The 56,733-nt window shown below is 67.5% G+C and carries 52 protein-coding genes, 2 tRNA genes and 2 riboswitches (1 of these 56 only partly in view); of the genes, 43 read left to right on the top strand and 11 right to left on the bottom strand.

Annotated elements, in window-relative coordinates:
* The first annotated feature begins 151 nt into the window (after positions 1–151).
* The 18 genes from F572_RS0109970 to cobJ all read left to right on the top strand — a co-directional run bounded on the left by F572_RS0109970 (position 152) and on the right by cobJ (position 22,295).
* On the top strand, positions 152–1,390 hold the full coding sequence (locus F572_RS0109970; protein ID WP_026143075.1) for a cyclopropane-fatty-acyl-phospholipid synthase family protein: 1,239 nt from the start codon (positions 152–154) through the stop codon (positions 1,388–1,390).
* Between the two features lie 393 nt (positions 1,391–1,783).
* Positions 1,784–3,682 carry a hypothetical protein gene (locus tag F572_RS0109965; protein WP_017942370.1) on the top strand — a complete coding sequence of 633 codons (1,899 nt, stop codon included), beginning with the start codon at positions 1,784–1,786 and terminating at the stop codon, positions 3,680–3,682.
* Positions 3,683–3,754: 72 nt separating this feature from the next.
* Positions 3,755–4,002: riboswitch (cobalamin riboswitch) on the top strand.
* 140 nt (positions 4,003–4,142) lie between these two features.
* Positions 4,143–6,023, top strand: a complete 1,881-nt coding sequence (locus F572_RS0109960; RefSeq protein ID WP_017942371.1) for a TonB-dependent receptor domain-containing protein — start codon at positions 4,143–4,145, stop codon at positions 6,021–6,023.
* A 3-nt stretch (positions 6,024–6,026) separates the two neighbouring features.
* Complete coding sequence (locus tag F572_RS0109955) at positions 6,027–6,581, top strand: cob(I)yrinic acid a,c-diamide adenosyltransferase (RefSeq protein WP_026143076.1); 555 nt, start codon at positions 6,027–6,029, stop codon at positions 6,579–6,581.
* Positions 6,582–6,692: 111 nt separating this feature from the next.
* Positions 6,693–11,243: a cobaltochelatase subunit CobN gene (locus F572_RS0109950; protein ID WP_017942373.1), complete on the top strand. Its 4,551-nt coding sequence runs from the start codon at positions 6,693–6,695 to the stop codon at positions 11,241–11,243.
* Positions 11,244–11,386: 143 nt separating this feature from the next.
* Positions 11,387–11,830 (top strand): MotA/TolQ/ExbB proton channel family protein, encoded by a 444-nt coding sequence (locus F572_RS0109945; RefSeq protein WP_017942374.1) that lies wholly within the window; start codon positions 11,387–11,389, stop codon positions 11,828–11,830.
* Positions 11,827–12,117, top strand: a complete 291-nt coding sequence (locus tag F572_RS0109940) for a DUF2149 domain-containing protein (protein WP_017942375.1) — start codon at positions 11,827–11,829, stop codon at positions 12,115–12,117. The genes F572_RS0109945 and F572_RS0109940 overlap by 4 nt, the downstream gene beginning before the upstream one ends.
* 52 nt (positions 12,118–12,169) lie before the next feature.
* Entirely contained in the window at positions 12,170–13,042 is an 873-nt protein-coding gene (locus F572_RS0109935) for an ABC transporter substrate-binding protein (RefSeq protein WP_018158453.1), read from the top strand.
* Between the two features lie 57 nt (positions 13,043–13,099).
* Positions 13,100–13,714 (top strand): cob(I)yrinic acid a,c-diamide adenosyltransferase, encoded by a 615-nt coding sequence (gene cobO / locus F572_RS0109930; protein ID WP_017942377.1) that lies wholly within the window; start codon positions 13,100–13,102, stop codon positions 13,712–13,714.
* The gene (locus F572_RS0109925; RefSeq protein WP_017942378.1) at positions 13,711–15,003 is read left to right on the top strand and encodes a cobyrinate a,c-diamide synthase; all 1,293 of its coding nucleotides are present in this window, start codon (positions 13,711–13,713) and stop codon (positions 15,001–15,003) included. Before cobO ends, F572_RS0109925 begins: the two co-directional genes overlap by 4 nt.
* Complete coding sequence (gene cobA, locus F572_RS0109920; protein WP_026143077.1) at positions 15,000–15,854, top strand: uroporphyrinogen-III C-methyltransferase; 855 nt, start codon at positions 15,000–15,002, stop codon at positions 15,852–15,854. Before F572_RS0109925 ends, cobA begins: the two co-directional genes overlap by 4 nt.
* A 22-nt stretch (positions 15,855–15,876) precedes the next feature.
* On the top strand, positions 15,877–16,986 hold the full coding sequence (locus F572_RS0109915) for a cobalt-precorrin-5B (C(1))-methyltransferase (RefSeq protein WP_017942380.1): 1,110 nt from the start codon (positions 15,877–15,879) through the stop codon (positions 16,984–16,986).
* Positions 16,983–17,927 (top strand): ABC transporter ATP-binding protein, encoded by a 945-nt coding sequence (locus F572_RS0109910; RefSeq protein ID WP_017942381.1) that lies wholly within the window; start codon positions 16,983–16,985, stop codon positions 17,925–17,927. The genes F572_RS0109915 and F572_RS0109910 overlap by 4 nt, the downstream gene beginning before the upstream one ends.
* Entirely contained in the window at positions 17,924–18,697 is a 774-nt protein-coding gene (locus F572_RS0109905; RefSeq protein ID WP_018940762.1) for an ABC transporter permease, read from the top strand. Before F572_RS0109910 ends, F572_RS0109905 begins: the two co-directional genes overlap by 4 nt.
* A 19-nt stretch (positions 18,698–18,716) precedes the next feature.
* Positions 18,717–20,111 (top strand): precorrin-3B synthase, encoded by a 1,395-nt coding sequence (cobG, locus tag F572_RS0109900; protein ID WP_017942383.1) that lies wholly within the window; start codon positions 18,717–18,719, stop codon positions 20,109–20,111.
* Positions 20,108–20,761, top strand: coding sequence for a precorrin-8X methylmutase (locus tag F572_RS0109895; protein ID WP_017942384.1), 654 nt, complete (start codon positions 20,108–20,110; stop codon positions 20,759–20,761). Before cobG ends, F572_RS0109895 begins: the two co-directional genes overlap by 4 nt.
* Positions 20,758–21,513 (top strand): precorrin-2 C(20)-methyltransferase, encoded by a 756-nt coding sequence (locus F572_RS0109890; RefSeq protein WP_018938716.1) that lies wholly within the window; start codon positions 20,758–20,760, stop codon positions 21,511–21,513. The genes F572_RS0109895 and F572_RS0109890 overlap by 4 nt, the downstream gene beginning before the upstream one ends.
* Entirely contained in the window at positions 21,510–22,295 is a 786-nt protein-coding gene (cobJ, locus tag F572_RS0109885; protein WP_017942386.1) for a precorrin-3B C(17)-methyltransferase, read from the top strand. Before F572_RS0109890 ends, cobJ begins: the two co-directional genes overlap by 4 nt.
* A gap of 13 nt (positions 22,296–22,308) precedes the next feature.
* Here cobJ and F572_RS0109880 read toward each other — a convergent pair whose 3' ends face one another.
* Positions 22,309–23,109 (bottom strand): cobalt-precorrin-6A reductase, encoded by an 801-nt coding sequence (locus F572_RS0109880; RefSeq protein WP_026143078.1) that lies wholly within the window; start codon positions 23,107–23,109, stop codon positions 22,309–22,311.
* 4 nt (positions 23,110–23,113) lie between these two features.
* On the opposite strand from F572_RS0109880, the gene F572_RS0109875 reads away from it, so the two are divergent.
* From F572_RS0109875 to cobM, 3 genes are read left to right on the top strand one after another with little or no spacing between them, the layout of a single operon-like run.
* On the top strand, positions 23,114–24,349 hold the full coding sequence (locus F572_RS0109875; RefSeq protein WP_026143079.1) for a bifunctional cobalt-precorrin-7 (C(5))-methyltransferase/cobalt-precorrin-6B (C(15))-methyltransferase: 1,236 nt from the start codon (positions 23,114–23,116) through the stop codon (positions 24,347–24,349).
* Positions 24,346–24,789: a cobalamin biosynthesis protein gene (locus tag F572_RS0109870; protein ID WP_017942389.1), complete on the top strand. Its 444-nt coding sequence runs from the start codon at positions 24,346–24,348 to the stop codon at positions 24,787–24,789. The genes F572_RS0109875 and F572_RS0109870 overlap by 4 nt, the downstream gene beginning before the upstream one ends.
* Entirely contained in the window at positions 24,786–25,550 is a 765-nt protein-coding gene (gene cobM / locus F572_RS0109865) for a precorrin-4 C(11)-methyltransferase (RefSeq protein WP_017942390.1), read from the top strand. The genes F572_RS0109870 and cobM overlap by 4 nt, the downstream gene beginning before the upstream one ends.
* A gap of 224 nt (positions 25,551–25,774) precedes the next feature.
* Here cobM and F572_RS0109860 read toward each other — a convergent pair whose 3' ends face one another.
* Both F572_RS0109860 and F572_RS0109855 read right to left on the bottom strand, forming a co-directional pair.
* Positions 25,775–26,332, bottom strand: a complete 558-nt coding sequence (locus F572_RS0109860; RefSeq protein WP_017942391.1) for a cytochrome c — start codon at positions 26,330–26,332, stop codon at positions 25,775–25,777.
* A 20-nt stretch (positions 26,333–26,352) separates the two neighbouring features.
* Positions 26,353–27,468: a porin gene (locus F572_RS0109855; RefSeq protein WP_017942392.1), complete on the bottom strand. Its 1,116-nt coding sequence runs from the start codon at positions 27,466–27,468 to the stop codon at positions 26,353–26,355.
* 128 nt (positions 27,469–27,596) lie between these two features.
* Positions 27,597–27,832, bottom strand: a riboswitch (cobalamin riboswitch).
* A gap of 189 nt (positions 27,833–28,021) precedes the next feature.
* Here F572_RS0109855 and F572_RS0109850 point away from each other — a divergent pair.
* Positions 28,022–29,026 (top strand): cytochrome-c peroxidase, encoded by a 1,005-nt coding sequence (locus F572_RS0109850; RefSeq protein WP_017942393.1) that lies wholly within the window; start codon positions 28,022–28,024, stop codon positions 29,024–29,026.
* A 64-nt stretch (positions 29,027–29,090) separates the two neighbouring features.
* Here the strand turns inward: F572_RS0109850 and F572_RS0109845 are convergent, their stop codons facing one another.
* Positions 29,091–29,540, bottom strand: a complete 450-nt coding sequence (locus tag F572_RS0109845; RefSeq protein ID WP_017942394.1) for a DUF4399 domain-containing protein — start codon at positions 29,538–29,540, stop codon at positions 29,091–29,093.
* Positions 29,541–29,681: 141 nt separating this feature from the next.
* Here F572_RS0109845 and gltX point away from each other — a divergent pair, with 141 nt between their 5' ends.
* From gltX to F572_RS0109825, 4 genes are all read left to right on the top strand, one after another.
* Positions 29,682–31,088 carry a glutamate--tRNA ligase gene (gene gltX, locus F572_RS0109840; protein WP_017942395.1) on the top strand — a complete coding sequence of 469 codons (1,407 nt, stop codon included), beginning with the start codon at positions 29,682–29,684 and terminating at the stop codon, positions 31,086–31,088.
* Positions 31,089–31,130: 42 nt separating this feature from the next.
* Positions 31,131–31,206 (top strand) — tRNA-Ala (locus F572_RS0109835).
* Positions 31,207–31,230: 24 nt separating this feature from the next.
* Complete coding sequence (locus F572_RS15355) at positions 31,231–31,455, top strand: hypothetical protein (protein WP_081602039.1); 225 nt, start codon at positions 31,231–31,233, stop codon at positions 31,453–31,455.
* A 20-nt stretch (positions 31,456–31,475) separates the two neighbouring features.
* Positions 31,476–31,551: transfer RNA gene (locus tag F572_RS0109825), tRNA-Glu, on the top strand.
* 113 nt (positions 31,552–31,664) lie between these two features.
* On the opposite strand, the gene F572_RS0109820 is transcribed toward F572_RS0109825, so the two are convergent.
* The 6 genes from F572_RS0109820 to F572_RS0109795 form a co-directional block, all read right to left on the bottom strand.
* Complete coding sequence (locus F572_RS0109820; RefSeq protein ID WP_017942397.1) at positions 31,665–35,480, bottom strand: AAA family ATPase; 3,816 nt, start codon at positions 35,478–35,480, stop codon at positions 31,665–31,667.
* A 152-nt stretch (positions 35,481–35,632) separates the two neighbouring features.
* Positions 35,633–36,124 (bottom strand): hypothetical protein, encoded by a 492-nt coding sequence (locus F572_RS0109815; RefSeq protein ID WP_017942398.1) that lies wholly within the window; start codon positions 36,122–36,124, stop codon positions 35,633–35,635.
* A 136-nt stretch (positions 36,125–36,260) separates the two neighbouring features.
* The gene (locus F572_RS0109810) at positions 36,261–36,524 is read right to left on the bottom strand and encodes a hypothetical protein (protein WP_017942399.1); all 264 of its coding nucleotides are present in this window, start codon (positions 36,522–36,524) and stop codon (positions 36,261–36,263) included.
* Positions 36,525–36,541: 17 nt separating this feature from the next.
* A complete protein-coding gene (locus F572_RS0109805) occupies positions 36,542–37,948 on the bottom strand; it encodes a deoxyribodipyrimidine photo-lyase (RefSeq protein ID WP_017942400.1) in 1,407 nt (468 codons plus the stop codon).
* The gene (locus tag F572_RS0109800) at positions 37,948–39,516 is read right to left on the bottom strand and encodes a cryptochrome/photolyase family protein (RefSeq protein WP_196794009.1); all 1,569 of its coding nucleotides are present in this window, start codon (positions 39,514–39,516) and stop codon (positions 37,948–37,950) included. The genes F572_RS0109805 and F572_RS0109800 overlap by 1 nt, the downstream gene beginning before the upstream one ends.
* A gap of 24 nt (positions 39,517–39,540) precedes the next feature.
* Positions 39,541–40,533 (bottom strand): MerR family transcriptional regulator, encoded by a 993-nt coding sequence (locus F572_RS0109795; RefSeq protein ID WP_026143081.1) that lies wholly within the window; start codon positions 40,531–40,533, stop codon positions 39,541–39,543.
* Positions 40,534–40,681: 148 nt separating this feature from the next.
* Here F572_RS0109795 and F572_RS0109790 point away from each other — a divergent pair, with 148 nt between their 5' ends.
* Positions 40,682–42,574, top strand: a complete 1,893-nt coding sequence (locus tag F572_RS0109790) for a thioredoxin domain-containing protein (protein ID WP_018158451.1) — start codon at positions 40,682–40,684, stop codon at positions 42,572–42,574.
* 208 nt (positions 42,575–42,782) lie between these two features.
* Here the strand turns inward: F572_RS0109790 and F572_RS0109785 are convergent, their stop codons facing one another.
* Positions 42,783–43,595 carry an inositol monophosphatase family protein gene (locus F572_RS0109785; RefSeq protein WP_017942404.1) on the bottom strand — a complete coding sequence of 271 codons (813 nt, stop codon included), beginning with the start codon at positions 43,593–43,595 and terminating at the stop codon, positions 42,783–42,785.
* 147 nt (positions 43,596–43,742) lie between these two features.
* Between F572_RS0109785 and F572_RS0109780 the strand changes: the two genes are divergently transcribed.
* The 16 genes from F572_RS0109780 to hisS all read left to right on the top strand — a co-directional run.
* Positions 43,743–44,486 (top strand): RNA methyltransferase, encoded by a 744-nt coding sequence (locus F572_RS0109780; protein WP_017942405.1) that lies wholly within the window; start codon positions 43,743–43,745, stop codon positions 44,484–44,486.
* 57 nt (positions 44,487–44,543) lie between these two features.
* Positions 44,544–45,371 carry a serine O-acetyltransferase gene (gene cysE, locus F572_RS0109775; protein ID WP_196794010.1) on the top strand — a complete coding sequence of 276 codons (828 nt, stop codon included), beginning with the start codon at positions 44,544–44,546 and terminating at the stop codon, positions 45,369–45,371.
* A 58-nt stretch (positions 45,372–45,429) separates the two neighbouring features.
* Positions 45,430–45,942 carry an Rrf2 family transcriptional regulator gene (locus F572_RS0109770; RefSeq protein WP_017942407.1) on the top strand — a complete coding sequence of 171 codons (513 nt, stop codon included), beginning with the start codon at positions 45,430–45,432 and terminating at the stop codon, positions 45,940–45,942.
* A gap of 6 nt (positions 45,943–45,948) precedes the next feature.
* Entirely contained in the window at positions 45,949–47,172 is a 1,224-nt protein-coding gene (locus F572_RS0109765) for an IscS subfamily cysteine desulfurase (RefSeq protein WP_017942408.1), read from the top strand.
* Positions 47,173–47,226: 54 nt separating this feature from the next.
* A complete protein-coding gene (gene iscU, locus F572_RS0109760; RefSeq protein WP_017942409.1) occupies positions 47,227–47,637 on the top strand; it encodes a Fe-S cluster assembly scaffold IscU in 411 nt (136 codons plus the stop codon).
* A gap of 7 nt (positions 47,638–47,644) precedes the next feature.
* Entirely contained in the window at positions 47,645–47,968 is a 324-nt protein-coding gene (iscA, locus tag F572_RS0109755) for an iron-sulfur cluster assembly protein IscA (RefSeq protein WP_017942410.1), read from the top strand.
* A gap of 108 nt (positions 47,969–48,076) precedes the next feature.
* Entirely contained in the window at positions 48,077–48,604 is a 528-nt protein-coding gene (gene hscB / locus F572_RS0109750; RefSeq protein WP_017942411.1) for a Fe-S protein assembly co-chaperone HscB, read from the top strand.
* 15 nt (positions 48,605–48,619) lie between these two features.
* Positions 48,620–50,503, top strand: a complete 1,884-nt coding sequence (gene hscA, locus F572_RS0109745) for a Fe-S protein assembly chaperone HscA (RefSeq protein WP_017942412.1) — start codon at positions 48,620–48,622, stop codon at positions 50,501–50,503.
* Between the two features lie 4 nt (positions 50,504–50,507).
* On the top strand, positions 50,508–50,846 hold the full coding sequence (gene fdx, locus F572_RS0109740; protein WP_017942413.1) for an ISC system 2Fe-2S type ferredoxin: 339 nt from the start codon (positions 50,508–50,510) through the stop codon (positions 50,844–50,846).
* A gap of 14 nt (positions 50,847–50,860) precedes the next feature.
* Entirely contained in the window at positions 50,861–51,064 is a 204-nt protein-coding gene (gene iscX, locus F572_RS0109735) for a Fe-S cluster assembly protein IscX (protein WP_017942414.1), read from the top strand.
* 355 nt (positions 51,065–51,419) lie between these two features.
* Positions 51,420–51,851 (top strand): nucleoside-diphosphate kinase, encoded by a 432-nt coding sequence (gene ndk, locus F572_RS0109730; RefSeq protein WP_017942415.1) that lies wholly within the window; start codon positions 51,420–51,422, stop codon positions 51,849–51,851.
* Positions 51,852–52,256: 405 nt separating this feature from the next.
* Positions 52,257–53,207, top strand: coding sequence for an IS481 family transposase (locus tag F572_RS14805; RefSeq protein ID WP_081602040.1), 951 nt, complete (start codon positions 52,257–52,259; stop codon positions 53,205–53,207).
* Positions 53,208–53,296: 89 nt separating this feature from the next.
* A complete protein-coding gene (locus F572_RS0109720; RefSeq protein ID WP_017942417.1) occupies positions 53,297–54,430 on the top strand; it encodes a bifunctional tRNA (adenosine(37)-C2)-methyltransferase TrmG/ribosomal RNA large subunit methyltransferase RlmN in 1,134 nt (377 codons plus the stop codon).
* Positions 54,427–55,197, top strand: coding sequence for a type IV pilus biogenesis/stability protein PilW (gene pilW / locus F572_RS0109715; RefSeq protein ID WP_017942418.1), 771 nt, complete (start codon positions 54,427–54,429; stop codon positions 55,195–55,197). The genes F572_RS0109720 and pilW overlap by 4 nt, the downstream gene beginning before the upstream one ends.
* Entirely contained in the window at positions 55,194–56,384 is a 1,191-nt protein-coding gene (locus tag F572_RS0109710) for a helix-turn-helix domain-containing protein (RefSeq protein ID WP_017942419.1), read from the top strand. Before pilW ends, F572_RS0109710 begins: the two co-directional genes overlap by 4 nt.
* Positions 56,385–56,428: 44 nt before the next feature.
* Positions 56,429–56,733, top strand: the 5' portion of a protein-coding gene (hisS, locus tag F572_RS0109705; protein ID WP_017942420.1) for a histidine--tRNA ligase. Its footprint extends 976 nt past the window's final position; 305 of the gene's 1,281 nt are visible here — the first part of the coding sequence; its start codon is at positions 56,429–56,431; its stop codon lies beyond the right edge, outside the window.

The raw sequence follows: 56,733 nt of genomic DNA, 5'->3' as shown, positions 1-56,733 counted from the left end.
CGGCTGCCCCGGAGAAGAAGGCGCCCCGGCGAAGTGGACAACTCATCCTCCCGGTTTTTAGACTAATTCTACATCGGGAGGAGCGAATTTCAGGCCGGGATTGCATCAGAGGGCTGCGAGACCCGGCCGCGAGTGCAGGGATAGGGGCAGAATGGTCGAGCGACTACTTGAGCAGTACATACGCTATGGAACCTTCGTGCTCCGGCACCCGGATGGGCGGGAGCAGCGCTTTGGAAGTGGCGCGCCGGAGATCACGATGCAGCTGCACGATGCCAGTGCGCTGCGCAAGATCGGGCGCGATCCGGGCTTCCAGCTGGGCGAGACCTACATGCGGGGCCTATGGTCACCCGGTCCCGAGGGGCTTCAGGTATTCCTCGACGTGGCCATGCGCAATTTCGCGCCGATGTTCCGGAATCGCGTCAATCCTGTGGTGCGCATGTTCCGCGCGCTCATCGAGCAGGGCAACAAGGTGGCGCGTTGCTACCAGAACATTGCCCATCACTACGACGTTGACGAATGGCTGTACCGGCAGTTTCTCGACGAGGGCATGTTCTACAGCTGCGCCTATTTCGAGCGCCCGGACATGACGCTGGAAGAGGCGCAACAGGCCAAGTGCGCGATGCTGCGCGAGAAGCTCCTGCTCGAGCCCGGCATGCGGGTGCTGGACATCGGCTGCGGCTGGGGCGGTCTGGCGTTCCACCTGGCCGAGCACGCCGATGTTCAGGTAGATGGTGTCACGTTGTCGAAGGAGCAGCTGCGCGTGGCGAAGGAGGAGGCCCGGCGCCGGGGCCTGGAGGATCGGGTGCGCTTCCTCTATCAGGATTACCGCGAGCATGACGATCAGTACGACCGCATTGTCAGTGTCGGCATGTTCGAGCATGTCGGCACGCCCAATTACGGCACGTTCTTCCAGCGCGTGCACGACCTGCTGAAGCCGGACGGCATCGCGGTCCTGCATACGATCGGCCGCCAGGAGCCGCCGGGGACCTCCAATCCCTGGCTCAGCAAGTACATCTTCCCGGGCGGCTACACCCCGGCCCTGTCCGAAGTGATGGCTGCGCTGGAGCCGACCCCGCTGTACACCACGGATGTCGAGTTCTGGCGCCTGCATTATGCGGAGACCCTGGCGGAGTGGTATCGCCGTTTCCAGAAGGTCCGGCCCGAGGCCGTGGAGCGCTTCGACGAGCGGTTCTGCCGCATGTGGGAGTTCTACCTGGCGAGTTGCGAGGGCACCTTCCGCTGGTGGGGCCAGGTGGTCTTCCATGTGCAGATGGCCAAGCAGCAGGACGCCGTCCCGCTGACCCGCGACTACCTCTACCGCGACAGCGCCCCCGAGGTGATATCCACCCCGCCCGGCGAGGCGCTGGCACAGCGCAGCGACGCCGTCTGAAGGCGCAGGAAAACGGTCGCGAAACCAGGGAAACACTGATCAATGTACGCACTCGCGCTCGAGTCGCTTTTGCGCGCGAACAAGGCGCGGCGACTGCCGTGCAGTCATTCTGCACAAGGGAGCCGCAACGCAGCGCGCGCGCAAATGCGGCCGAGCCCCTGTGGGGTTGGTGCCCCCTGTTCCCCGATCTGGCGTTGCGCCGCTTGGCCGTAGAATGGCTACGGCGCTACGCGCCACGCCTTGTCTCGGAAAACAGGGGGCACCAACGCGAGCGCGCACATTGATCAGTGTTTCCCTAGCGTCCGACGCGCGCGAACTGAACGCGCTTTCCCTACACTAATGGGGACGTTGCGGCCATGCCGGCGGTAACCACCCATTCCGGAGCAGGAGCGCGTGTTCGGTCGCTTTCGTAAACGCAGGGAGGCACCGGGTCAGGAAGACCCACAGGCCGTCGGGCCGTCGCAGGAGAACGTCCTGATCGAGGCGGCCGGCCGCAGCCGTATCACCGAGGTGGCGGCCACCGCGCGGCGTGTCCCCTGGTCGCTGAACTTCCTGCAGTTGCTGTGGGCAGCGGGCCCGGTGACGTTCCTGGCCATGCAGGGCGGATACTTCCTCGGGTTCGGCCACGCGGCGCCCGCGCAGAACTTCATCTTCTTTGCCGTCTACACCCTGCTGTTCGGGGTGATCGGTCTGGTCGCGCGCTTCGTGGCGGATGCCACGCGCGGAAAGCGCCAGGAACAGTCGCGCGATCAACTGCGCAATACCATCGACCTGCTGCCGGATCTGCTGTTCGTTACTCGCGACCTCGCGATGGGCCAGCTGGCGCCGGACATGCGCCGGCGCAAGGCGGCCGAGGTCCTGCTCCACGAGGTGGATATCTCGCCCGAGGGCGTCGCGGTCGCGGTGCGCGAGATGACCGGGGATGCCAGCCTGGCGTCCGCGGCGGAGCAGATCGAGATCTATCGCCGCCTGGGGTTGCGCTCGCGTGTGGCTGACCTGGTGGAAGCGACCGAGGACTCCCGGCTGGCGGCCCTGGAGAAGCTGCACCACGAAGCCCCCGAGGTCGCCGATCTGCTGCGCGACCGCCTGCGCGGCCTGGCGCCGACCCAGGAGGATGGCGTGCGCCGCGTGGACCAGTTCCTGGATCGACTGTTTTCCGCTGCCGACGCCGATGATCTGGCCCGCTGCACCCTCGACGATGTGCAGGCGATCTTCGTGCTTGCGTTCGAACTCGTGAACGGCCGCCAGATCAAGCGCCTGAGCTTCGAGTGGTCCGGTGGCTGGCAGCTCGGGGCTGCGCTGGACCGGCTGGAATCCCAGGGCAACCGCTTCCGTGTGGCGCAGGCGGGGGTGGTCAGCCGTCTGCGCTCGCTCGGGATTCTGCTGTCCCAGAGCGATGCCTCGGGGATGGACCCGCAGGCCCTGCGCGAGCCGGTGACGAGTCTTGGGCGCCAGGTCCTGGACGCGTTACGTGAATTGGAGGACCGCGAACCACCGGAGAACTCGCCGGATGGCCAGCTGCTGGGGCTCGCGCTGCGCCGGGTCGAGGACCTGCGCGAGGCCCGCGACCAGCTGATGCAGGCGCAGAGCCGTTACGCCAATGCGGTGGAACGCTGGGAGGCGCTGCGTCTGGCCCAGGTGGAGAAGCGGGGCGAGAAGCGCTGGTTCAAGCGCAGCGTACGCGGTATCCGGGTCAGCGAGGAGCTGATCGAGCTGACCGACGACCAGAAGCTGAAGCTGGCCAACGATTTCTGCAATTTCCTGCGGGAGCTGAAGATCCAGCGCGAGGGCGACCTGTTCTATTTTGGCGGCTCGGCACTCGATGACGAGACGGCCAAGCGTATCGGCATCCAGCTGGCCCTGATCCTGGAGCCGCTGGTGGACCTCACCAACCCGAGCATCCAGCGTGCGATCTATGCCAACCCGGCCGCCTACCTCGGCGGGCTTTACGTGGGCATGAGCGCGGATGCGAAGGCAGGCCTGGGTTCGGCCATGGTGCGCAAGGTGCGCCAGGATCTCGGGCGCATGGCCGAGTGGCTGGCGCTGCGCCTCACGCGCATCTACCACCTGCCGCTGAGCGACTCGATGCGCGACTTCCTGGTGGAACAGTACGGTGCGAACCGCGAGCGCCTGGAAATGCTGGCGACTCACGCCGGGGACGAATCTCAGCCCGTGGCGCTGCGTGCCGAACGTTCGCCCGAGTTTGACGCCATGCTGCAGGACAAGACCTGGGGTCTGCTGCTGAAGCGCGGAACCCGCTATCTGCACGCGGAAGAACGGCGCCGCCGCTGACCGGACCGAGCCCGCCCGGCTGGATCGGCCGCGTAGCGCTGAGCGGCTGGTAATTTTGCGCCCAATTGTGTAGGGTTCGCGGCGTTCCCCGGTGCCCGGCCAGGCTCGACCTGGCGGGTTAAACGGGAAGTTCGGTGAGTCCGGGCAGGTCTTCGAGGCCTGCGGGCGAATCCGACGCTGCCCCCGCAACGGTGATCGAGCGAGGGACCGCCAGACGGTCCCTGATGGTCGCGGCCAGTGCCACTGAACCTGAGGTTCGGGAAGGCGCCGCGCCAGAACGCTCGTCAGCCCGGAGACCGGCCAGGGAATGATCGCGCGGCATGCGGCGGGCATGCGAGGCGGATGATCGTGCCGGGCCGTTCGCCGGTCGTGGCCGATCCCCCTCGTGTCTGTCTCCCCCTGTCTGCGCGATCCCGACGAATCAACGGCGTGCGGGCGGCTCGCCGGGAGACTCTACACAATGAAACGCACAGCACTTTCCGCGGCCATCCTGCTGGCCACGACCCCCGCCCTGGCACACGCCCAGGACGCACCCGAAACCGAAGCCCAGACCCTCGACACCGTCCAGGTGACGGCGACGCGCGTCGCCCAGACCGTCGACGAGACGCTCGCATCGGTCACCATAATCGACCGTGAAGAGATCGAGCGGCTGCAGCCCAAGCAGTTCACCGATCTACTCGAAGGCCGCGCGGGGATGGAAACCTCCCAAAACAGCGCTTTTGGCAAGACAACGTCCGTCTATACCCGCGGGACGAATTCCGATCACACCTTGTTGCTGGTCGATGGAGTCCGTATGGGTTCCGCCACCACAGGTGGCGCGAGCTGGCAGTTCCTACCGTTGGAGGAGATCGAGCGGGTCGAGATCGTGCGCGGGCCGCGAACCAGTATCTACGGTTCCGACGCCATCGGCGGGGTGGTGCAGGTGTTTACTCGTGAAGGCCGCAAGGGACCGCCGAAGGTCAACGCGTTTGTCGGCGGGGGTAGCTTCAACACCTGGGAAGCAGGTGTCGGCGTGGCCGGAGGCACTGATAGCACTAGCTACAGTTTCTCGATCAGCCACTTTGATACTGACGGCATCAATGTCCAGGACGACTTTGGGGATGATGACCCTAATGGATATGACAATACCTCGCTTTCGACTAAGGTCTCGCACCGGCTGGAAAATGGGATCGAGGTCTTCGGCAGTATTCTTTACTCCGAAGGTGAGTCGGAATTTGATAGTACAGAGGGGCGCGATTACACCGATTATGTCCATGCTGCGGTCCGTGGCGGTGTTCGTTTGGCCATCACGGATCGTTGGGAAACGGAGGTCAGTTTAACGCACAGCAGGGATGAGAACGATCGTTATAATGATGGAAGCTTCGCGTCGCGTTATAACACCACTCGGGATTCCATAGACTGGCTGAGCGAGATCGCGTTGACGGATCGTCTGTTCTTGACGGCTGGCCTGGATGCGCGGGAAGACCGTATTGAAGTCGACGATCCTGGCTTTTTCGGAACGGAAAAGTACGAGGAAAACAGCCGTTACAACGTGGGCAGTTACGCCTTGCTCCAAGCGGAACTAGGGGATCATCTCCTAGAGGGTTCGCTGCGTCACGACGACGACGAGCTTTTTGGTGACAAGACTACCGGACAGATTGCCTGGGGGTTGCAGGCCACTGACGCGCTGCGCCTGCGAGCCTCCTACGGTACTGCTTTCAAGGCCCCCACCTTCAACGAGCTTTACCATCCGGATATCGGATGGTACCGGGGTAATCCGGATCTTGTTCCAGAGGAATCTGAGACTTTCGAGATTGGAGCCAGGTACTCGGCTGGAGGAGCTTACATCGATGTGTCCGTGTTCGAAACTCGTGTTGATGACTTGATCCAAAATCAATGTGTCGCAAATTGTGACGCTGAACAGTTTTTTATGAGGGTCAATGAACCGGCCAACATTAATGAGGCACGTATTCGTGGCCTAGAGATCGAAGGTGGCCACGATTTTGGACTGTGGACTTCCCGAGCTTCGCTGACTCTGGTTGATGCGAAGGATCGTGAGACTGGCAACGAGCTGCAGCGCCGGGCACCTGTAACCGCCCGTTTTGACTTGGATCGGCAATTCCAGGACTTCTCGCTCGGAGGGTCCGTGATTGGGAAGAGTCGTTCGTATAATGATGCGGGCAATGAACATCGGCTCTCTGGGTATGGTCTGATGAACCTTCGTGCGGGTTACCAGATCGATCCGGAGTGGCGAATCGAGGCCTCGGTCGACAACGTGTTCGACAAGGATTACGAGACCGTGGGCGGGTACAACCAGCCGGGCCGGGCCGCGTTCGTGAAACTGCGCTACCAGCAGAGGTGATTCATGGGTAATCGACTTTCGAAGATTGCGACCCGTACGGGTGACGAAGGCCGGACTGGGCTGGGTGACGGCTCGCGGGTGGACAAGGATAGCCACCGGGTCGAGGCGTTTGGCGACGTGGATGAGCTGAATAGTGTCGTGGGGCGGTTGCTGGTCCACGACCTGCCGGAGGAGGTGCGGCGCTCGCTCGCGCTGGTACAGCACGAGTTGTTTGATCTCGGCGCGGAACTGGCCGTGCCAGGGCACCAGGCCCTCCCGGAGGCTTCCGTGGAGCGGCTGGATGTGGAGTTGGAGTCCTTCAACGACGATCTGCCCGCCCTGAAGGAGTTCATCCTTCCGGGGGGGGGGCCCGCTACGGCCGACTGTCACATTGCGCGCACCGTCTGCCGGCGCGCGGAACGGCGTCTGGTGGCGCTTAACCACCACGAGGCATTGCGACCGTCTTCGCTGGCCTATATCAACCGGCTGTCGGATCTCCTGTTCGTGCTCTGCCGCGTCCTCGCTCGCCACGAAAACGGTGCCGAGGTCCTCTGGCAGCCGGCCAGCCAGCGCGGCTGACGGCTCTTCTGACGGGCGCCGCTCTGGCGGCGTCCCATTCCCATTGCAGCGGTTGCTGGCGTGTCGGGTATACGCCTCGCGACCCCTTGCCGCTTTTTGTCGGGAAGTCCCATGCGTTTCCGTGTTTCCATTCTGATTGCTTTCGCGTTTTTCCTCTTTGGGGGTGTTCCGGCCGGCGCGGGACCGCTGGTGGTGGGTGTGGTCTCCGATCGCTCGGCGGCGGAGGTGGCCGCCGGGGCGCACCGCTTCCTCGAGGCCCATCCGCAGGGGGAGGTGATCCTGCGGACGCCGGAGCAGCTCACGGACAAGTCGGACGAGGCGGTATCGGCGCTGTGGCGCGAGGCCGACGCGGTGCTGGTGGCTGCGGTATTCGGGGATCAGGCTGCACGCCTCGATCGTCTGTTGCGGGAGACCCCGCCGCCCGAGGGGGCCCCGATTCTGGCCATTAACAGCGTGCGTCACCTGACGGCCCTGTCCCGGATCGGCGGCGAGGCCGTACTCGCGGGTCTCGATGACGAGAAGCGCACCGAACTGGCGGCCAACCCCGACCCGGGCGAAGACCCGCGCGTGCACCTGGCCCAACAGCGGGAGCGTTTCCCCGAACAGGCGGGCTGGCTGACCGGGCGCGCGTTCTACCAGGGGCGCACGCCGGAGAACATGGAGGGCCTGATGCGCTGGCTGGCCGCGCGCGGTGGGCACGACATCGAGGTGCCGGAGCCGGACCCGCGCGAGACTATCCGCTATTACCGTCATAACAGCTCCAGTCCCGACCCGGACGATCTGCAACTGGACGACGGACCCGCAGTGGCGTTGCTGGATCTGGACACCGGTGACCGTCCGGGTGATCGGGCGTTGCTGGATGCCGCCTGCGAGGCCCTGGAGTCACGTGATATTCAGTGCTTCGCCGTGCTCGCGCGCTGGGGCGGGGCCAGCCGCGAGGCGGTCGAGACGCTGGCCGAGGCGGCCGGGCCGGCGGATCTGGCAGGGATCGTCAGCCTGCAGGACTTCGTGGTCGGCGGGGGTGGCAATCGCGAGGCGGTGGCCGAGGCCTTCGGCGAGCTGGATGTCCCGGTGATCAAGGGCATCCGTCTGGCGGACGTGAGCGAGACCGAGTGGCGGCTGTCCCACGAGGGCATCCCCTGGGACAAGGTCCACTACCACGTGGCCATGCCGGAGTTGCAGGGCATGAGCCAGCCGATGGTGCTTGCCACTGCGGGCGATCCGGAACAGGACCGCCGCACGGGCGTGCGCCTGCCCCTGACCGAGCCGGTCGGCGGGCGTGTCGAGGCCCTGGCCGACCGGGTGGCGAGCTGGCAGCGGCTGCGCCGCCTGGACAGCGCGGACAAGCGGGTGGCGGTGGTCTACTACAACCATCCGCCGGGTCGCCAGAACATCGGCGCAGACAAGCTGGATGTGCCCGAGTCCCTGCTGGAGATCCTGCAGAACCTGGAGGCGGCAGGCTATGACCTGGGCGACGGGGTCCCGGAGGATGCCGAAGCCCTGCTGGATCTGATCCAGGACCGTGCGGTGAACCTGCCGGAACAGGCGGATGCGCTGGACGCCATCGCCGGCCGGGTGGCTTCACTGGATCGCGAGCAGTATCAAGCGTATTTCGATGCCCTTCCGGAACCCGTCCAGGCGGAGCTGGTGGATGGCCCGATCGGTTATCTGCAGGCACGCCTGGAGGCCGCCAGGGCCGCCGACAAGATCGAGATCGCGCAGGGCGCTATGGAAAGCGGCGTTGGCGATCTGCGCCACATGCTCGAGAGTTATCCGCACGCGGCACAGGAGCGGGCACTGGACCTGCTGGCCCAGTACGAGGAGGCCTGGGAGGCCACGCTGGCGGGGGAGGACGCGCACGCGACCACCGAGCAGTTGCGCAAGGCGCTGGTGCGCACGGGCATCCCGGGCCTGACCGGCTGGGGCGACCCGCCGGGCGAGGCGATGACGCGCGATGGCGAGATGCTGTTCCCGGGGATCGAGTTCGGCAACGTGTTCATCGGCCCGCAGCCGCCGCGTGGCTGGGAGGTCAGCGAGCGCCTGCTGCACGCCAACACCACCTTCCCGCCGACCCACCAGTATGTCGGTTTCTACCACTGGATCCGCGATCACTTCGAGGCGGATGCGCTGGTCTATGTTGGGCGCCACTCGACCCGCGAATTCCTGCCGCGCCGGCGGGCGGGGCTGGCGCCGGATGATTACCCCGAGATCCTCGGGGGCGCTCTGCCAATCATCTACCCCTACATCGTCGATGGCGTGGGCGAGGGCATCCAGGCCAAACGCCGCTCCATGGGCGTGATGATCAGTCACCTGACCCCGCCACTGGCGGCCACCGAGCTGTATGACAGCCTGCTGGAGCTGCGTCAGCTGGTGGAGACCTACGAGGCCGCCGCGCAGCCGGATGCCGCGACGCGCTCGCGAGCCGTCCAGACCCTGCGCGAACGCATCGAGGACCTCGGCCTGACCGAGACCATCGAGCGCGAGCTGGCCCGGGGCCATCACCACGATCACGGGCATCACCATGATGACCACGGCGATCACCACGAGGGTCGTCACGACAAGTCAGACTCCGGGCATGGCGAAGGTCACGAGGACGAACACCGCGACGAGCATCGGGATGCGGACCATCACCGCGAACACGGGGAAGAAAAACACGAACACGCCCATGAGCATGACCACGACGACGAACATGCGGGCGAGGGTCATGACGAGCACGCAACGACCGCGCTGGCGGAGATGGACGAGGAGTTGCTGGTCCACGAGATCGGCCACTACCTGACGGACATGCAGGAAGACCAGATGCCGCTGGGGCTCCACGTGTTCGGGCGTGACTGGAGCGACGAGGCCCTGGACACCATGCTCGAGTCGATGGCCGGCGATGATGCGATCGGCGACGACTGGGACGCGAAGCTGCGTGGATCCCCGGCCAGCGAGCGCGCACATCTGCTGGCGGCGCTGGAGGGACGCTTCGTGCCGCCCGGGCAAGGCAACGACCCGATCCGCACGCCGGAGGTATTGCCGACCGGGCGCAACTTCCATGCGCTGGCGGCGGATCTGGTGCCCACACGCATCGCCTGGGGCATTGGCCAGGAGCTGGCCGCGGATGCCCGCGAACACGGCGATCCCGAGGCGGATGGCAGCGAGGCGATCATCCTCTGGGCGTCGGATACCGTGCGCGACGAGGGCGTGATGATCGCCTTTGGCATGGACATGCTGGGCATTCGTCCGGCCTGGAACAGCCGCGGGATCGTCCAGGGCCTGGAGCGCATGGACCTTGATGAAGCCGGGCGCGATCGCCGTCGCGATGCGCTGTTCACCACCTCGGGTCTGTTCCGCGACCTCTACGAGGACCAGCTGGTGTGGCTGGATCGCGCCGCCCGCCTCGCGCTGGACGGATCGTCCGAGACCATTCTTGCCGAGTACCCCGAACTGGAAGAGGCACTGGATGCGGCCCTGGCCCCACTGGGGCTGGACCTGCGCGATCCGGGTGACGAGCCGCTGGCGCGCAACGACGTGGCCGCCCAGTGGGTGGAAGACACCGAGGCCCTGCGCGCCGCAGGCCTCAATGGCATCGAGGCGGGTCAGCAGGCCGCGCTGCGAGTGTTCGGCACCGCACCCGGGGCCTATGGGGCCGGGGTCAATCGTCTCGCGGACCGTTCCGGTGCCTGGGAGGATCGTGCCGAACTGGGCGCCGCCTATATGCGCCGCATGGGACATGCCTACGGGGCGGACGAATCCGGCGGCTCCGCGCACGAGGCCTTCGAGGCCCGGCTGGGCCAGGTCGGGCGCACCTACCTTGGGCGCGCGTCGCACCTCTACGGCCTGCTGGACAACGATGACGGGTTCGACTTCCAGGGCGGGCTTTCGACCGCGGTCGAGAGCATCCGCGGCGAGGTGCCGGACAACCGCGTGCTGCAGCACGCCGATCCGGACGACCCGCGGGTGGAGACCCTCGGCCGCGCGCTGATGCGCGAGCTGCAGGGGCAGAACCTGAACACGCAGTGGATCGAGCCGCTGATGGATCACGGCTACGCCGGGGCGCGCACGATGGCGCGGGACTTCGTCGACAACCTGTGGGGCTGGCAGGTGACGAATCCGGAGATCATCCGCTCCTGGGTCTGGGACGAGGTGCACGACGTGTATCTGCAGGACCGCCACGGGCTGGGGCTGGACGCGTTCCTGGCGGACGGCCACAACGTGCACGTGAAGACCCACCTGCAGGCCGTGCACCTGGTCGCGGCCAGCCACGGGTTCTGGGATGCCGACCCCGAGGTGCTGGATGCCTTGTCCGAGCGCTTCGCGGAACTGGTCGCCGAGCACGGCCTGCCCGGCAGCGGCCACACGCGCCCGGATCACCCCATGCTGGACGAGGTGGCCGAGCGCCTGGAGGACCTCGAACTGCGCGAGGCCTTCGACGCCGTGCGGGCGGCCGCACAGATCGATCGGGCGGAGCCGGAAGCCGACCCCAGCCGTGTCACCGAGATCCAGCCGCTGGAAGACCCGACGGCACCAGAGATGCAGGAGATCTCCGAACCGGCCGAAGCCGAAGGCGGCCAGGAGGCCGGCGACGCGGCGGCGGGCATGCCCTGGCTCCCGTGGCTGGTCGCCGCTGCGCTGTTCCTGCTGCTGCTTGCCGGCATCGCCACGGGTCGGCGGCGATAACGCTCGCTGGATCGGTTTGCTGTAGGAGCCTGCTTGCAGGCGAATGCTCCTGCCCGTGTCCGACTTTGGCAGGGGCTTCGCCTGCCAGCAGGCTTCTACGGGGCCGGGGTCATGAATGAACCAAGGGTAACGAGGTAAACCGAATGTCGTTCTCGATCACGATGGAGCTGATGGATACCGTGGTGCGCTGGCTGCTGGAGCCGGTGATCATCGGCCTGCTGGTGCTGGTCGCGGTGGCCGTCTGGGAGCTGGGCCTGGCACTGGGCGAACGCTCTGGTGGGGTACGCCGCCTGGAACTGAGCGGCGATGCCGAACGCCTCGCCTACCGCGCACGCCGGCGCATCGACCGCGCCGATCTGCTGGCGCGCATCGGCCCGATGCTCGGGCTGATGGGGACACTGATCCCGCTGGGTCCAGGGCTGGCCGCGATGGGCCGGGGCGAACTGGAAATCCTCGCCCAGGCCGTTACGGTGGCGTTCAACACCACGGTGCTGGGGCTGCTGGTCGGCATCCTCGGCTTCCTGCTTGGACGCCTGCGGCGGCGCTGGTATGACGCCGCGATGGAGCGCCTGGAGGCGGCGGCATGAGGGTCCCGCACTACCGCGCCAGCCGCTTCGATGCCCCTGACGAAGAACCGATGGGGCCATTGGCCAACCTGGCCGACATCATGCTGGTTTTCGCCGTCGGCCTGATGGTGGTGATGGCCGCCTCGGGGAGCGGCCTCGAACCGGCCAGTGGCGGCGCCGAGATCGAACCCGGGCGCGAGATCCCGGACCCGCCCGAAGGCGCCGGCGAGGCTGGCTCCGGTTACGAGTCCATGGGGCAGGTGTACCGCGACCCGGACACCGGTCGCATGATCCTGATCGGCGAGTGAACGCCGTTGCGTGCCGTGTTGGCCCGCGGGCAATAATCAAGGGGAGTTTCCGATGATCACTCAGGTCTGCCGATACACGCGCGCATTCGGTTGCAGCTTGCCATGGACCCCGGGGACCGGGTTTCTGGCCCTTGTCCTGACCGCGGGGTTGGTGTTTCCGGTAACGGCGACAGCGGGCGAGTGTCCGCGGATTGTCAGCCAGTCGCCGTACATTACGCACTCGCTGGAGTACCTGGAGCTGACCCCCTGCATCGTGGGGGCGAGCCGCTACGACGATCTCGACGTGGAGGATACCGGCGGCATTCTGGACCCGGACGAGCAGGCGATCAGCCGCGTCGAACCGGATCTGGCGTTCACCTCGAGCTGGGTCGAGCGCGATGACTGGGCCGATACCGTGCCGGCGGGGACCCGGGCCATCGTGCTGGGCGGCTTCGAAGGGATGGATGCCGTGCGCGAAAATCTCGAACGCATTGCGGATGCTGCGGGCCTGGACGACGGTGCGGTGCGCGCCGCCGCATTCGACGATGCGTGGCAGGAGGCGGCCGATGCCGTGGGGGCCTCCGGTGAGCGTGCGGTCCTGATGTCCTCGTGCAGCGCGCAGGCCTACGTGTACGGCCCGAAGACCTGGCTGCATGATGCCTTCACCCGCGCGGGATTCGAGGTCGTTGCGGACCAGCCAGGTGTGCATCACCTGAGGCTGTCGGAGGACACGGACGAACTGGCCGATCTGATCAACCAGTATGACGCTGACGTGGTGTTCACCTTCTCTGGGTCCGAGGCTCGCAGCTGCCGAGCGGTGGTCGCATCGAGCCCGGTGAGGGTGGTGAATCTGCCAAGCGGGTATTTCTCGCACCCGGCACCGGTGATCCTGGATGGACTGGCCGAGCTTGAAACGCGGCACACCGAGTGGGCGGCGGCCCAGTAGCTTGTCCGGCCGCACCCGCACCGCGTTTTTCCATTACGAACTGCAGGAGAGAGCGACATGACCAACGATACCGACGCGGCCAAGGCCGAACGCCACGCGCAGCGTATGGCGCGCAAGAAGGAAGTGGTGGACCGCAAGATCGCCGAGGCGCAGGAAGAAAAGGGCGTGTTCCTGATCCTGACCGGCAACGGCAAGGGCAAGAGCTCCTCCGGCTTCGGCATGGTCGCCCGGGCCCTGGGGCACGGCATGCAGGTCGGCATCGTCCAGTTCATCAAGGGGCAGTTCGCCACCGGCGAGGAGGCCTTCTTCCGTGGTCAGGACCACGTGCAGTACCACGTGATGGGCGAGGGCTACACCTGGGAGACCCAGGACCGCGAGAAGGACGTGGAGGCGGCCCGCGAGGCCTGGGCGCATGCCCGCGACATGCTGCGCGACCCGAACGTCGACCTGGTGCTGCTCGACGAGCTGCACATCGCGCTGAAATATCAGTACCTGGACGTGGACGAGGTGCTGGAGGATCTCGCCAATCGCCCGCCCATGCAGCACGTGATCACCACCGGTCGCGCCGCGCCCAAGGCCCTGATCGAGGCCGCCGACACCGTCAGCGAGATCGGTGTGGTCAAGCACGCCTTCCAGGCCGGCATCAAGGCGCAGAAGGGGATCGAGCTGTGAGTGTGAGCTGCCCCGCCGCGTTCGTGGCGGCCCCGGCCTCGGGCCAGGGCAAGACCACGATCACCGCCGGCATCGCCCGCTACCACCGCAACCAGGGCCGCCGCGTGCGCGTGTTCAAGACCGGCCCCGACTTCCTCGACCCGATGATCCTGGAGCAGGCCTCCGGCCACCCGGTCGACGCCCTGCATCTGTGGATGGTCGGGGAAGAAGCCTGTCGGGCGATGCTGTACGAGGCGGCCCAGGAATCCGACCTGATCCTGGTGGAGGGCTCGATGGGGCTGTTCGACGGGGATCCCTCCGGCGCGGATCTGGCCCAGGCCTTCGGCTTGCCAATCCTGGCCATGGTCGATGCCAGCGGCATGGGCCAGACCTTCGGGGCGCTGGTGCATGGCTTGTCGACCTACCGTCCGGGCCTGTCGTTTGCCGGCGTGATTGCCAACCGGGTGGGTAGCCCCGGCCATGCGCGGATGCTGGAGGACTGCACCCCGGAGGCGATCCGCTTCTTTGGTGCCGTGCAGCGTAACGAGACGCTAAGTGTCCCGGATCGCCACCTGGGCCTGGTCCAGGCGGGGGAGATCGGCGATCTGGATGCGCGGCTGGAGGCGGCGGCGGCCGCGATCGAAGAGGCCGCCGTGACAGGGCTTCCGGAGCCCGTGACCTTTCATCCAGAGGCGATCGCGCCGATCGAGGCGGCGCTGTCCGGCGTGCGCATTGCCATTGCACGGGATGCGGCCTTCGCCTTCATGTATCCGGCCAATCTGCGCCTGCTGGAGAAGATGGGCGCCGAGCTGCGGTTCTTTTCCCCGCTTGCGGGGGACGGGCTGCCAGAGGCCGATGCCGTCTGGCTCCCGGGCGGTTACCCCGAGTTGTATCTGGATCAGCTGTCCGCCAATACCGGCCTGAAGTCGGACCTGGAGGCCCATCATGCGGCGGGCCGCCCGATTCTGGCGGAGTGCGGGGGCTTTCTCTACCTGCTGGACGAACTGGCCGATCGCGAGGGCCATGCCGCGCCCATGGCCGGGCTGGTGCCGGGCAAGGCCCAGCTGGCGGACCGCCTGCAGGGCCTGGGTCTCCAGGCGGCCCCGCTGCCCGAGGGCGAGTTGCGGGGGCATACCTTTCACCACACCCGCTCGGAAGTCGGGCTGGAACCCTATGGCCACTGCTGGCGGGCCCGCGGGACGGGCTCGCAGGGGGAGGCGATCTATCGCGATGGTCGCCTGACCGCCACTTACCTACATGCCTGGTTCCCTTCTAACCCCGCGGCCACGGCTCAGCTGTTTCGATCATGAGTGATCGGCAGCGGGACAAGGTGACGCGGATCGGGTGTGGGGCACGCGCCGGGGCCCGCCTTCCGTTACGCGGCGAGCGAAAGCCCGGCTGCGTGGATCTGGTCGGAGCAGGGCCGGGCGATCCGGGTCTGCTGACGCTGGATGCGGTGGCCGCGATGCAGCACGCCGATGTCCTGCTGCACGACCGCCTGATCCCGGAGGCGATCCTCGAGCTGGCCAATCCGCAGGCGCAGCGCCTGTATGTGGGCAAGGCCCGCTCACGGCACAGTTGCGATCAGGGGGACCTGAACGAGCGCATGATCGCGCTGGCACGGGAGGGGCACTACGTGGTGCGCCTGAAGGGTGGAGATCCGTTCGTCTATGGGCGCGGCGGCGAGGAGGCCGCGGCGATCGCCGCGGCCGGGATCCCGGTCCGCATCGTGCCGGGGATTACGGCAGCGGGTGGCTGCGCGGCGTATGCCGGGATCCCTCTGACCCATCGCGATCATGCCTATCGCTGCCAGTTCGTGACCGCCCATCGGCGTGCCGGCGAGACGGATCTTGACTGGGCCTCGCTGGTCCAGCCGCAGCAGACTCTGGTGGTGTACATGGGGCTGCACACCCTGGCCGAGGTCTGCGGCGAGATGATGGCGGCGGGCGCGGATGGTGCGATGCCGGCCGCGCTGGTGGAGCAGGGCACACGCCCGATGCAGCGCGTCATCGAGGGCACGCTGGCTGACCTCCCGACGCAGGTGGCGGATCTCGCCATCCAGTCGCCCGCGTTGCTGATCGTGGGCGAGGTGGTGCGCCTGCGCGAGACGATTGCCGCGCAAGGTGCCCAGTCCGTCCCGGGAACGCATGAAATCGGCTGACACGAACCATCCGCGGGGCGCCATGCGCCCGGAGACGCCCGAGACCACCGGGCGCCTGCGCACCGGCCTGACCACCGGTGTCTGCGCGACCGCGGCCGCCGTCGCCGATGCCCGCTGGCTGCTGGAGGGGCAGCGGCTCCAGACGGTCGAGGTCACCCTGCCTAGGGGACAGGTGGTGAGCCTGGCACTGAACGACCTGGAACCGACCCCGGGTGGTGCGGTCGCCGGGGTTATCAAGGATGCCGGCGATGATCCAGATGCGACCCACGGGGCGCGAGTCTGGGTCGAGGTGACCCTGTGCGGTGCGCCCGGCGTCGAATTCATGGCGGGCGCCGGGGTGGGTACGGTCACGCGTCCGGGTCTGGTGCTCGCACCGGGCGAACCGGCAATCAATCCGGTCCCGCGGCGCATGATGCAGGGCCACCTGGAGGCGCTTGCCGAGGCGAGCGGTTACAGCGGGGGCTTTCGCGTCACGGTTGGCGTGGACGGCGGCGAACGGATTGCCGAACGGACCATGAACGCGCGCCTGGGCATCCTCGGGGGTCTTTCGATCCTGGGCACGACCGGGATCGTGCGGCCGTTTTCCTGTGCCGCCTATATCGCGTCCATCCATCAGGCCATCGACGTGGCCCGCGCCAACGCGTCTTCGCGCGTGGCCTGTTGTACCGGCGGCACCAGCGAGGCGGCGGTGCGTGATCGCTACGGCCTGGACGACATGGCGTTGATCGAGATGGGGGATCTGTTCGGGGCGGCGCTGAAATACCTGCGGCGCAACCCCTTGCCCGCAGTGGTGCTGGCCGCGGGCTTCGGCAAGCTCAGCAAGTTTGCGGCCGGGCATCTGGATGCCCATAGCCGCAAGTCGCGCATCGATCTCGATGCCCTGGCGGAGGAAGCCGCGGATCTGGGCGCCAGCCCGGACCTGGTGGCGCGCATCCGCGCGGCCAACACCAGTGCCCAGGCCCTCACGGACTGCCTGGAACAAGGCGTGGCGCTGGCCGACCGGATCAGTGCGCGCGCCTGGCAGCGGGCCCGCGGGATGTTGCCGGAGACCACGGCGCTGGAGGTCTGCGCGGTGGATCGGGCGGGCCGCATCGTCGGGTTTGCGGATGGTGCCGCGGGGCTCGCGCCATGACGGCCGCGGCGATTGCCCTGCAGTCGGTGGCCAAGCGCTACGCCGGTGGCCGGGTTGGGCTGGCGAACGTGGATCTGGAGGTGCCGGCGGGCCGCTTTTTGGGCCTGCTGGGGCCGAACGGGGCCGGTAAGACCACCCTGGTGGGGTTGTTGACCACGCTGGTGCGGGCGGATCGCGGTTCGATCCGGGTCTGCGAGTACGACGTGGCCACGCAGGCGGTTGCGGCGAAGGCGTGCATGGGCGTGGTACCGCAGGAGGTCAACTTCAACAGCTTCGAACCGGTGGGCGAGATCGTCGAGGCCCAGGCGGCTTACTACGGGCTGTCCCCAAGGCGCGCGCGCGAGCGAACCGGCGAGGTGCTGAAGCAGGCGGGGTTGCTGGACCGGCGCGAACAGTCGGCCTGGGGCCTGTCGGGGGGCATGAAGCGGCGGCTGATGATTGCCCGGGCCCTGGTGCACCGCCCCCGCGTCCTGCTCCTGGACGAGCCGACGGCGGGGGTGGACCTGGAGGGGCGCCATGCCACTTGGGAGCTTTTGCGTGGCTTGAACGCGGACGGCGTGACGATCCTCCTGACCACCCACTACCTGGAGGAGGCGGAGACCCTGTGCGACACCCTTGCGATCCTGGATCAGGGCGAGATCGTCGCGCGCGGTGACACCGGCGAACTGCTGCACGGGCTGAACGTGCAGACCCTGGTGCTGGAACTGAACGCGCCGCTGGACGCGGCCCCGGCGCTGGAGGGGTTGGCGATGCGTCTGACCGATCGCTGGACCCTGGAGGTCGACCTGCCGCAGGGCATGGAGGTGAATGACCTGTTCGACCGCCTGGGCGCAAGCGGGGTGCGTGTCGCGGGAGTGCGCAACAAGCGCAACCGGCTCGAGTCGCTGTTCCTGCAGCGCATCGCGGAACGCGCTGCCGCACCGCCGGGGAGGGGGACATGAGACTCGCGGCTTACGGATTTGCCTACCGCGGGATGGTGGTCAAACAGGTGCGGCGTTTCCTGCGCGCCTGGGTGCAGAACCTCCTGCCATCGGTGGTGACGACGGTCCTGTTCCTGGTGATCTTCGGTCACCTGATCGGGCGTGAGCTCGGCACCATGCGGGGTGTCGATTACGCCGATTTCATCCTGCCCGGCCTGATCATCCTGGCGGTGGCCACCAATGCCTACAGCAATGTGACGCTGGCGTTCTACGGCGCACGGCTGCAGCGACATATCGAGGAACTGCTGGTCGCGCCGCTGCCTGCCTGGCTGATTGTGGCGGGCTTCGCCACCGGCGGTGTGATTCGCGGGCTGCTGGCGGGTGCGCTGGTGGCGCTGGTCGCGATTCCGTTTACCAATCTCCAGTTGCACCACCTGGCGGCCACGCTGGGGATTGCGCTGATCAGCGCCTTGCTGTTCGCCCTGGCCGGGCTTCTGAACGGCCTGTATGCGCGCAGCTTCGACCATACCTCCGTGGTGGCCACGTTCGTGCTGACCCCGCTGATCTACCTGGGCGGCCTGTTCTACCCGGTAGAACGGATGCCCGAGCCCTGGCAGTCCCTGGCGGTACTGAACCCGCTTTATTACATGATCGAGGGCTTTCGCTACGGCCTGCTGGGGACCGGCAGCTTTGCCTGGGCCGCGACCTTCTGGGTGCTCGTGGGTGCAACCCTCGTCGTTGGCGGGCTGGCCTGGGCGCTGGTGGCCCGCGGTGTGAGGATCCGGACATGAGTGTGGGTAAGGTGCAGCGATGAGCGCTGATCATTCGCGGACGCGCCAGGCCTGTCCGGGCGTGGCCGCGCCGATGGCCACCGGGGACGGTCTGCTGATGCGGGTGCGGCACCCGATCGGGGGGCTGGATGCAGGGCAGGCGCAGATCATTGCGGAAGTGGCGCGTCGCTTTGGTTCCGGTGTCCTGGAGTTGACCAGCCGCGGCAATCTGCAGTTGCGTGGTTTGGACGCGGCGGGGTTGGAGCCGGCCCGCGCCGAGCTGGAGCGTGCGGGGTTGGCGGATCGCGACCCTAAGGCGGAGGCGGTGCGCAATGTCCTGGTGGCCCCGGTGACCGATATCGACCCGGAGGCGGCCATGGATGTGCAGCCTGTCGCGCGGGATCTCGTGCGGGCGCTGGGGGACCACCCGCGCCTGCGGGCATTGCCCCCGAAGGTGGGGGTGCTGGTGGAGGCCGGCGGCGGTTTGCCGCTGGATGAGGTGCCGGTGGATTTGCGACTGGAGGCCTGTACGGCGCTGGGAGGGGTTTGGTTTCGCGTAGCCGTGGGGACGTCCAGTCGCACGGCTACGGTGCTGGGCTGGACGTGCCCGGAGAAGGTCGTGGACGTTGCCCTGGCGGTGCTCGAACGATTCGTCGCATTGCGCGTAGGCGATGTGGATCCGCCGGGGCGGCTGGCTGGCGCCGTGGCCCGGTTTGGCCCCGAGGCGTTGACGCCGCCGGGGCTGGAGCGGGTGCTCCCGGGCGGCGACTGGGTCGCGGCGCGGATCCCCGGATACGCGGATGCCGGGATTGGGATGTGTCTGAACGGGCGCGCCTTCGGGATCGTGTTTCCGTTCGGGGCCTTGCGCGCCGAGGCGCTGCAGGGGCTGGCCGAGCATATCCGGGCGCACGACGGACGCTTGCGGCTGACGCCGTGGCGCAGCCTGCTTCTGACCGGGGTACCTCCTGTGGAGCCGGACCGCGTCACCGAGTGGGGTGGCGTGACCGATCCGGACGACCCGCGCCTGGCGGTGAGTGCCTGTATTGGGCAGATGGGTTGCTCCGCGGGCAGTACCGCCACGCGGGCGGATGCAGAGGCAGCCGTCGCCGCTGCCTGCGGGTTGCTTGCGGGGGGCGGGCAGGTGCATGTGAGTGGCTGCGACAAGCACTGTGGGCGTCCCGCGAATGCGCAGGTCCTGCTCACGGCGCGGGAAGGCCGTTATGACCTGGCGCTGCAACGCGCCCCCGCGCGATGGGAGACCGTCCTGAAGAGGCTGGAGCCGGGGCAGGTCGAGCCGTCTCTTGCGGCCCTCGATGCCATCGCCCACGAAGAGGGTGGCGGGAATGACTCGAGGATCGAGGCCCTGCAACGGCTGGAGGGAACCGTGCTGACGAGACGTATGAACGCGAAGATGAACAACGGAGATTCAGCATGACGCAGAGCGATACGGCCGGGGCCGTACCCGACTATATCCGCGACGGGGCGGCCATCTACCGGGAGTCCTTCGCGATTATCCGGTCCGAGGCGGAACTGGACCGCTTTCCACAGGAGCTGGTGCCTGCGGTGGTGCGCATGATCCATGCCTGCGGCATGACCGACCTGCCGCGGGACGTCGGGTTTTCGGCCGGCGTGGCCCGGGCGGCCCGCGAGGCGCTGGCCGCCGGCGCGCCGATCCTGTGCGACAGCAACATGGTGGCGCACGGGGTCACGCGGGCCCGGCTTCCGGCGGACAACCCGGTGATCTGCAGCCTGCGGGAGGACGGGGTGGCGGCGGCCGCCGAGCGTCTGGGCACCACGCGTTCGGCCGCGGCGCTGGAATGGTGGCGACCGCACCTGGACGGCGCGGTCGTGGCCATTGGCAATGCACCTACGGCGCTGTTTCACCTGCTGGAGATGCTGCACCAGGGTGCGCCGCGGCCGGCCGTCGTGCTCGGCATCCCGGTGGGGTTTGTTGGCGCGGTGGAGAGCAAGGAGGCGCTGGCCACCAGCCCGCTGAACCTCGATTACCTGACCATTTTCGGGCGCCGGGGTGGCAGTGCCATGGCCGCGGCGGCCATCAACGCCTTTGCGAGTGACCGGATATGACGACATCTCACGAGCTGCATGAAACCTCGGATGCGGGCTGTTTGTATGGCGTGGGCACCGGGCCCGGTGATCCCGAGTTGCTGACACTGAAGGCCGCGCGGCTGATTGCCGAGAGCCCGGTGGTGGCCTACTTCTGTCGCCGAGGCGGTCGTGGCCAGGCGCGCGCCATCGTGGACGCCCACCTGAGTACGGGGCAGCAGGAGATGCCGCTGGAGTATCCGGTGACCAACGAGATCCCGCACGGCTCCGACGAGTATCGCCGCCGCATCGAGCAGTTCTTCGACGCCGCCGCCGAGCAGCTGGCCGCCGAATTGGCAGCCGGACGTTCGGTGGTGGTGCTGAACGAGGGCGATCCGTTCTTCTACGGATCGTTCATGCACGTGTACCTGCGGCTGAAGGATCGGTTTCCCACCCACGTGGTGCCCGGCGTGACCTCGATGATGGCCTCGGCTGCGCAATTGTCGACGCCGCTGACCATGCGCGATGACCTGCTGACGGTAATCCCCGGCACGATGCCGATCGACGATCTGCGCCAGGCCCTGCAGGGGACCGATGCGGCGGTCATCATGAAGGTCGGAACCCATCGCGATGCGGTGGTCGGTGTCCTTCAGGAGCTGGGGCTGGATGAACGCGCCTGGTACGTGGAACGCGCCAGCACCGCCGAGGAGCGGGTCCTGCCGTTGTCCGAGATCCCGGAGCGGGTGCCCTATTTCTCGATGATTGTGATCCCCGGGCGCGGGGTTCGGCGATGAGCGGGGATGGCGATCAGGCGGTTGGTCGGTTGAGTGTGGTCGGGGTGGGGCCAGCCGGGCCGGAATGGATTACGCCGGAGGTCGCTGCCCGTCTCGAAGCGGCGACCGATCTGGTGGGATACGGGCCGTACCTGGAACGGATTGCGAGCGCCCATCACCGTGTGCACGCCTCTGACAACCGCGAGGAACTGGCGCGCGCAACCCACGCCCTGGACATGGCTGCCGAGGGGCGGGACGTGGCGGTGGTTTCGGGCGGCGATCCGGGCGTGTTTGCGATGGCGGCGGCGGTCTTCGAGGCCCTGGAAGGGGCGCAGGCTCGGCGCTGGGCGGGCGTCGAGGTGGAGGTGGCCCCCGGGGTTTCGGCGATGCAGGCCGCCGCCGCGCGGCTGGGTGCGCCGCTGGGAAACGATTTCTGCGTGATCTCGCTTTCGGACAATCTCAAGCCCTGGTCGCTGATCCAGCGCCGGGTACGGCTAGCGGCCGAGGCCGACTTCGCCATGGCCTTCTACAACCCGATCTCGCGCGCACGCCCCTGGCAGCTGGGCGAGGCACTGGGCATCGTGCGCGAGGTGCAGGGGCCGGACACCCTGGTCGTGCTGGCCACCGCGATGGGCCGCGGCGAACGCGAAGACGTGCAGATCTCCTCCCTGGGCGAAGTGGACCCGACCACGGCGAACATGAGCACGTTGGTGATCGTGGGTGCCGCGTCCACCCGGGTGGTGGAGCGTCCGTCGGGCCGGCGGCATGTGTACACCCCGCGTTATGTCGAATCGGCGGAATGAGGCGGGAGCCGCGTTAGCCGTGTGCGTCCGGGAGATCCTCCAGCCAGTCGAGTATCGCCTGCGGGGCGTGGAATCGTGGCACCCCGGGGGCGTCCGGCGGGCGTTCGACCATCACGACCGGGATACCCCGTTCGCGAGCCGCCTGCAGCTTGGCGGCCGTGGCATCGCCGCCGCTGTCCTTGGTCACCAGAACGTCAATCGCGTGTTCCCGCAAGAGGCGCGCCTCGTCCTCGGCCGTGAACGGGCCCCGGGCGTGGATCCAGGTGACCCGCGGCAGCGCCGGCGGCGGTTCGGGCGGGTCGATGGTGCGGATCACGTAGTCCAGCTCGGGCGCGGCCTCGAAGGCCTCCAGGTGCTGGCGGCCGGTGGTCAGCAGCACGCGTCGGCCGATATCCGGAAGGGCGCGGGCGGCGGCCGCGAGGTCGGGCACGCGGATCCAGCGGTCCTCCGGCCCGGCCTCCCACGACGGCCGGGTCAGTCGGGCCAGCGGGATGCCGGTGTTGCGTGCGGCCGTGACGGCGTTGGCCGAGATCTGCCGCGCGAACGGGTGGGTCGCGTCCACCAGTGCGTCAATCGCGTGTGCGTGCAGCCAGGCGGCCAGGCCGTCGGCGCCGCCGAACCCGCCGGTGCGCCGAGGCAGCCGCGACGGTCCCGGTTTTCGGGTGCGCCCGGCCAGCGAGACGGTGGCCTGCAGCCGCGGGTGCGCATCCAGCAGCGGCTCCAGCGCTGCGGCCTCGGTGGTGCCGCCCAGCAGCAGAACGTGCCGGGGGCGAGCTGCCCTGGGGCTGGAGTCAGGAGATGAACGGGAGCTCATGAGGATGACCAGTCTAGCCACGAACAGCGAACGAACGCCATGGCTGAACATTGTCGGTGTGGGCGCGGACGGCCTGTCCGGACTGGCAACGGAGGCCCGTGAGGCCGTTGCGCAGGCGACCACGGTGATCGGCGGGGCCCGGCATCTGGAGATGCTGCCGCCGCAGCCGGGGCAGGAACGTCTGCTGTGGCCCTCGCCGCTGGAGACTGCTCTCGACTGGATCGAGGCGCGAGCGGGGAAGCCGCTGTGCGTGCTCGCCAGCGGCGATCCGTTTTGGTTCGGGGTTGGCACGACATTGCTGCGGCGTTTCCCGGTGGAAGCCACCCGCGTGTTTCCGGTGCCATCGGCGTTCAGCCTGGCCGCCGCGCGCATGGGCTGGCCGCTACAGGAGACCCGCTGCCTGTCGGTCCACGGCCGGCCCATGGAGGCGCTGCGCCCGTGGCTGCACGACGGCGCGCGGCTGCTGATCCTCAGCCGCGACGGTGAGACGCCTGGCGAGTTGGCCCAGTGGCTCGATGAATTGGGTTTCGGGGCCTCGACCCTGACCGTTCTGGAACAACTGGACGGGGCCTCGGAGCGCGTAGAGGCCGCCACGGTGGCGGAATGGAGGACATGTGAGGTGGATCCGCTGAACACGATCGCCCTGGAATGCCGTGCGTCCTCGACGGCCTCCGTGATCGCGGCGAGCGCCGGCCGGCCGGAGGATCAATTCGAGCAGGACGGGCAGATTACCAAGCGCGAGGTGCGTGCGGTAACGCTGGCCCTGCTGGCGCCCGGGCGTGGCGAGTGCCTGTGGGACATTGGTGCCGGGTCGGGGTCTGTCGGTATCGAGTGGATGCTGGCGGATCCAGCGAACCGCGCCGTGGCCATCGAGCCGCGTGCGGAGCGGCTGGAGCGGGTCCGGCGCAATGCGCGTGCCCTAGGGGTCCCGGCCCTGCAATGTATCTCCGGGCGCGCGCCGGAGGCGCTGGATGATCTGTCTGCCCCCGACGCGATCTTCATCGGGGGTGGGCTGACGATGCCCGGGCTGGTGGAACACTGCGTGGAGCGCCTGCGCCCGGGGGGGCGCCTGGTCGCCAACAGCGTGACGGTGGAAGGCGATGCGGTGCTGGCGGCGACGCGCGAGCGCCATGGTGGCGAGCTGACACGGATCAATGTGAGTCGCTCGGAACCGCTGGGCGCGATGTCGGGCTGGAAACCGCTGCGGCCGGTGACCCTGTGGTCCCTGCACCGGAGTTGAACCAGGCGGGATCCTGGGTCGTGCCAGGCGTCGGCTTTGCCTCTGCCTGTACGACGCGGGAGCTGGAGGGTCTGATTCGTGCGGTTCTGGCCGAGGCCCGCGCCATGCCGGGAGCGGAGCGTGCCGGGGCGATCGGGGCCCGGCAGCTGGCGGCGCCGGCGCACAAGAGCGACAGCGCCATGCTGGCGACGGTGGCGCGCGAGCTGGAACTGGAACTCGTATTTCTGTCCGCGGCCGCGCTGGCGGACTGCGACGGCGTAGTGCTTACGGAGTCGCGGCGGGCACGTGCAACCGCCGATGTCGGGTCGGTGGCCGAGGCGGCGGCGCTGGCGGCAGCCGGCGCAGGCGCGCGTTTGCTGTTGCCGCGTCGTCTGTCAGCGCGGGCCAGCTGTGCGGTGGCCTGGGTCGATGCCCATCACCTATCCAAGGAGTCATCATGACGGTTCATTTTGTCGGAGCGGGGCCGGGTGCCGCGGATCTGCTGACCCTGCGCGGGCGCGATCGCATTGCGGCCTGTCCGGTATGCCTGTACGCGGGTTCACTGGTACCCGAGGCCGTGCTGGAGCATGCGCCGGAGGGGGCGCGTGTGATCAACACCGCGCCGTTGACGCTGGACGCGATCATGGACGAGATCCAGCGCGCGCATGCGGCCGGTGAGGATGTCGCACGACTGCATTCCGGCGATCTGTCGGTGTACAGCGCCCTGGGCGAACAGATCCGCCGCCTGGAGGCGGCCGGGATCGACTACACCATCACCCCGGGCGTGCCGGCGTTTTCCGCGGCCGCGGCGACTCTGGGGCGCGAACTGACCGTGCCGGAGGTGGCACAGTCGGTGGTGCTGACGCGTACGCCGGGACGGGCCTCGTCGATGCCGGAGCGCGAACGGCTGGAGGCTTTCGCCGCGACCGGGGCGACCCTGGCGATCCACCTATCGCTGCACAATATCGAGACCGTGGTCGAGGACCTGCGTCCGCACTACGGCTGCGACTGTCCGGTGGCGATCGTCTTCCGCGCCAGCTGGCCGGACGAGACCGTGGTGCGCGGTTCGCTGGGCAATATCGTGGAACGGGCAGTGGCCCTGACCACGCGGCGTTCGGCGCTGATCCTGGTGGGGCCGGCGCTGGATCCGGGCGATTTCCGCGACAGTGCGCTGTACGACCCGGCGCACGTGCGCCGTTATCGGGGCATGGACGGGGACTAAGCGTCGCGTCTTCGATCTTCCGCAGGCAGGGATGAGTCTGGTGGGTGTTCTGGGGCACCGGGGTGTTCGCCTGCAAGCAGGCTCCCACATCGCCAGGAACCTGTAGGAGTCTGCTTGCAGGCGAAGGTGCTTCCTTCCCGGTCAGGATCACGGAAAGGGGCCGCCGGGCGGCGGCCCCTTGGTTCCCGCCCGGTTCAGCGGCGGCCCCTTGGTTCCCGCCCGGTTCAGCGGCGGCGGTAGTTGTCGTGACAGGCCAGGCAATGGTGGCGCACGCCGTTCAGGGCCTCGGTGGCGCGAAGCTGGAAGTCTTCGTTCCCCAGGTCCTCGGCCGACTCCACCTTGCGCTGTAGTTGTTGGGCGGCCTCGCGGTAGGCGGCCTTGTACTCGGCGAAGTCCGGGTCTTCCCAGGCCGCGGGCAGGGCTCCGGGTTCGCCGTGCCGCGCGGGTGTCTCGTGTGCGAACCAGGTTTCGATGTCGTCGGCGCGGCGCGCCAGTTCCTCGGCCAGATCGGGCAGACGTCCGGCGAATGGTGCGCCATAACGCAGGATCTGCTCGATGCTGCGGTAGGTGGCCGAGGTGCCCTGCATGCTCTGCTGACGGAAGCGCTGGAAAGCCTCGGTGGCGTCCACTGTGTCCGGGTCGTCCAGGGTCTCGCTGTAGTCGTCACCCCAGGGCCCGGGCATCGGAAGCGTCACCTCGCCGGCATGAGCGACGGTGGCGGCGAGCAGGATCAGGACAAGGAAGGTTACCCGCAGGGCCGGTGTGAAGGTGGTTCTAGTCATGTCGGATCTCCTTTCCGGTTTCAGAAGCGGAACTGGTGCTGCAAGTGCATTTCCCAGTTCGAGGTGTCGGTGCCGCGGTCCAGCCACATAAGCTGGGTCTTTTGTCGCTGACCACGGTGGTACCAGTTCAGGCCGGCGCCCCATTCGCGCTGCCAGCGCTCGTCTCCGTCCAGGTCGTCGCCGGCGTCGTGGCGCAGCACCGCGTGGCGGGCAGCGAACTCCAGTCCCTCCACTGGTAGCGACTGTGCCAGTTCCAGTTCGGCCCCCAGGTCGTGGTAGCTCGCGGTGCGGTCGGGGGAGACATCGCGGCGGAAGGCCGCCAGCGACAGCGAGGTATGGCCGAACTTGACCACCGCGTCGGCGGTGGCAGTGATCCAGTCGGCGCGCTGGTTGGCCACCGTGTCTTCGATGCCGCGGCTCCAGTCGCGCAGGTGATTGCGGCTGGCGGCCTGCACGCCGGCGCCCAGGGCGACCGTGTGTTCCACGGCCTGGCCCACGGTGGTGTTGTCGCGCGGAACCGCCCCTACCGGGGCCCAGGCGCTGCGGGCGCTGAGCAGATTCCCGGATGTGGATGGGCGCTCGTCGCGCTGGTCGAGGCGCCCCCGACCGTCAAACACGCCGAGGGCCCAGGCGCGGTCGTCGGCCGCGCCACCCAGCAGGGCGACGCCGGTGTCGCGCCCGGCCGGGACCTCGAACTGGTTGCCGGCGATGCTCAGCTCGGTGAACAGGCGATTGGGCCCGCCGATATCCCGTGGCAGCCCGAAGGGCACGGTGAACTGACCGGCCCGCAGACTCAGCGATTCGGCCAGCGCGTACTGCAGCCAGACGTCGCGCATGGACAGCTCGCCGCTGCTGAAATCCGGCTGCAGACGGAAGCTCAGATCGGGGTGGAACAGGGTCCCGGAGCTGTCCAGCCAGGCGCGGCGGAAGTCGAACTCGCTGCGGGAGCCGTCCGGGTCTCGGTTGTAGCTGTAGCGGCCCTGAACTAGCGGATCCAGGGTGACCTGCAGGCCGTCTTCCGCGTCGCCGAAGTCGAAGCCGGCCTGTGCCGGCGCGAGACTCGTGGCCGTCATCAGACAAAACGTGGCAAGGGCCGGGACGGCACGTCGCCCCGGTCGGACATGGGTGTTTTCCATTGTTGTGGTGCTCCCCTGGACGAGCGACCCCGCACGCCGTGGATGAAACGACGCCGGACGCTGGACAGGGAGCAGGGTAGGGCCGGTCGTTGAGCACACCGGTCCTGGCCCGCTCGGCCGCCCACCGCGGCGTCGGGTGTTCTCCAGGCCGGTCTCCGGACTCGCAGAGTGGATGCGTGATGCATCCAGGGCGGGTCGCCTTCCCGCGGGCATCTCGGGGATGCGCCGCAGTGGCATTGGATCCGCCCTGACTCTGCCTACCGTTGCGGGGGCAGTGCCGGACTTGCGAACGCGTGTTCGCGCACCGGCTTCCCGATTATCCCCGGCCGGTTCTGGCCGGGGCACCTGAAGGCAAGGCGGACCCTACGGCGCCTTCGTTTTAGGGTCAAGGGCGCGTTGAGTCGGGATGGCAGCGGTATCCGTTGATCTGGATCAACGGAATACCCGTTTCTGATCGCGTCCGGTTTCCCGTGTGGGTAGGGTGGGTTTCAGGTGATCTGGACCGAGTCTAGTTCGGTCCTCGCCGACATCCATTCCCCAAGGGAGACCTGACATGACGATGCTTTCCGGATTTCGCTTGACGGCGCTGGCGGCCTGCGCGGCCGTCGCCGTGGGGGCCTCGGCCCCGGTGCTGGCGGATACCGACTACGCCCAGTACCGCGATGTGTTCGAGCCGTTGCCGGCGCTGCCGCCGATCCCGGCGGATAACTCGATGACCAAAGAGAAGATCGAGTTGGGCAAGATGTTGTTCTTCGAGCCGCGCATCTCCAGTTCCGGCGTGATCTCCTGTGCGACCTGCCACAACCCGGCATTGGGCTGGGCGGACCGCATCCCGCGCGCGGTGGGTCATGACGGCCAGGTCGGCGAGCGCAACACCCCGACGGTATTGAACTCCGGCTTTTTCACGGCCCAGTTCTGGGATGGCCGCGAGGACGACCTGGAAGGCCAGGCGCTGGGTCCGATCCAGGACGCGATCGAGATGGCGATGCCGCTGGAGGACGCAATCGAGCGTCTGGAAGAGTTCAACGAGTACCAGGAGAAGTTCGCGGCCGCCTATCCCGACTATGACGGTGACAACGTGATCAATGCCGATCACGTGGCCAAGGCCCTGGCGACCTTCCAGCGTACGCTGAATACCCCGAACTCGCCGCTGGACCGCTGGCTGGCCGGGGACGAAGGTGCGATGAGCGAGCAGCAGATGCGCGGGATGAAGCTGTTCGCCGATAACGGCTGTGTGGCCTGCCACCGTGGCCCGGCACTGACCGACAGCAACTTCCACCGTATCCAGGTACCGGGTTCGGAAGACGAGGGTCGCTATCTGGTGACGGGCGAGGAGAGCGACAGGTTCGCCTTCAAGACCCCGACGCTGCGCAACGTGGCCCTGACCTACCCCTACATGAACAACGGCGAGACGGCTACGTTGGACGAGGCGATCCGCATCATGGGGCAGGAGATGCTGGGCATGGAGTTCAGCGACGATGAAGTCGCGGACCTGGAGGCCTTCATGCACGCGCTGACCGGTGACATGCCGCAGTTCGAGATCCCGTCACTGCCGTAAGCGACCGGTTGCCACTGGCGATGACAAGCCCCCTCCGGGTCCGGAGGGGGCTTTTTTGTGTCGCCTATTCGACGGTGATGGTGATCTTGTCGGAGGTCACTGGCGGGTCGAAGCTGAGGTGGCGGTAGTCCATGAACAGCAACTGCAGGGTATGGGTGCCCGGCTCCAGTTCGATCTCGCTTTCGGTCTGGCCGCCGCCGAAGTGGCGCGTGTGATCGGAGAAGGGGAGCGAGGCATCCAGATCCACGTCGTCCAGCGGCTGGTTCACCAGCAGGTGGTGATGCCCGGTGTTGTCGGCCTCGACGCCGGCCGGGGCCACACCCATGCCCCGCAGGCCCATCTGGATGCGCACGGGGCTCTCGACGGTAGCGCCGTCCTGCGGACTGATGAAGTACACCTCGGCGCCTTCGGGGGCCGAGACGCGTTCCATGCCCACGGCGCCGGCGGTGGCCAGGGCGAACCCTCCGGTGACGAGGGCGAGGGTGGCGAGACGGGGGAGTGATACGGCTTTCATCATGACTCCTTCGGGCGCCGGGCGCCCTTGTTGGCCTGTCTCGAGTATAGCCAGCCAGAACCGGATCACCGGGTCATCGGCCGGGGCCGTTCTGCTACCCTAGGCGACTTTCTTGACTATCCGTAATCGAGTGTCCCGCGCATGAGTCTTCGTACCCGTTTTGCCCCCAGTCCCACCGGCTATCTGCATATCGGTGGTGCCCGCACCGCGCTGTTCTCCTGGCTGTACGCCCGGCACCATGGCGGCGAGTTCGTGCTGCGCATCGAGGACACCGATCTCGAGCGCAGCACGGCCGAGTCGGTGAACGCCATTCTCGAGGGTATGAACTGGCTGGGGCTGACCTACGACCACGGGCCGTTCTACCAGACGGAACGCTTTGACCGGTACAAGGAAGTGATCGAGCAGCTAATGGCCGCCGGCCATGCCTATCGCTGCTACTGCACGAAGGAAGAGCTGGACGCGATGCGCGAGGAGCAGAAGGCGCGCAAGGAGAAGCCGCGCTATGACGGTCGCTGCCGCGCGCGCACCGAACCGCGCGAGGGCGTGGAGCCGGTGATCCGCTTCCGCACCCCGGACGAGGGTGTGACGGTTGTCGACGACATGGTGCGTGGCAAGGTCGCCTTCCAGAACAGCGAGCTGGACGACCTCATCATCGCCCGCTCCGATGGCTCGCCGACCTACAACCTGACTGTGGTGGTCGACGACATGGACATGGGGATCACCCACGTGGTCCGCGGCGACGATCACCTGAACAACACCCCGCGCCAGATCAACATCCTCAAGGCGCTGGGCGTGGAACCGCCGCGCTACGGGCACCTGCCGATGATCATGGGCCCGGATGGGGCCAAGCTGTCCAAGCGCCACGGTGCCGTGTCGGTGATGCAGTACCGCGACGAGGGGTATCTGCCGGAGGCGCTGCTGAACTATCTGGTGCGCCTTGGCTGGGCCCACGGTGATCAGGAGATCTTCGGGCTGGACGAGCTGGTGCGCCTGTTCGATATCGAGGACGTCAATCAGTCTGCCTCGGCGATCAACCCGGACAAGCTCCTGTGGCTGAACCAGCACTACATCAAGACGCTGGACCCGGACCACGTCGCGCTGGAACTGGGCTGGCACCTGGGGCAGCTGGGGATCGATCCCTCCGAAGGGCCGGAACTGCGCGATGTGGTCATCGCGCAGCGCGAACGGGCGCGTACCCTGCGCGAGATGGCCGAGAACAGCGTGTATTTCTATCGCGAGTTCGAGGACTACGACGAGAAGGCGGCGCGCAAGCAGCTGACCGCCGAGGCGCAGCCCGTGCTGCAGACCCTGCACGACGGATTCAGCGCCCTGGGCGCGTGGGAGAAGGAACCGCTGCACGAGGTGGTGGTGCACACCGGCGAGCGCCTGGAGCTGAAGCTCGGCAAGGTCGCGCAGCCGCTGCGCGTGGCCCTGACCGGGGGTACGGTGTCCCCGCCGATCGATGATACGCTGGAGCTCATCGGTCGCGAGCGTGCCCTGGCCCGCATCGACCGCGCGTTGGCGAAAATTTCCGCCGACGCGGGTTGACACATTTCGGGGTGCTGGCTACAGTACGCGCTCGCCTGACACGGGGCCATAGCTCAGCTGGGAGAGCGCCTGCATGGCATGCAGGAGGTCGGCGGTTCGATCCCGCCTGGCTCCACCACTCAGGTGATTTGCGAGTTCATCAATGCATCGTTTCGGAGTCATATCGCTCTACGTTGGATTGGTGCTGGCAGTCGTCGGATTGATCGGCGGATTCGGGCTCTTGCTCACCGGGGAACAGACCTGGTCCAAGCCCCTCATCGCGCTGGTACCGATCGGGTTTTTGCTGGTATTCAACGGTCTGGTAACGACGCTTCTGCATCGTGCGCCGGGTAGCGAGGAAGATCGGCCCAAAGGCCCACCCGAATAGCAACATGACGTTGCCTCTACGTCCCCATCGTCTAGAGGCCTAGGACACCGCCCTTTCACGGCGGCGACCGGGGTTCGAATCCCCGTGGGGACGCCATATCCCGAAAAGGCCCGAACCGCAAGGTTCGGGCCTTTTCTTTTGTGGCGGCCATGCAAGCCTCCCGGTGCCCAGTCGGGCAGGGCGGGTTGCCCTGCTGGAAGGCCAGGGAGTCAGGCGAGGCGGGGATCGCGCTGGCGCGGTTCGTCCGCGTCAGGGCGCGGGATGATGCAGTGGTTGATGCGCAGGAGTTCGCGTTCGGCCCAGGCCTGCACCTGGGGGTCGGTCGCGAAGCGCGCATGGTCCAGCAGGGCCTGACGTTCCACGTTGGGGTTGCCCTGTTCGTGGGCGATGCGGCGGGCGCGTTCAAGCTCTTGCCAGCCCTCGGGGGCCTCGCCCGGGCTCCGGGTGAGCAGGGCAACGGCCCGCAGGCGCCGGACGGGCGCCTCGAACACGTAATCGCCGCGCTGGCGACAGCCGGCGAGGGCCTCGTCGGCGACCGTCAGGCACTGTTCGGGCGGGGCGTCATTGGCCTGCATGGCGTCGAGAAGGATGAGCTGGAAGATGGTGTTCACGCCATCCATGATGTGGCGCATGGCCTCCACTTGCGTCTCGATGGCCTGGTAAGCATCTGCCTGCCCCTGGCGGGCCAGGGCCCAGCTCTCGAGGGTAATGCCGGCGGCGCGCCACAAGGGGTAGTCGTAATCCCGGGCGATGGCGAGCGTGCGGCGTGCGGCCGGGAGGGCGGATTCCGGATCCCTGCAGTAGAAGCCGAGAACAGCGCGGAAGGCGTGCGCGAAGGCCACGGTTGGACGGTGGCCGAGCTGGTCGGCCTGTTCGCAGGCGGTATCCATCTCGTGCCAGGCGCGGGCGTGGTTCCCCAGATGCAGCAAGGTCCAGGCCATGAAACCGCGCGCGCTGATGGCCGGGTTCTCCGTGTGGCGTGCCACCAGGGTCGCGTGGTCCTCGTCGCGGTAGAGCTCGACCGCCTGGGTCTGGTGTTCCAGCGCTTCGGCAAAACGGCCGGTCCAGAAATGGGTGTTGCCTTGCACGTAGTGGGCCGCGAGCCGCAGCAGGCGGTCGCCGGAGCGCTCGGCGAGCTGCTGCATTTCCGCGGCGAGGCGATGCGCCTCCTGGAAGCCGTGCCAGGAGCCGGCCCCATGCCAAAGCCCCCACAGCACGCGGAAGTACTGCACCGGATCCTGTTCCGGGGCGGTCAGGCGCATGGCACGCTCGAAGATGTCGTTGACAGTGCGCGAACCGTATCCCAGCAGGGCCAGGTTGGAGGCGCCCAGGCCGCCCAGGGCGCGCAGGGTGACCTGTTCGGACGCGCCCGAGTCGGCCTCTTCGTGGGCCTCCGGGTGGTGTTCCAGGCAGGACAATGCGTCCTCGAAGTAGTGCGAGGCCTCGGGCAGGATCCCGCGGGCGAACGCCGCCTCGCCCGCGTGCAGCCAGGCACTGACCGCCTCCGGATAACGCCCGGCGTGGTACAGATGGGTGGCAATGCGCCCCCAGTCCGCGGTCTGCATGCCGTTCTTGCCGTCTTCCTGCATCAGGTCGGCCAGCTGGCCGTGCAGGCGGGTGCGTTCGGTCAGCAGCATGGATTCGTAGGCGGCCTGCTGGAACAGGGCATGACGGAAGCGGTAACGCACGCCATCGACCATGCCGGCCGGCTCGATGAAGCCCTTGCCGGTCAGTCGCGTCAGCTGGCGGCGTATGGTGTCGGCCGGCTGTCCGCGCAGGCGGCTGAGGATGCGGGTATCGAAGTCGCGTCCGATGACGGCCGCGGAATGGGCTAGTTCCCGGGCGCTGCCAAGCTGTTCCAGGCGCGCGACCAGGAGGTTGGAGAGGCCCGGTGGCAGGGTGTCCGGGAGCTGTCCGATCCGGGCGGCCTCGAGGGCGTAGCGCGTAAGCTCTTCGAGAAACAGCGGGACGCCCTCGCCGCGTGCGATCAGCTGATCGCGCACGCCGCTGGCGAGGCGGCCGTTCGGGTCCAGACGGTCGACCAGATCGCGCGCGGCGGCATCGTCCAGCCCGTGCAGGCGGATGTGTTCCAGCGAGAGGTCGCGCCAGGAGGAGCGAAAGCTCATGCGCGCCGTCAGAATGGCCATGATCGGCTTCCGGTGCAGGCGCTGGTACAACCGCCGCAGGAACTCCGCAGTGCCCGAATCCATCCAGTGCAGGTCGTCGCAGATCAGGAGCGTGGGACCGTGGGCCGCGCGGCGATGGACCAGCTCCACCAGGGTGTCGATGATGCGGTCGCGGTCCAGCCCCTCGTGGGCGATGCTTTCGGGGCCTTCGGCCTCCGGGTGGGTCAGCCAATAGGCCAGACGTGGCGCGAGGTCCGGGGCTGTTCCGACATGTTTGAGGGCCCCTTCGAGTCGGCGCCGGCGGGCGTCGCGCAGGCTGTCATGGCCCATCCAGGTGGCAAAGGCCTGGCGCACGGGTGCCAGGAGCTGCCGGGCGCGGTCCTCGCGGCACTTGAGCAGGTAGCGCGAACGGGCCTGACCGCGGACTTGCAGGTCGAGTCCGCGCGCCAGCCGACTCTTGCCCAGACCCGCCTCTCCCTGGACCAGGATGAAGCGAACCTCGCCGCTGTCGAGGACCTGATCCCAGTGGCCGCGAAGCTGCTGGAGTTCCGAACTGCGTCCGGTCAGCGGGGTCAGGTCGCGCAGGGTCTGGGCGTCTACGCGGTCCAGCGGGCCGGGGTCGCCGGTGACGCGATAGGCGCCGGTGTCGTCCTCCGCCGGACGGAAGCTGAAGTAGCCCGAGACCCGCGCGTAGGTGGGTTCACTGACACGCAGCGTTCCGGGATAGGCGCGCTGGGCGCATTCATGGGCGCGGGCAGTGAGCTGGCCCGTCGGGTCGGGCAGATCGGGGTCGGCGCCGGTGACGATCAGGTCGGTGTCCACGGCCAGGCGCAACTGGCAGTCGCCGGGGGCGGTTTGCAGTGCCTGCCAGGCAGCGTGCACGGCATCGACGGTTGCCTCTTCGCGCCCGGCGGGGTAGCCGAAATAGGCTAGGAGGCCGTGCCCGGGGCAGGGTACGACATGGCCGTGGTGGCTGAGCAGGACGAAATCGACATGCTCCAGCGTGCGGTTGACCTGTTGCTGCTGGATCTCGATGTCGGCCTGCGCGTCGGGCTGTAGGTGGCAGGCCACGACCGTGACCCGCCGGCGTTCGGAGCGCAGGACGGCGGGTTCGGCGTCCTCGGCGCTGGTGTGCTGGCTGGTGGCCTCGGCGCGTTCGGCGCCCAGGATCTCCTCGCGCGTGCGCGCCAGGAGTTCGCCCGGGGGCTTGCCCGCCTCGGCCTCGAGGTGGGCGTAGTGCTCCAGGGCGCGCTTCGGGTGTCCGCTGGCGGCGAGGGCCTTCATCAGGAGGTGGTGCAGGGTTTCGTCGTGCGGCTCCATCGCCAGCAGGCGGTGGAGCTCGGCGAGCAGGGGCTCGCCCTCGTTGGGTTTGGCCAGCTCGGCGAGGTTGTGCCCGATGAAGACGAGCAGGTTCTGCCAGTGATGGTCGCGCTGGGACTGGGCCCAGGCGGAGAGTTCGGGCAGGTCCTGCAGCGCACGCAGGCCCTCGAGGAAGTGCCCGCGGTAGTCGCAGACGATCGCCAGGTCGGGCGGCGGGGCGGTGGTCTCCCGGCCCTCCGCGGTTCGGCGCTCGGAACGCGCGCGCTGCAGGGTGAGAAAATCGATGCGCGATTCCGGCTGCGGCTGGAAGCGTACATAGCGGGGCGTGGTATCGAGCAGGGGGGGCTCGCCGGCGGGCAGCTGGCGACGCAGCTGGAACAGGCCCTGACGCAGGTTGACCCGGGCGCTGTCGGAATCCAGGTCCGGCCAGAACAGGCGCGCCAGCTCCTCGCGCGGAATACGCCGGGGGCTTTCGGCCGCTACATAGGTGAGCAGCAGGCCGAGTTTCGTCCCCGAAAGAGCGGGTATGTCACGGTCCTCCACGCGCACGCCGACGGTGCCGAAGGTCGTGATTTCCATATGCGCCAAAGAGGCCTCCCGTCTTCTTCGTCAGCAGTCGTGTACTGCCATGTGTGACCCGTCAGCGGATCGGCTCTTGGGGCCGCCGGCATACGGCCGGGGCCAGGGGAGATTCCGTTCGAATCGATTGTACCGGCATTCCGTTACCGGGGTCAGTCAATGCGGATCGTCGCGTAGCCCTGATTCTCGTAGCCCATGATGGACAGGAAGGTGTTGCCCACCATTTGAATCCCGGGCAGCAGGTCGTCCTGTTCCAGGTCGAAGCGCCGGGTGGCGATATTGCAGGCCTCCATGTGGATGCCATCCAGTTCCAGCAGGCCTTCCAGGCGCTCGTGGATATGGCGCACGGCGGAGACCTCCTCGATGTCGAGGTGATCGGTGGAGCGCGCGATGAGTCCTGCCGCACCGCCACGGAAGGCAAACACCATCTCCGGTTCCAGGCCCTGGCGCTGCATGTCGTCATAGGTTTCGCGGATGACGCTCAGGCGGGCGATCAGGCGTTCCGGTTCGGCGATGGTGATGTCCCAGAGGATGCGTCCCGTCTCCATGCCGGCAATGGCGCGCTGGTCGCCGGGCTTGTCGGCGAGCGCCAGGCCCGGGAGCAGCAGGGCGCAGAGCAGGAAGACGGCGAGAAGGCGTTGCATGACGTTCGTCCCTTTTTGCGAGATCCTGTCTTGAGCGTAGCAGGCCCGCGGGTGCTTCGTGCGCGGGTGTCTGTGATGGCACCCGTGCTGGGAGGGCGGACCCGGGGGACGAAGGGTCCGGCCTCCCTGCAGCTGCTTAGTGGCCGTGGTGGCCGTTGTGCAGGTATTCCACGCCGTCGAGGCTCTGGAGCTGGATCTCGCGCACCGGAATGTAGCGCGAGGAGCCCGGGCTGACGACCTCTTCGGTGACCCGGATGCGGTAGGGGGCCTCGTGGTTCAGCAGCTGACCGACGAAGCGCTTGCCCTCGTGGGTCACGCGCACCGGTGTGGTGTCGTCGTAGCGGCTGAAGTTGTAGCTCACATCCTTGGGATACTGCAGGTTCTGTTCGGAAAAGCTCATGGTTGGGCCTATTGGGGTCAGTGGTCTTTTACGGCCTGAAAGGCCTCGAGTGCGGCCTGGCGGCTGGCTTTCAGGTCCACGATGGGGGCTGGGTAGCCGCGCGCGCCGCCGGCGCCTGGCGCGTGAATATACCGCGTTTCGACGTCCTTGAGTACGGGGACAAAATGCCGTACGTAGGCCCCGTCGGGGTCGTGGCGCTCGCCCTGGGTTTGCGGGTTGAAGACGCGAAAGTAGGGTGCGGCGTCGGCGCCGCAGCCTCCGGCCCATTGCCAGCCGAGGGTGTTGGCGGCGAGATCGGCATCCACCAGGGTGTCCCAGAACCAGCGAGCCCCGTGCCGCCAGTGCTGGCGCAGGTTCTTGGTCAGGAAGGAGCCGACCACCATGCGCAGGCGATTGTGCATCCAGCCGGTCTGCCACAGCTGCTGCATCGCGGCGTCGACGATCGGGAGCCCGGTGCGACCGTGCTGCCAGGCGTGCAGGTCCGCATTGTCCTCGCGCCAGGGGAAGGCCTCGAAGCGCGGGTTCAGCGGCTGGTCCGGGGTGTACGGGAAGTGGTAGAGCACGTGATGGGCGAAGTCGCGCCAGCCCAGCTCGCGCACGAAGGCCTCGGGCCCGCCGTGGTCCGGGTGCAGGCCGGCCTGACGCAGTGCGCGCAGGATCTGGCGCGGCGAGACCTCGCCGAAATGCAGGTGAGGCGACAGGCGCGAGGTGCCATCGTGATCCGGGCGGTCGCGTTCGACACCGTAGTCGCGCACGGCGCCGTCCAGGAACTGCGCGAGGCGTTGGCCGGCCGCGGTCTCGCCGGGATTCCATGTGGCGCGCAGGCCGGCGGCCCAGTCGATCGTGGGCAGAAGTTCGAGCTGTTCGGGGTCGAGTGACTCGGGCCAGGCGTCGGGCGGCGCGAGGGCATCGGCGGCGGGCAGCGGGTCGCGGTCGATGCCGTGTTTCAGGCAGGCCTTCCAGAACGGGCTGAAGACCTTGTAGGGCCGCCCCTGCCCGGTTGCGACCTCCCAGGGCTCGATCAGCAGGTGGGCGTTGAAGCTGTGTACCTCGAGGCCGTCGGCGCGCAGTCCGGCCTTGATCTCCGGGTCGCGCAGGACAAAGGCCGGGTCGTACAGGCGATTCCAGTAGACGGCGGTGGCGCCGGTTTCGCGCACCAGGGCGCGCAGTGTCGCGAGGCTGGGGCCGGCGCGCAGGGTCAGGCGCGAGCCCTGCGCACGCAGGTCATGGTCCAGGGCCTGCAGGCTGTGGTGCAGCCACCAGTTGGACGCAGCACCCGGCGCCCACGGGGCTTCCTCCTCCGGGGCATGGATGAACACCGGGATGACCGGGCCGCCACGTTCGCTGGCGGCGTGCAGCGCGGGCTGGTCGGCCAGGCGCAGGTCGCGGCGCAGCCAGACAAGGGTGGGGCCGGGGCTCGGCATCAGATGCGGTCTCCCGCTGCGAGGGTGCGGCGGATGTGGCTCGCCTGATCGCGGATGGCTTGCAGGCGTTCGGGATCCATTTTCGCCACATGCTTCCACTGCAGTGCGGTGCGCGGATGGCGGGCGAAGCGCTTGCGGTGGCGGTCGAGGAAGTCCCAGTAAAGCGTGGTGAACGGGCAGGCCTTCGCGCCCAGGGCCTCGCCCGGGTCGAACGGGCAGTGCGCGCAATAGTTGCTCATGCGCTGGATGTAGCGCCCGGTGGCGACATAGGGCTTGGAGGCCATGCGGCCGTTGTCGGCGTACTGCGACATGCCGATCACGTTGGGCAGTTCGACCCACTCGACGGCGTCGACATAGATGCCGAGGTACCAGGCGTGGATCTCGGCCGGCCGTACGCCGAGCAGCTGGGCGAACAGCCCGGTGACCATCAGCCGCTGGATATGGTGCGCATAGCCCAGTTTCAGCGTCTGGCCCACGGCCTGCTGGAGGCACTGCATGGAAGTGTCGGCGTCCCAGTAGAGCGCCGGCAGCGGCTGGTCCGCCTCCAGGGCGTTCCAGTCGTGCCAGGCCTCGCCAAAGTGAAAGTACAGCCCGCGCACGTACTCGCGCCAGCCGAGGATCTGGCGGATGAAGCCCTCGACCGCGTGGAGTGGCGCGTGGCCGTCGCGCCAGGCCTGTTCGGCCGCGTCAATCACCGTGCGCGGGTGGATCAGGTGCAGGTTCAGCGCGGCGGACAGACGGGCGTGGTAGAGCCACGGCTGGTCGGTCCACATGGCGTCCTGATAGGTGCCGAACGCGGGCAGGCGGTGCTGGATGAAGTCATCGAGCGCCTGTTGCGCCTGTTGCGGGGTGACCGGCCAGTCGAAGTCGTCGGCCTGGCCCGGCAGGTCGGGCAGGTGCTGTGCGATGTCCTCCCGGCACTCGCGGGTAAGCGCGTCGGGCGGGAAAGCCGCAGGCTCGGGCAGCCAACCGGGGCCGTCCCGCCCGAAGTGTCCGCGGTTGTCGGCATCGAAATTCCACTGGCCGCCTGCGGGCTCGCCGTCGTTCATCAGCACGTCCAGTGCCTTGCGCTGCTCGCGGTAGAAGGTTTCCATGCGCAACTGCTTGCGGCCCCTGGCCCAGCGTCGAAAGGCCTCCGGCGGGACCAGGAAGTGCGGGTCGTCCAGGATCTCCAGCGGGATTCCCCGTTTGTTACAGGCCTGCCCCAGCTGCTTCAGGACGCGGTGTTCACCGGGCTGCAGGACTCGCACCTGCCGCGGCCGAAGCCGGTCCAGGTCCGCCAGCAGGGCCTCGCCCAGGGTCTGCTCGGGGTGTTCGCCCAGGCGGCGGTAGTGGACCGTCAGACCCTCGTCGCGACGCCGCGCGGCGAAGTGGCGCATCGCCGAGAGAAATAGCGTGGTGCGGGCCACGTGCGACGGGACGTATCGGGATTCGTCAGCGACCTCGGCCATCCAGGCGGCGTCCTGGTCCGGGTCCAGGGCCTTCAGGCCCGGGTGGTCGGGGGCGAGCTGGTCGCCGAGCACGAGCAGGAGCGTGCGCACGGTCGCGGGCGAAGTGGACGTGGCCACGGAGCCGGAAAGGGCAGCAGGCGGTTACTGGGGCAGGTGCCGCGAGAGCCGCGCGGCGGCCTCCAGCGGGGGGCCGGGCAGGACTTCGATCTCGCGGCGGTGTTCCTTCTGGGACAGTTCCAGGGCGGCCGAGCCGGCGAGGTAACAGGGCGGGCCGGCTTGTTTGAGGATGGCCTCGACCCGCGGCAGTTCGGGGCTGCGCATCAGCTGCGAGGAGCCGTGGATGATCAGCGCCGGTGCCTTCAGGCGGCGCATCAGGGTGTCCAGTCCTTCGGGACTGGTGGCGTCGAACAGCGGCAGGGTCTTCAGACCACGGCGGGCACAGGCGAGCTGCAGCAGCATGCCGCCGACCTGCTGGTGACCACCGCCCAGCACCAGGCAGGGGTAGGGAGGGTCGTCACAGGCGCGGGTGGCCGAGCGCAACTGGTCGGCGAAGGCCGCGGTGGCCCAGGCGGCAAAGATGGCCAGACGGACTTCGCCCTCAGCATTGTGCCGGGATTCCTCGCGCAGGCGGCGGTAGACGTCGAGGAAGGCGCTTTCGTGGACGCCATCCCAGCCGTGGCGCATGACCAGGCGGGCGTAGGTGCGATCCAGTTCGCCGACGTCGAGATTCGCGACCGACTCGTAGAGGGTCTCGGCGAGCGGATCCATGGTGTGGGGGGCGATCCCCGGGCCGGGGCTGTCCCGGCGCCGCTCGGGGGCATCATCCGACGCGGTCGCGCCGGACTCGGTCGACTCGGCGTCTGTCGTGCCGGACGATGGCTCGTCGTTGAGGACGCGGTGAACCTGGGAGACGGGGATCCCCTGCTCCAGCAGCTCCATGATCCGCTTGATCCGTGCGATGTCGCCCGGGCTGTAGAGCCGGTGGCCCTTGGGTGTGCGCATCGGACGGATCAACCCGTAACGACGCTCCCAAGCACGCAACGTCACGTCGTTAATGCCCGTCTCCGCGCAAACGTGCCGGATCGGGTACAGGCCTTCTTCGTCTTGAAGTTCGATGTGCGTCGCGCTCGCCATGGATTAATTGTACGACATTTATACAGCGCATGTACAAGGGCGGAGTTCGGGACTGCGATCCGCGTGGCTCAGGGGGCTGGAATGAACCTTCCCTGTCTGCGCGTCCCAAAAGGGTAGCAACCTTTTTCAGATGCTGCTGGAGACTGGCATGTTTGCAACACCGGGGAATCGCTGGAACGTTACGTTCGCATCGCTGCTTCTGCTAGCGCTGGCCGCGCCGGTTCCGGCCCAGGCCAATCCCGAGATGGCGGACAGTATTTCGCCCTATCTGCGCCTGCATGTGGACGATCCGGTTCAGTGGCGTGCCTGGGATCCGGCCCTGCTCGAAAAGGCGAAGGAGGAACAGCGCCCTCTGCTGATCTCCAGTGGCTACTACTCCTGCTACTACTGTCACGTGATGCAGGAGAAGAGCTTCAAGGATGACGGCATCGCCGAGCGGCTGAACGAGAATTTCATCCCGGTGAAGGTCGATCGCGAAGTCAACGGTGCGCTGGACAGTTACCTGCTGGAGTTCCAGCGTGCGACCGCCGGGAGCGCGGGCTGGCCGCTCAACATCGTGGTCACGCCTAATGGACACGCGCTGACCGGTGTGGTGTACGCGCCGCGCGATCAGTTCGCCGAGTTCCTGGACGGCATCACCGAGCGGCTGGAGGCCGACTACGACCGGCTGGTCGATCTAGCGCGGCGCGGCAGCGACGAACTCACCCAGCGATTGCGTGCGGGCGAGGAACCGCTGTCGGACAGCCGCGCGGGCCGCCTGCCGCAGGTGCTGTGGAATCACCTGGAGCGCGAGTCCGACGATCTTCAGGGCGGCTTTGGCAGCTCCACCAAATTCCCGCATTCGCCGTACCTGCGCGCGATGCTGGAGGCCGAGAAGGCCGGCACCGCGCCCGGCTGGGTCGGCGAATTCCTGGAAATCACGCTCGACGAGATGGCGCATTCCGGCCTGCGCGATGTGCTGGGCGGTGGGTTCTTCCGTTATTCCGAGTCGCCGGACTGGAACGAGCCGCACTTCGAGGTGATGCTGGAGGATCAGGCCCAGCTCGCACTGGTGTATCTGCGCGCCGGTGACCATTTCGGCCGCCAGGACTGGATCGAGCTGGGACTGGAGAATCTCGACTTCGTCAAGCGCGACATGGCCCTGCGCGAGGACGAGTCCGGCGACCAGGCGGATACCGCCGAGGATGGCTTTCGCGGGTTCGCCTCCAGCCTGTCGGCGGTCGACGCGGAGGGTCGTGAGGGGGGCGCCTACCTGTGGCCCGAGGCGGATATCGCTTCCGCGCTGGCGGACCATGAGCACCCGGAGCTGGTGCGCGCGCGGTTCGGCATGGAAGGCAGCTCCGTGTTCGACCTCGGATACCTGCCCCGGCGTGGCGCGGGGGTCGAGGCCCTGGCCGAACGCTTTGACCTGGACGAGGCTACCGTGCGCGAACAGGTGGCCGCCGGGCGCGAGGCGCTGATCCGGGCGCGCGAGGCGCGCGGCCTGCCGCGGGACGAAAAGGTCCTGACCGGGGCACACGGTCTGCTGCTCTCCGCCCTTGCGGAGGGGGCGCAGCATGACGAGCGTTTCCGCGAGGCGGGTGCGGCGGTGCAGGCCTGGCTATTGGAAGTCGCCGCCGATCCCGAGGAACTGCCCGCGCTGATGGGCCTGCCCTCGGATCAGGCCGGGACGGCCACGCTGAACGATTACGCCTTTGTTGCGCGCGGCCTGCGCGACTGGAAGGCCGCCACGGGCGAGGGCGAGCAGGCGCCGGCACTGGCACTGCTGGAGGCGGCCTGGGAACGCTTCCGCGATGACGACGGCTTCCGCTCGGAGCCGGAGCCGCCGCTGCCGGGGATGATCTCGCAGCGCTTCCACCCCGCGGTGCACCGGCCGTCCCCGACGACCCTGCTTTTCCGGCTCAGCGAGGAGTGGCGTGGGGCCAGCGAGATGGTGGATGCGGCGTTCGCGGAATACGATCTGCGCCCGGGGCGCGCCATCGAATCCGACCCGGAACACCACGCCCGCCTGATCCTCTGGCTGCAGGAACGCAATCGCTGAAGGGCTGTATTACCACAGAGCGCACAGGGGACACGGAGAAGGTCAAGGGCGGTTAACAGGAAGAAGGGAAGGCTGGAAGGAACGATTTCTGGTGGCGATTTGCCCGTTTCCGGAGCCATTCATCCAAACTAAATTCCTTCCGATCTTCTAGCCTTCCTGCTTAGTCGCTTTTGACCTTCTCCGTGCGTGTAGTGGTAGGGAGCGACGTTCAGGCGTCGGAGCGGGCGGAGGCTTCCTTTTCGGCCTTGTGCAGGCGCTGGAGCATGGCCTTGAGGACCTTCGGGTTGCCGGCGACCACGTCGCCGCGGCGCATCACGTCCGGGTTGCCCTGCCAGTCGCTCACCACCCCGCCGGCTTCCTGGACCAGCAGCAGGCCCGCGGCCATGTCCCAGGGCTGCAGGCCCATCTCCCAGAAGCCGTCGAAGCGCCCGCAGGCGACCCAGGCCAGGTCCAGTGCGGCCGAGCCCGGGCGGCGTACGCCGGCGGTGCCCGGGATCAGGTAGCGCAGGCTGCTCAGATAGCGCTCCAGGTCCTGGCCCTCGCGGAACGGGATGCCGGTACCCAGCAGGGCGCCGTTCAGGTCCTTGCGCTCGGAGACGCGGATGCGGCGGCTGTTGAGAAAGGCGCCGGCGCCGCGCGTGGCGGTGAACAGCTCTTCCTTCAGCGGGTCATAGACCACCGCCTGCTCCAGCCGGCCCTTGTGTTTCAGGGCGATGGAGATGCCGTACTGCGGGATCTCGCGCAGGTAGTTGGTGGTGCCGTCCAGCGGGTCGATGATCCACACGAAGTCGGCATCGCTGCCGCTTTGCTCGCCGCCTTCCTCGGCCATGATGCTGTGATCGGGGTAGGCGCGGCGCAGGGTCTGCACGATCGCCTGTTCAGCCGAGAGATCGACGTCCGACACCCAGTCGTTGCGGGCCTTCTCGCGGGTGTTCATGCGATCCGGCCGGCCCCAGGCGCGGGTGGTGATGCGTCCGGCCTCGCGGGCCGCCGATACCGCCGTGTTCAGCATGGGGTGCATGGGGGTCTCCTGGTGTTCTGCGGGGTGTCCGGCGGGCCTCTCTGGCAAGCCGCGGGAAGGCCGCGAACAATACACAAGCGGCTCTTTTTTGGGAAGTCGCAGGGTCCCCTGTGTACAATCCCGGCCTTTGACGAGGGGGTTCCACGAATGGAAGAACGCCTGGACCGGGTCCGGGTCGTGCTGGTGGGCACGACGCACCCGGGCAATATCGGTTCCGCGGCGCGTGCGATGAAGGCCATGGGGGTCACCGACCTGGTGCTGGTGGCACCGGAGAAATTCCCGCATGCCGACGCGACCGCGCTGGCCTCGGGGGCCGATGACCTGCTGGCCCGGGCGCGGGTGGTGGAGGATCTCGCCGCCGCGATCAGTGACTGCGTCTGGGTGGTCGGGACCAGCGCCCGTCTGCGCACCCACTCGGTGCCGGTCCTGGGCCCCGATGTCGCGGCCGGGCAGGCGCTGGCGAACGCTGCCGAAGGGCCGGTGGCCCTGGTCTTCGGCCGCGAGCACAGCGGTCTCACCAACGCCGAGCTCGATCACTGCAATGCCTTCGTGCAGATTCCGACCACCCCGGATTTCAGCTCCCTGAACCTGGCCGGCAGCGTGCAGGTGATGACCTATGCGCTGCGCATGGCGGCGCTGGGCGGCGTTTCACCTGTGCCGCCCGGTGCCGACGCGACCGGGGTCGAGCGCGATCCGCCCGCGACCCAGGCGGAGATGGAGGGGCTGTTCCGGCACTTCGAACAGGCCCTGACGACCATCGATGTGCTGGATCCGGAGAATCCGCGACACCTGATGCGGCGCCTGCGCCACCTGTATCTGCGCGCCGGGCTGAGCGCCAGCGAGGTGCGCATGCTGCGCGGTATATTGACGCACACGGAAAGGGGCCGCTGAGGGCGCCGCCCGTCCGCGTGATAACCTAGCTTATGACTCAGGATTTGAGGCCGGCCGATGTTTGACAGGATGCGCGAGGACATTCGCTGCGTGTTTGACCGCGACCCGGCGGCACGCAACGCCTTTGAGGTGCTGACCGCGTACCCCGGCCTGCATGCGTTGTGGTACCACCGCGTTGCGCACTGGTTCTGGGCGCGCCGCTTGCGCTGGCTGGCGCGGGTGATCGGCAACTTCAGCCGCTGGGTCACCGGGATCGAGATCCATCCCGGCGCGACCATCGGGCGGCGCTTCTTCATCGACCACGGCATGGGCGTCGTGATTGGCGAGACCGCCGAGGTTGGCGACGACTGCACGATCTACCATCAGGTGACCCTGGGCGGGACGACCTGGGAGGGTGGCAAGCGCCATCCGACGCTGGGCAACGAGGTGGTCATCGGGGCGGGGGCCAAGCTACTGGGTCCGATCCACATCGGAGACCATGCGCGCATCGGTTCCAACGCGGTGGTCCTGAAGGACGTGCCCGCGGATGCGACCGCTGTGGGGATCCCGGCACGGGTAATCGGCCCGCGGCCCGAGCCGGATCCACGCTTCCAGCAGATGGCGGACCGCATGGGCTTCGATGCCTACGGTCTGTCACGGGACATGCCCGACCCGGTGGCCAATGCCATCCACCGTATCGTCCAGCGCGTGCACGACCTGGACGAGCGCATGGAACGGGCCTGTCAGGCGCTCAAGCGCGCCGGCATCGACCCGGGCGAGGCCCTGGGCGACGACGACTCCGGCCCGCTGGAGGCCTGCGATCTGGAGGGTCTGGAGCCGGATGAATGCGAGGTTCCGGGGTCCGCCGCAGGCGAACAAGAACGTAAACAGCAAGGGAATACTTGATCGTTTTGGTCAGGTATTGCTAAGCTTGCCGGCAAATGACCGACAAGTGCACTCAACCATGAAACTGACGACCAAAGGCCGCTACGCCGTGACCGCCATGCTGGATGTGGCGATGCATACCCGCAACGGACCGGTATCCCTGGCCGAAGTGGCGCGCCGGCAGAAGCTTTCATTGTCCTATCTGGAGCAGCTCTTTTCCAGGCTGCGCCGCAAGGGCCTGGTGAACAGCAGCCGCGGACCGGGCGGGGGCTACGCCCTCAGCCGCGATCCGGAGGGCATCAGTGTCGCCGACATTGTCGTGGCGGTGGACGAGCCGGTCGACGTGACCCGCTGCGGTGGCAAGGCCAACTGCAATTCGGACTCGCGCTGCCTGACGCACGACCTCTGGACCGATCTGAGCCAGCAGGTGTACGACTTCCTCAGTACCCGCTCGCTGGCGGACGTGCTGCAGCGTCATCGCGAACAAATCGAGAAGGACGGTGTGCAGGAGGTCGTAATGCACGGTGCCTCCCTGCAGACGTCCACCGAAAAAAGCCATGCGGCCGCCGACGCAGCCGCGGAGAGGAGCTAACGCCCCATGAGTGACCTGAAACTGCCGATCTATCTCGACTATTCCTCCACCACGCCGGTTGACGAGCGCGTGGCGGAAAAGATGGCGGGCTGCCTGACCAAGGACGGCCTGTTCGGGAACCCCGCCTCGCGCAGCCACAGCTTTGGCTGGGGCGCGGAAAAGGCGGTGGAGAACGCCCGCGGCGAGGTCGCCCAGCTGGTGGGCGCCGATCCCAAGGAGATCATCTGGACCTCCGGCGCGACCGAAGCCGACAACCTGGCGATCAAGGGTGCGGCGCACTTCTACCAGCGCAAGGGCAAGCACATCATCACGGTGAAGACCGAGCACAAGGCCGTGCTCGATACCACGCGCCAGCTCGAGCGCGAGGGCTTCGAGGTGACCTACCTGGGCGTGAAGGAAAACGGCCTGATCGACATGCAGGAACTGGAAGACGCCATGCGTGACGACACCATCGTGGTGTCGGTGATGCACGTGAACAACGAGATCGGCGTGATCCAGGACATCGAGGCCATCGGCAACCTGTGCCGCGAGCGCGGCATCGTGTTCCACGTGGACGCTGCGCAGTCGACCGGCAAGGTCGCGGTTGACCTGTCGAAGCTGCCGGTGGACCTGATGAGCTTCTCCGCGCACAAGACCTATGGCCCGAAGGGCATCGGCGCCCTGTTCGTGCGGCGCAAGCCGCGCGTTCGCATCGAGGCGCAGATGCACGGCGGCGGTCACGAGCGCGGCATGCGCTCCGGCACCCTGGCGACCCACCAGATCGTCGGCATGGGCGAGGCCTTCCGACTCGCGGGCGCCGAGATGGGTCCCGAGCTGGAGCGCGTGCGCATGCTGCGCGACCGCCTCTGGGCGGGTCTGGATGGCATGGAAGAGGTCTACCTGAATGGCGACCAGGAACAGCGCGTCGCGCACAACCTGAACGTCTCGTTCAACTTCGTCGAGGGCGAGAGCCTGATCATGGCGCTGCGTGACATCGCCGTGTCCTCCGGCTCGGCCTGCACCTCGGCCAGCCTGGAACCGTCCTACGTGCTGCGCGCCCTGGGCCGCGACGACGAGCTGGCGCACAGCTCGATCCGCTTCTCCATCGGTCGCTACACGACCGTGGAAGAGGTCGATCACACGGTCGAGATCGTGCGCGCCGCGGTGGCCAAGCTGCGCGAGCTCTCCCCGCTGTGGGAGATGTATCAGGACGGCATCGATCTGAGCACCGTCGAGTGGGCGGCCCACTAGGGGCCCGCTCGACACCACTAACGCAACGCGTACACACGCAACAGGAGAACGGTCATGGCTTACAGTGACAAGGTTCTGGACCACTACGAAAATCCGCGCAACGTCGGCAGCTTCGACAAGAACGACGACACGGTCGGTACCGGCATGGTCGGTGCCCCGGCCTGTGGTGACGTGATGAAGCTGCAGATCAAGGTCAACGACGAGGGCATCATCGAGGATGCCAAGTTCAAGACCTACGGCTGCGGTTCCGCGATCGCCTCCAGCTCGCTGCTGACCGAATGGGTGCGTGGCAAGACTCTGGAAGAGGCGAGCCAGATCAAGAACACCCAGATCGCCGAGGAACTGGCGCTGCCGCCGGTGAAGATCCACTGCTCGGTGCTGGCGGAAGACGCCATCAAGGCAGCCGTCTCGAACTACCAGGAGCGCCACGGCGAGGCCGCGGAAGCCGAGAAGCAATCTGCCTGAGGGCCCTATGGCGATTACAGTGACCGAACCCGCGGCCGAACGCATCCACAACTTCCTCGAGAAGCGGGGCAAGGGTGTGGGCGTCCGGCTGGGCGTCAGGACGACCGGCTGCTCGGGCATGGCCTACGTGGTCGAGTTCGCCGACGATATCGAGGAGACCGACACGGTCTTCGAGGATCGTGGCGTAAAGATGGTCGTGAACCCGAAGTCTCTCGTGTATCTGGACGGCACCGAGCTGGACTTCGGCAAGGAAGGCCTGAACGAGGGGTTCAAGTTCAATAACCCGAACGAGAAGGCCCGGTGCGGCTGCGGTGAAAGCTTCAGCATCTGACTGAGCCTCGCACTCGGGGTGGTGCATGGCGGTCGGCCGGGGATCCGTTCCCGGCGACTGTCGTCCCACCCCTTTTCTTTTGTTGCGCTGTCGCAAGGCCGAGACCCGATGAACGACCCATTCGAGCAGTTTGACCTGCCGGTTGCCTTCGAGGTGGACCGGCACCAGCTGGACGAGCGCTTTCGCCGCCTGCAGGCCGAGTTGCACCCGGACCGCTTTGTGCGCCAGGGCGACCAGGCCCGGCGCATGGCGGCGGCGGTGGCGGCCGACGTGAACGAGGCCTACGCGATCCTCGGCGACGACTACCGTCGCGCGGTCCACCTGCTGGAACGCACCGGGGTGGATTTCGATCCCGAGCGCGATACCAGTCAGGACATCGAGTTCATCGAGGCGCAGATCGAATGGCGTGAACGCCTGGAAGAGGCCGAGGCGGCCCGGGACAGCGCTGCGCTGGAAGTGGCGGGCGAGGAACTGGAACAGGCCCGGGCCGAGGCGCGCGCGAAGGTCGCGGATGCCCTGAAAGACCCGGAGGCACCGGCGGCGGATGCCAAGGACCGGGTGCTGGAGCTGCGCTTCTTTGATCGCCTGCTGGACGAAATGAAACGAACCCGACGTAACCTGGCTGCGGCCGAGTGAAGGAGCCGATTTTCGATGGCCTTACTGCAGATCACTGAACCCGGAGCCGACTCCGCGCCGCACCAGCGGCACCTGGCGGCCGGGATTGATCTTGGCACCACCCATTCGCTGGTTGCGACCGTGCGCAGCGGCGAGGCGGATACGCTGCCTGACGAACAGGGCCGGCATATCCTGCCGTCGGTGGTGCACTATGCGGCAGATGGTGTGAGCGTGGGCCATGCCGCGGCCGAGCACGCCGCGGACGACCCGCACAACACCATCGCCTCGGTGAAGCGTCTCATCGGGCGCGGCGCGGCGGATGTCGCGACGCTGTCCGGCGAGCTGCCGTTCCGGCTGAAGACCGGCGAGTCCAGCGTGCCGCGCATCGAGACCGCGGCGGGCGACAAGACGGCCGTGGAGGTGTCCGCGGAGATCCTGCAGACGCTGCGCGCGCGCGCCGAGGCGACCCTGGGCGACGAGCTCGAGGGTGTGGTGATTACCGTGCCCGCGTACTTCGATGACGCCCAGCGCCAGGCCACGCGCGACGCCGCGCAACTGGCCGGGCTGAACGTCTTTCGCCTGATCAGCGAACCGACCGCGGCTGCGGTCGCCTACGGACTGGATCAGGGCGAGGAAAGCATCATCGCCGTCTACGACCTGGGCGGCGGGACCTTCGATATCTCCATCCTGCAGCTTCGCCGGGGCGTGTTCGAAGTCCTGGCGACTGGCGGTGACTCGGCCCTGGGCGGCGACGACATCGACCGCGCTATTGCCGACTGGCTGCTGAATCAGGCCGGCATGGCGGGCGAGACCGATCCGCAGCGCCTGCGTCGCGTGCTCCTGGCGGCCCGCAAGGCCAAGGAGGCCCTGACCGACGCCGCGAGCACTCCGGTCGAGGTCGTGCGCGCCGACGGCTCGACCTGGTCCGGCGAAATGGGCCGCGACACCCTCGTGGAACTGGCCCGGCCGCTGCTGGAGCGCACCATGACGGCCTGCCGCCAGGTCCTCGCGGATGCCGGTCTGGAGCCCGGTGCCATCGACGAGGTGGTGCTGGTGGGCGGTTCCACCCGCATGCCGGCGGTGCGCGAGGCCGTGGAGGGCTACTTCGGCCGCACGCCACACGCCGGGATCGACCCGGATCGCGTAGTCGCGATCGGGGCCGCGCAGCAGGCGGATATCCTGGCCGGAAACAAGCCGGATACCGAACTGGTGCTGCTGGACGTGATCCCGCTTTCGCTGGGCCTGGAGACGATGGGCGGGCTGGTCGAGTTCATCGTGCCGCGTAACACCACCATCCCGGTGACGCGGGCGCAGGAATTCACCACTTTCAAGGACGGCCAGACCGCGATGTCGCTGCACGTGGTGCAGGGGGAGCGTGACGTGGTGGATGCCAACCGCTCGCTGGCGCAGTTCACGCTGTCCGGTATCCCGCCGATGGTCGCCGGGGCCGCGCGCATCCGGGTGACCTTCCAGGTGGACGCCGACGGCCTGCTGAACGTGACCGCGCGCGAGCAGACCCAGGGGGTCGAGGCGCATATCGAGGTCAAGCCGAGTTATGGCCTGACGGATACCGAGATCGAACAGATGCTGCGCGACTCGGCATCCTCGGCCCGCGAGGACATGGAGGCCCGCCGCCTGCGTGAGGAGCAGGTGGAGGCCGACCGCGTCCTCGAGGCCCTGGACGCGGCGCTGGAGACGGATGGCGATCGCTATCTGGAGCCGGAGGAGCGCCAGACGATCGAGCAGGCGCGCGAGGCCCTGCGCGCCGAACGCGAGAAGGGCGCCGACCCCGACGCCATCGAGACCGCCCGCAAGCGCGTCGAACAGGCCTCGGAGGCCTTTGTCGCGCGGCGCATGAATGACAGCATCCGGCGCGCGCTCGCCGGGCACAACGTTAGCGAATACGACGCAGGGAACTGAGAACATGCCCCAGGTAATCTTTCTGCCCCACGAGGAAATCTGCCCCGAAGGTGCCTCCCTCGAGGCCCAGTCGGGCGTCAGCATCTGTGATCTCGCACTGCAAAACGGCATCGAGATCGAGCACGCCTGCGAGAAGTCCTGCGCGTGCACCACCTGTCACGTCTACGTGCGCGAGGGGTTCGACAGCCTCGAGGAGCCGACCGAGGACGAGGAAGACATGCTGGACAAGGCCTGGGGTCTGGAGCCGGACTCGCGCCTGTCGTGTCAGGCGATCGTCGCGGACACGGACCTCGTGGTGGAGCTGCCGAAGTACACCATCAACCAGGTCTCCGAAAACCACTGAGCGAGGGATAGGCGATGAAGTGGACCGATACCCAGGAAATCGCGATGCAGCTGGCCGACGAACACCCGGACGTCGACCCGCGCAACATCAACTTCATGGACCTGCGCCAGTGGGTAATGGGCCTGCCGGACTTCGATGACGACCCGGACCGCTCGGGCGAGCGCATCCTCGAGGCGATCCAGCTGGCCTGGATGGACGAGGCCGACGTCGACGACTGATGCGTTCTTCGCGCACGACGACCTGACGAAGGTCAAATGCGATTCACAGGAAGATGGGAAGATGGGAAGGAATCTATTATTGCCGTGACCTGGTGGGATCCCGATGGGGCCAACCTGTCCTTGAATTCTTCCAATCTTCTAACCTTCCTGTGAATTGCTTTTGACTTGCTAGGCCTCTCGTGGGCGTCGCGGTGAAAACCCGGGGACGTTGCTGCTAGGGCGTCAGGTCGCTAGACTACGCGCCGCACGTTGTGTCCGCGTCGTTTTGCGTTGGGAACCCGCCGTTCGGCGGGTTCTCGCGTTTGCAGACGGGCCCGGCGAATGACATCCATCCAAGTAGCAGGAGAGCCGTCCCATGGCCGTTGAACGCACCCTTTCCATCATCAAGCCCGACGCCGTTGCCAAGAACGCGATCGGCGACATCATCGGCCGCTTCGAAAAGGCGGGCCTGAAGGTCGTCGGCGCGCGCATGATGCACCTGAGCCGCGAGCAGGCCGAAGGCTTCTACGACGTGCACAAGGAACGTCCGTTCTTCAATGACCTGGTCGAATTCATGATCTCCGGCCCGGTGCTGGTGCAGGTCCTGGAAGGCGAGGACGCCATCGCCAAGAACCGCGACATCATGGGTGCGACCAACCCGAAGGAAGCGGCCCCGGGCACCATCCGCGCCGACTTCGCCGTCTCCATCGACGAGAACGCCGTGCACGGCTCCGATGCTCCGGAAACCGCCGAGCGCGAGATTGCGTTCTTCTTCGGTGACGACGGCGTCTGCCCGCGTACCCGCTGAGACGGTCCGCATGCGCCAAGGGAAACACTGATCAATGTACACGCTCGCGCTCGAGTCGCCTTTGCGTGCGAACAAGGCGCGGTGACTGCCGTGCAGTCATTCTGCACAAGGGAGCCGCAACGCAGTTCCCACGCCCGTTTTTGATCAACAACGGGCGGCCGAGCCCCTTCGGGGTTGGCGCCCCAGGTTCCCCGATCCTGCGTTGCGCCCAGAATCCATCAAAAACGGGCGGGTAGAACCACTACCCGCCGCACGACGCGCCTTGTCTCGGACAACCTGGGGTGCCAACGCGAGTGTGCACATTGATCAGTGTTTCCCTAAGTGTGATCTCTCAATAGGTTGTCCACGGGACGACTCCGAAGGATGCTGAGTTTGCCGACTTAGCCATTCCAAGGAGGACGCCCCGTGAACCTTCATCAAAATGCCTTAATGGGACCCCGTGGTCGAGAGCGGATGGTCCGCCTGGTAGTCGACCATGGCCAGAGTCTTCGGGCCACAGCGCGGGTCTGTGGCGTAGATCCAAAGACCGTCCGCCGCTGGGTCCAGCGGTTCCAGGAGGCGGGACGTGCCGGCCTGCTGGATCGTTCGTCCCGGCCCCGGAAGCAGACCCGCCGAGCCCCTCGACGGATCCAGCGGCAGGTCGTCGCCTTGCGGCGCCAGCGCTGGACCATGGATCGGATCGCCGCCTTCACGGGGATCTCGAGGGCCAGCGTCAGCCGCATCCTGCGGCGTGAGGGACTGAACCGCCTGAGTGCGCTGGAGCCCGTCGAGCCCCCCCGGCGCTACGAGCACGAACACCCCGGCGATCTGCTCCACCTTGATATCAAGAAGCTGGCGCGCTTCCGTCACCCGGGGCACCGCGTGACCGGGGTTCGCGCCAAGGACTCCATCGGGGCCGGCTACGAGTACGTGCATGTGGCGATCGATGACCGCTCGCGCATCGCCTACAGCGAGATCCATCCCGCCGAGCGAGTCCAGGATGCGATCGCGCATCTGGAGGCGGCCGTGCGCTACTACGCGACCCTCGGCATCACCATCCGGCGCGTTCTCACCGATAACGGGCCCTGCTACCACGCCCGGGCGTTCAGCCAAGCCTGCCGACGGCTGGGCATCCGCCATCGTCGGACCCGGCCCTATACGCCGAGAACCAACGGCAAGGCCGAGCGCTTCATCCAGACCGCCCTGCGCGAGTGGGCCTATGCCTTCACGTATGCTACGTCGGAGGAACGCAAACGCCATCTGCCCCGATGGATCCACGACTACAACTGGCACCGTCCACACGGTAGCCTGAGCAAACAGCCACCCATCAGCATCCTCGGTCTACCTGAGGACAACCTTGTGAGACTCCACACCTAAGGAGCCCGGTTGCACCGCGCACCGGGCCCCGTAGGCAGGCGTCCCTTTGGCACAGTACACTAGGGGACTTGAGCCAACCGGTCCCTGATATGGCAAGCGCATCCTCCACCCCCCTGAATCTGCTGGGTTACAGCCACCAACAGCTCGTCGAGCTGCTGGCGCAGTGGGGTGAACCGCGTTTTCGCGCCACCCAGCTCGTCAAGTGGATCCATCAACGCGGGGTCACCGACTTCGAGCAGATGACCGACGTCTCGCGCAAGCTGCGCGAGCGCCTGGCGCGCGAGACCGAGATCCGCGTGCCCGAAATCGGGCTGGAAAAGGCCTCCTCCGACGGCACCGTAAAGTGGGTGCTGCGTCTCCCCGACGGCAATGCCATCGAGACCGTCTTCATCCCCGAGGGCGGCCGCGGCACGCTGTGCATCTCCTCCCAGGTCGGCTGTGCGCTCGACTGCACCTTCTGCTCCACCGCCCAGCAGGGTTTCAACCGCAATCTGACCAGTGCCGAGATCATCGGCCAGGTATGGATGGCGATGCAGCGCCTGCCGGCGCCCGAGGGTCGCAAGCGGGCAGTGAGTAACGTGGTCCTGATGGGCATGGGCGAGCCGCTGGCCAACTTCGATGCGGTCGTCCCGGCGTGTCAGCTGATGACCGACGACAATGCCTACGGCCTCAGCCGCCGGCGCGTGACCCTGTCGACTTCCGGACTGGTGCCGGCCCTGGATCGCCTGAGCGAGCATACCGACGTCGCGCTGGCCGTCAGCCTGCACGCGCCGAACGATGCGCTGCGCGACCGTCTGGTGCCGATCAACCGCAAGTACCCGATTGCCCAGTTGCTGGACAGTTGCCGCCGCTATGTGGAGGCGACGGACGCCCACAGCGGTGTGACCTTCGAATACGTCCTGCTGGCCGGGGTGAACGACCAGCCCGAACATGCCAACGAGCTCGCCGGGCTGTTGCGCGGCATCCCCGGCAAGATCAACCTGATCCCCTTCAATCCGTTCCCGGGTGCGCCGTTCGACCGCCCGCGCGAGGCCGATGTGCTGGCCTTCGAGCGGCGTCTGCAAAAGGCCGGTTATGTCACCACCGTGCGGCGGACGCGCGGCGACGACATCGATGCGGCCTGCGGCCAGCTGGTGGGGCAGGTCGAGGACCGCACCAATCGCGGGATGCGCATGTTCCGTCTGCATGCCGAATTGCCCCAGACGGACCGGAGGGCTTCATGACGGGACGCACGGGTTTGCGCCTGGCCGCGGTGCTGTGCCTGGCGCTGCTGCTGGGTGGCTGTGCCGCCACGGCCGATCGACCGGTGTCCGGCGACCGCGAGAATGCCGCCGAGGTGCATGCGGAACTGGGTATCGGCTATCTGCGCGAGGGCGAGTTCGAGCAGGCCGAGCGCAACCTGCGCCGCGCGCTGGACTACGATCCCGGTGATGCCCTGGCCAATATCGGCATGGCGGCGGTGTACGAGCGCAAGGGTCAGCTGGACCGCGCCGAGGAACACTACCGCCGGGCCCTGCGCCGGGACGAGGGGAATCCCTTCGCACAGACCAACCTCGGTGCGCTGCTGTGCAGCCGCGAGGACTTCGACGAGGCCCAGGCGCTGTTCGCCCAGGCGATCAACAACCCGGATTACGACCGGCGTGACATTGCCTACATGAATTCGGGCGTCTGCCATGCGGATGCGGGCGATATCGAACAGGCCGAACGTCAGTTGCGTCGGGCCCTCGAGCTGAATCCGCAGTATCCGCGGGCCCTGCTGGAGATGGCCCGGCTGACCTATCACGACGGCCGTCCGATGCAGACCCGCGCCTTTCTGCAGCGCCTGGACAGCCAGGGGGTCGAGAATGCCGAGACCCTGCTGTTGTGCTATCGGGCCGAGACCGCGCTGGGGAACAGCCGCGCGGCCAATGCCTGTGCCGAGCGCCTGAGTCGTCAGCACCCCGACAGCGACGAGATGACCGAAATGCGCCGTCTGGAGCGTGAAGGGTGAATAATCCGCACGACAAGGAACCGGACCTGGGCCGGGTCGAGGACGTCGATGATTCGACCAGCAACGTGGCCCCCCTGCGCAGTGAGGGCAGCGATCCCGATCCCGAGCCATCGTTCTCCGCTGCACACGGCCTGACCACGCGCGACCAGCCGGCCACATCCGGGCCGGAAGCCCCCGAAGGCGATCACGAGCCCGGTGCCAGTCTGCGCCGTGCCCGCGAGGCCGCGGGGGTCGATACGGCGACGCTGGCCAGCCGGATCCACCTCGGGCGGGGTACGCTGGAGGATCTTGAAGCCAATCGCTTTCACCACATGCCGCCGGCCTACGTGCGGGGTTACCTGCGCTCCTGTGCCCGCGAGCTCGGGGTGGATGTTACCCCCTGGATCGAGGCATTCGAGCGCCACGGCCTTGTGGACCCCGAGTTGCGGGCCGTCGCGACCCCCTCCGCACGGGCGCGTCAGCGGCGCCGGGGGCGCGGGGTCTATTGGGTGGCCCTGTTGCTGGTCGTGGTCCTGCTGGGGCTGGGTGTGTACGCGTGGAGCGAGCGCACGGGTACCCCCGTACTGCCCTCGCTTAACCTGGGTGATGCCCGCGATGTCGTTCCTGCACTGACCAGCGCCCAACCGCCGGAAACCGAATCGGCCGCGCCTTCCGGGGCGACGGATACCACGGGTACCGAACCGGAGCCACTGGCGCCGGAAGCACGCCCGGAAGAGGCGGATCCGGCGGGGGACGCGGTGGCCGCTCGGGAGGCCGATGATTCGACCCCGGCGACGACGGAGGCGCCCCGCGTGACGCCCGAATCCCTCACCGAGCCGCTGGCCCTGCCGGAGGAACCGGCCACGGCCGAAGTCGAGGCTCCCGCGCCGGCGGTCGATGTTGCCGCGTCCGACGCCGCGCCAGCCGCGGAAACCTCCGAGGCAGACCCGGCCGCGGCGGGTGCGGGCGCCGAGCTGGTACTGGAGTTTGGCGAGACGTCCTGGGTGGAAATCCGCGACGCCGCCGACGAGGTAGTTCTGACCGGCGTGCTCAGCTCGGGCGACCGCGAGACGCTCCGCCTGGAACTGCCGGGCCGGGTGATCCTCGGCAACGCCCCCGGTGTCTCGCTGATGCTGGATGGCGAGCCGGTGGACATCGAGCCGCATATCCGGAGCGACCGCACCGCGCGCTTCGACCTGGAAGGCTGACGCGGGATCGCCCCGCTCGGTCATCACGTACAAGAAAAGACACCATGAAAGCGATCAAGTCGATCCGCGGGATGCACGACATCCTGCCCGAGTCCGTTCACGTCTGGCAGCACCTGGAAGCGACGTTGCGCGAAGTCGTGGAGGGCTACGGCTACCACGAGATCCGCATGCCGATTGTGGAGGCGACCGAGCTGTTCAAGCGCTCGATCGGGGATGTCACCGACATCGTCGAGAAGGAGATGTACACCTTTGACGACCGCAATGGCGACAGCCTGAGCCTGCGCCCGGAGGGCACCGCCAGCTGCGTGCGCGCCGGGATCCAGCACGGGCTCCTGCACAACCAGGTGCA

It is taken from the genome of Thioalkalivibrio sp. ALE14 (genome assembly GCF_000376845.1).
Taxonomy (GTDB): domain Bacteria; phylum Pseudomonadota; class Gammaproteobacteria; order Ectothiorhodospirales; family Ectothiorhodospiraceae; genus Thioalkalivibrio.
Note: the sequence above shows the minus strand (reverse complement) of the source record. Positions and strands in the feature narration are given on the sequence as shown.

Coding starts and splice junctions, on each gene's coding strand:
- F572_RS0109955 (WP_026143076.1), top strand. CDS start 6,027: ATGGGTAATCGACTTTCGAAGATTGCGACCCGTACGGGTGACGAAGGC.
- iscU (WP_017942409.1), top strand. CDS start 47,227: ATGGCTTACAGTGACAAGGTTCTGGACCACTACGAAAATCCGCGCAAC.
- fdx (WP_017942413.1), top strand. CDS start 50,508: ATGCCCCAGGTAATCTTTCTGCCCCACGAGGAAATCTGCCCCGAAGGT.
- F572_RS0109805 (WP_017942400.1), bottom strand. CDS start 37,948: ATGCCGAGCCCCGGCCCCACCCTTGTCTGGCTGCGCCGCGACCTGCGC.
- F572_RS0109895 (WP_017942384.1), top strand. CDS start 20,108: ATGACGCAGAGCGATACGGCCGGGGCCGTACCCGACTATATCCGCGAC.
- F572_RS0109765 (WP_017942408.1), top strand. CDS start 45,949: ATGAGTGACCTGAAACTGCCGATCTATCTCGACTATTCCTCCACCACG.
- F572_RS0109970 (WP_026143075.1), top strand. CDS start 152: ATGGTCGAGCGACTACTTGAGCAGTACATACGCTATGGAACCTTCGTG.
- cobA (WP_026143077.1), top strand. CDS start 15,000: ATGAGTGATCGGCAGCGGGACAAGGTGACGCGGATCGGGTGTGGGGCA.
- F572_RS0109960 (WP_017942371.1), top strand. CDS start 4,143: ATGAAACGCACAGCACTTTCCGCGGCCATCCTGCTGGCCACGACCCCC.
- F572_RS0109875 (WP_026143079.1), top strand. CDS start 23,114: ATGACCAGTCTAGCCACGAACAGCGAACGAACGCCATGGCTGAACATT.
- cobG (WP_017942383.1), top strand. CDS start 18,717: ATGAGCGCTGATCATTCGCGGACGCGCCAGGCCTGTCCGGGCGTGGCC.
- F572_RS0109915 (WP_017942380.1), top strand. CDS start 15,877: ATGCGCCCGGAGACGCCCGAGACCACCGGGCGCCTGCGCACCGGCCTG.
- F572_RS0109945 (WP_017942374.1), top strand. CDS start 11,387: ATGTCGTTCTCGATCACGATGGAGCTGATGGATACCGTGGTGCGCTGG.
- F572_RS0109935 (WP_018158453.1), top strand. CDS start 12,170: ATGATCACTCAGGTCTGCCGATACACGCGCGCATTCGGTTGCAGCTTG.
- F572_RS0109810 (WP_017942399.1), bottom strand. CDS start 36,524: ATGAGCTTTTCCGAACAGAACCTGCAGTATCCCAAGGATGTGAGCTAC.
- F572_RS0109780 (WP_017942405.1), top strand. CDS start 43,743: ATGGAAGAACGCCTGGACCGGGTCCGGGTCGTGCTGGTGGGCACGACG.
- iscX (WP_017942414.1), top strand. CDS start 50,861: ATGAAGTGGACCGATACCCAGGAAATCGCGATGCAGCTGGCCGACGAA.
- F572_RS0109790 (WP_018158451.1), top strand. CDS start 40,682: ATGTTTGCAACACCGGGGAATCGCTGGAACGTTACGTTCGCATCGCTG.
- F572_RS0109950 (WP_017942373.1), top strand. CDS start 6,693: ATGCGTTTCCGTGTTTCCATTCTGATTGCTTTCGCGTTTTTCCTCTTT.
- cobJ (WP_017942386.1), top strand. CDS start 21,510: ATGAGCGGGGATGGCGATCAGGCGGTTGGTCGGTTGAGTGTGGTCGGG.
- F572_RS0109815 (WP_017942398.1), bottom strand. CDS start 36,124: ATGCAACGCCTTCTCGCCGTCTTCCTGCTCTGCGCCCTGCTGCTCCCG.
- F572_RS0109860 (WP_017942391.1), bottom strand. CDS start 26,332: ATGACTAGAACCACCTTCACACCGGCCCTGCGGGTAACCTTCCTTGTC.
- F572_RS0109910 (WP_017942381.1), top strand. CDS start 16,983: ATGACGGCCGCGGCGATTGCCCTGCAGTCGGTGGCCAAGCGCTACGCC.
- F572_RS0109850 (WP_017942393.1), top strand. CDS start 28,022: ATGACGATGCTTTCCGGATTTCGCTTGACGGCGCTGGCGGCCTGCGCG.
- F572_RS0109905 (WP_018940762.1), top strand. CDS start 17,924: ATGAGACTCGCGGCTTACGGATTTGCCTACCGCGGGATGGTGGTCAAA.
- F572_RS0109820 (WP_017942397.1), bottom strand. CDS start 35,480: ATGGAAATCACGACCTTCGGCACCGTCGGCGTGCGCGTGGAGGACCGT.
- F572_RS0109785 (WP_017942404.1), bottom strand. CDS start 43,595: ATGCACCCCATGCTGAACACGGCGGTATCGGCGGCCCGCGAGGCCGGA.
- ndk (WP_017942415.1), top strand. CDS start 51,420: ATGGCCGTTGAACGCACCCTTTCCATCATCAAGCCCGACGCCGTTGCC.
- hscA (WP_017942412.1), top strand. CDS start 48,620: ATGGCCTTACTGCAGATCACTGAACCCGGAGCCGACTCCGCGCCGCAC.
- F572_RS15355 (WP_081602039.1), top strand. CDS start 31,231: ATGCATCGTTTCGGAGTCATATCGCTCTACGTTGGATTGGTGCTGGCA.
- F572_RS0109795 (WP_026143081.1), bottom strand. CDS start 40,533: ATGGCGAGCGCGACGCACATCGAACTTCAAGACGAAGAAGGCCTGTAC.
- F572_RS0109845 (WP_017942394.1), bottom strand. CDS start 29,540: ATGAAAGCCGTATCACTCCCCCGTCTCGCCACCCTCGCCCTCGTCACC.
- gltX (WP_017942395.1), top strand. CDS start 29,682: ATGAGTCTTCGTACCCGTTTTGCCCCCAGTCCCACCGGCTATCTGCAT.
- cobM (WP_017942390.1), top strand. CDS start 24,786: ATGACGGTTCATTTTGTCGGAGCGGGGCCGGGTGCCGCGGATCTGCTG.
- F572_RS0109855 (WP_017942392.1), bottom strand. CDS start 27,468: ATGGAAAACACCCATGTCCGACCGGGGCGACGTGCCGTCCCGGCCCTT.
- F572_RS0109770 (WP_017942407.1), top strand. CDS start 45,430: ATGAAACTGACGACCAAAGGCCGCTACGCCGTGACCGCCATGCTGGAT.
- iscA (WP_017942410.1), top strand. CDS start 47,645: ATGGCGATTACAGTGACCGAACCCGCGGCCGAACGCATCCACAACTTC.
- F572_RS0109940 (WP_017942375.1), top strand. CDS start 11,827: ATGAGGGTCCCGCACTACCGCGCCAGCCGCTTCGATGCCCCTGACGAA.
- F572_RS0109880 (WP_026143078.1), bottom strand. CDS start 23,109: ATGAGCTCCCGTTCATCTCCTGACTCCAGCCCCAGGGCAGCTCGCCCC.
- F572_RS0109890 (WP_018938716.1), top strand. CDS start 20,758: ATGACGACATCTCACGAGCTGCATGAAACCTCGGATGCGGGCTGTTTG.
- F572_RS0109720 (WP_017942417.1), top strand. CDS start 53,297: ATGGCAAGCGCATCCTCCACCCCCCTGAATCTGCTGGGTTACAGCCAC.
- hscB (WP_017942411.1), top strand. CDS start 48,077: ATGAACGACCCATTCGAGCAGTTTGACCTGCCGGTTGCCTTCGAGGTG.
- pilW (WP_017942418.1), top strand. CDS start 54,427: ATGACGGGACGCACGGGTTTGCGCCTGGCCGCGGTGCTGTGCCTGGCG.
- cysE (WP_196794010.1), top strand. CDS start 44,544: ATGTTTGACAGGATGCGCGAGGACATTCGCTGCGTGTTTGACCGCGAC.
- cobO (WP_017942377.1), top strand. CDS start 13,100: ATGACCAACGATACCGACGCGGCCAAGGCCGAACGCCACGCGCAGCGT.